General features: G+C 59.7%; 57 protein-coding genes and 1 tRNA gene (1 of these 58 running past the window's edge). 16 read left to right on the plus strand and 42 right to left on the minus strand.

From position 1 onward, the window contains the following. Positions 1 to 278 precede the first annotated feature (278 nt). The 5 genes from QRN41_RS08790 to QRN41_RS08810 form a co-directional block, all read right to left on the minus strand. Positions 279 to 1,487 (minus strand): tyrosine-type recombinase/integrase, encoded by a 1,209-nt coding sequence (locus QRN41_RS08790; protein ID WP_024777065.1) that lies wholly within the window; start codon positions 1,485 to 1,487, stop codon positions 279 to 281. A gap of 308 nt (positions 1,488 to 1,795) precedes the next feature. After that, the gene (gene guaA / locus QRN41_RS08795) at positions 1,796 to 3,373 is read right to left on the minus strand and encodes a glutamine-hydrolyzing GMP synthase (RefSeq protein ID WP_167416626.1); all 1,578 of its coding nucleotides are present in this window, start codon (positions 3,371 to 3,373) and stop codon (positions 1,796 to 1,798) included. Between the two features lie 126 nt (positions 3,374 to 3,499). Next, entirely contained in the window at positions 3,500 to 4,969 is a 1,470-nt protein-coding gene (guaB, locus tag QRN41_RS08800) for an IMP dehydrogenase (protein WP_034115028.1), read from the minus strand. 104 nt (positions 4,970 to 5,073) lie between these two features. Beyond that, positions 5,074 to 5,622: a hypothetical protein gene (locus tag QRN41_RS08805; RefSeq protein ID WP_034100393.1), complete on the minus strand. Its 549-nt coding sequence runs from the start codon at positions 5,620 to 5,622 to the stop codon at positions 5,074 to 5,076. Positions 5,623 to 5,687: 65 nt separating this feature from the next. Further along, a complete protein-coding gene (locus QRN41_RS08810) occupies positions 5,688 to 6,455 on the minus strand; it encodes a sulfite exporter TauE/SafE family protein (RefSeq protein ID WP_167416625.1) in 768 nt (255 codons plus the stop codon). Positions 6,456 to 6,554: 99 nt separating this feature from the next. Between QRN41_RS08810 and QRN41_RS08815 the strand changes: the two genes are divergently transcribed. The 4 genes from QRN41_RS08815 (at position 6,555) to leuA (ending at position 11,682) form a co-directional block, all read left to right on the plus strand. Beyond that, positions 6,555 to 7,445, plus strand: a complete 891-nt coding sequence (locus QRN41_RS08815) for a LysR family transcriptional regulator (RefSeq protein WP_167416624.1) — start codon at positions 6,555 to 6,557, stop codon at positions 7,443 to 7,445. Between the two features lie 30 nt (positions 7,446 to 7,475). Next, positions 7,476 to 8,855, plus strand: coding sequence for an exodeoxyribonuclease VII large subunit (gene xseA / locus QRN41_RS08820; protein ID WP_034139222.1), 1,380 nt, complete (start codon positions 7,476 to 7,478; stop codon positions 8,853 to 8,855). 3 nt (positions 8,856 to 8,858) lie between these two features. Then, positions 8,859 to 9,680, plus strand: coding sequence for a M23 family metallopeptidase (locus tag QRN41_RS08825; protein WP_034139223.1), 822 nt, complete (start codon positions 8,859 to 8,861; stop codon positions 9,678 to 9,680). A 322-nt stretch (positions 9,681 to 10,002) separates the two neighbouring features. Beyond that, on the plus strand, positions 10,003 to 11,682 hold the full coding sequence (gene leuA, locus QRN41_RS08830) for a 2-isopropylmalate synthase (RefSeq protein WP_034100403.1): 1,680 nt from the start codon (positions 10,003 to 10,005) through the stop codon (positions 11,680 to 11,682). 178 nt (positions 11,683 to 11,860) lie between these two features. On the opposite strand, the gene QRN41_RS08835 is transcribed toward leuA, so the two are convergent. From QRN41_RS08835 to trmJ, 21 genes are all read right to left on the minus strand, one after another. Further along, complete coding sequence (locus QRN41_RS08835; RefSeq protein WP_285421464.1) at positions 11,861 to 12,652, minus strand: amidohydrolase; 792 nt, start codon at positions 12,650 to 12,652, stop codon at positions 11,861 to 11,863. Next, positions 12,640 to 13,788: a pyridoxal phosphate-dependent aminotransferase gene (locus tag QRN41_RS08840; protein WP_285421465.1), complete on the minus strand. Its 1,149-nt coding sequence runs from the start codon at positions 13,786 to 13,788 to the stop codon at positions 12,640 to 12,642. The genes QRN41_RS08835 and QRN41_RS08840 overlap by 13 nt, the downstream gene beginning before the upstream one ends. Positions 13,789 to 13,902: 114 nt before the next feature. After that, positions 13,903 to 15,372 (minus strand): ribosome biogenesis GTPase Der, encoded by a 1,470-nt coding sequence (der, locus tag QRN41_RS08845; protein ID WP_034139225.1) that lies wholly within the window; start codon positions 15,370 to 15,372, stop codon positions 13,903 to 13,905. A gap of 137 nt (positions 15,373 to 15,509) precedes the next feature. Beyond that, positions 15,510 to 16,661: an outer membrane protein assembly factor BamB gene (bamB, locus tag QRN41_RS08850; RefSeq protein ID WP_034100413.1), complete on the minus strand. Its 1,152-nt coding sequence runs from the start codon at positions 16,659 to 16,661 to the stop codon at positions 15,510 to 15,512. Then, the gene (locus QRN41_RS08855; RefSeq protein WP_285421466.1) at positions 16,654 to 17,295 is read right to left on the minus strand and encodes a YfgM family protein; all 642 of its coding nucleotides are present in this window, start codon (positions 17,293 to 17,295) and stop codon (positions 16,654 to 16,656) included. Before QRN41_RS08855 ends, bamB begins: the two co-directional genes overlap by 8 nt. 41 nt (positions 17,296 to 17,336) lie before the next feature. After that, positions 17,337 to 18,626: a histidine--tRNA ligase gene (hisS, locus tag QRN41_RS08860; RefSeq protein WP_034115032.1), complete on the minus strand. Its 1,290-nt coding sequence runs from the start codon at positions 18,624 to 18,626 to the stop codon at positions 17,337 to 17,339. 21 nt (positions 18,627 to 18,647) lie between these two features. After that, positions 18,648 to 19,757: a flavodoxin-dependent (E)-4-hydroxy-3-methylbut-2-enyl-diphosphate synthase gene (ispG, locus tag QRN41_RS08865; RefSeq protein WP_034100419.1), complete on the minus strand. Its 1,110-nt coding sequence runs from the start codon at positions 19,755 to 19,757 to the stop codon at positions 18,648 to 18,650. A gap of 2 nt (positions 19,758 to 19,759) precedes the next feature. Further along, positions 19,760 to 20,746: a RodZ domain-containing protein gene (locus QRN41_RS08870; protein ID WP_034139227.1), complete on the minus strand. Its 987-nt coding sequence runs from the start codon at positions 20,744 to 20,746 to the stop codon at positions 19,760 to 19,762. Further along, positions 20,746 to 21,501, minus strand: a complete 756-nt coding sequence (gene pilW / locus QRN41_RS08875) for a type IV pilus biogenesis/stability protein PilW (protein ID WP_167416621.1) — start codon at positions 21,499 to 21,501, stop codon at positions 20,746 to 20,748. The genes QRN41_RS08870 and pilW overlap by 1 nt, the downstream gene beginning before the upstream one ends. A 12-nt stretch (positions 21,502 to 21,513) precedes the next feature. Further along, positions 21,514 to 22,662: a dual-specificity RNA methyltransferase RlmN gene (rlmN, locus tag QRN41_RS08880; protein WP_094065503.1), complete on the minus strand. Its 1,149-nt coding sequence runs from the start codon at positions 22,660 to 22,662 to the stop codon at positions 21,514 to 21,516. A 28-nt stretch (positions 22,663 to 22,690) separates the two neighbouring features. After that, complete coding sequence (gene ndk / locus QRN41_RS08885) at positions 22,691 to 23,116, minus strand: nucleoside-diphosphate kinase (protein WP_034100426.1); 426 nt, start codon at positions 23,114 to 23,116, stop codon at positions 22,691 to 22,693. 92 nt (positions 23,117 to 23,208) lie between these two features. Further along, entirely contained in the window at positions 23,209 to 23,409 is a 201-nt protein-coding gene (iscX, locus tag QRN41_RS08890) for a Fe-S cluster assembly protein IscX (protein ID WP_034100428.1), read from the minus strand. Between the two features lie 14 nt (positions 23,410 to 23,423). Further along, positions 23,424 to 23,765, minus strand: coding sequence for an ISC system 2Fe-2S type ferredoxin (gene fdx / locus QRN41_RS08895; RefSeq protein WP_167416620.1), 342 nt, complete (start codon positions 23,763 to 23,765; stop codon positions 23,424 to 23,426). Positions 23,766 to 23,768: 3 nt separating this feature from the next. Then, positions 23,769 to 25,631, minus strand: coding sequence for a Fe-S protein assembly chaperone HscA (hscA, locus tag QRN41_RS08900; RefSeq protein ID WP_167416619.1), 1,863 nt, complete (start codon positions 25,629 to 25,631; stop codon positions 23,769 to 23,771). 50 nt (positions 25,632 to 25,681) lie between these two features. Next, positions 25,682 to 26,203 (minus strand): co-chaperone HscB, encoded by a 522-nt coding sequence (hscB, locus tag QRN41_RS08905; RefSeq protein ID WP_167416618.1) that lies wholly within the window; start codon positions 26,201 to 26,203, stop codon positions 25,682 to 25,684. Between the two features lie 8 nt (positions 26,204 to 26,211). Beyond that, entirely contained in the window at positions 26,212 to 26,535 is a 324-nt protein-coding gene (gene iscA, locus QRN41_RS08910) for an iron-sulfur cluster assembly protein IscA (RefSeq protein ID WP_034139234.1), read from the minus strand. Between the two features lie 28 nt (positions 26,536 to 26,563). Beyond that, a complete protein-coding gene (gene iscU, locus QRN41_RS08915; RefSeq protein WP_034100437.1) occupies positions 26,564 to 26,950 on the minus strand; it encodes a Fe-S cluster assembly scaffold IscU in 387 nt (128 codons plus the stop codon). Positions 26,951 to 27,049: 99 nt separating this feature from the next. Further along, positions 27,050 to 28,264, minus strand: a complete 1,215-nt coding sequence (locus QRN41_RS08920) for an IscS subfamily cysteine desulfurase (RefSeq protein WP_034100439.1) — start codon at positions 28,262 to 28,264, stop codon at positions 27,050 to 27,052. 50 nt (positions 28,265 to 28,314) lie between these two features. Then, positions 28,315 to 28,806, minus strand: coding sequence for a Fe-S cluster assembly transcriptional regulator IscR (iscR, locus tag QRN41_RS08925; protein WP_003194020.1), 492 nt, complete (start codon positions 28,804 to 28,806; stop codon positions 28,315 to 28,317). 226 nt (positions 28,807 to 29,032) lie between these two features. After that, positions 29,033 to 29,815, minus strand: a complete 783-nt coding sequence (cysE, locus tag QRN41_RS08930) for a serine O-acetyltransferase (protein WP_034100442.1) — start codon at positions 29,813 to 29,815, stop codon at positions 29,033 to 29,035. 2 nt (positions 29,816 to 29,817) lie between these two features. Further along, positions 29,818 to 30,588 carry a tRNA (cytosine(32)/uridine(32)-2'-O)-methyltransferase TrmJ gene (trmJ, locus tag QRN41_RS08935; RefSeq protein WP_034100444.1) on the minus strand — a complete coding sequence of 257 codons (771 nt, stop codon included), beginning with the start codon at positions 30,586 to 30,588 and terminating at the stop codon, positions 29,818 to 29,820. A 145-nt stretch (positions 30,589 to 30,733) separates the two neighbouring features. Between trmJ and suhB the strand changes: the two genes are divergently transcribed. Further along, positions 30,734 to 31,549, plus strand: a complete 816-nt coding sequence (suhB, locus tag QRN41_RS08940) for a type III secretion system regulator SuhB (protein ID WP_003175971.1) — start codon at positions 30,734 to 30,736, stop codon at positions 31,547 to 31,549. A gap of 61 nt (positions 31,550 to 31,610) precedes the next feature. Here suhB and QRN41_RS08945 read toward each other — a convergent pair whose 3' ends face one another. From QRN41_RS08945 to queA, 6 genes are all read right to left on the minus strand, one after another. Next, positions 31,611 to 32,153: a glycine zipper 2TM domain-containing protein gene (locus QRN41_RS08945; protein ID WP_017530025.1), complete on the minus strand. Its 543-nt coding sequence runs from the start codon at positions 32,151 to 32,153 to the stop codon at positions 31,611 to 31,613. A gap of 123 nt (positions 32,154 to 32,276) precedes the next feature. Next, positions 32,277 to 33,191, minus strand: a complete 915-nt coding sequence (secF, locus tag QRN41_RS08950; protein ID WP_034115036.1) for a protein translocase subunit SecF — start codon at positions 33,189 to 33,191, stop codon at positions 32,277 to 32,279. Positions 33,192 to 33,200: 9 nt separating this feature from the next. Continuing rightward, positions 33,201 to 35,069 (minus strand): protein translocase subunit SecD, encoded by a 1,869-nt coding sequence (gene secD, locus QRN41_RS08955; RefSeq protein WP_034139236.1) that lies wholly within the window; start codon positions 35,067 to 35,069, stop codon positions 33,201 to 33,203. A gap of 62 nt (positions 35,070 to 35,131) precedes the next feature. Continuing rightward, a complete protein-coding gene (yajC, locus tag QRN41_RS08960) occupies positions 35,132 to 35,470 on the minus strand; it encodes a preprotein translocase subunit YajC (protein WP_010565221.1) in 339 nt (112 codons plus the stop codon). 43 nt (positions 35,471 to 35,513) lie between these two features. Further along, the gene (gene tgt / locus QRN41_RS08965; protein WP_010565220.1) at positions 35,514 to 36,629 is read right to left on the minus strand and encodes a tRNA guanosine(34) transglycosylase Tgt; all 1,116 of its coding nucleotides are present in this window, start codon (positions 36,627 to 36,629) and stop codon (positions 35,514 to 35,516) included. A gap of 5 nt (positions 36,630 to 36,634) precedes the next feature. Beyond that, positions 36,635 to 37,684 (minus strand): tRNA preQ1(34) S-adenosylmethionine ribosyltransferase-isomerase QueA, encoded by a 1,050-nt coding sequence (gene queA / locus QRN41_RS08970; RefSeq protein WP_034100452.1) that lies wholly within the window; start codon positions 37,682 to 37,684, stop codon positions 36,635 to 36,637. A gap of 108 nt (positions 37,685 to 37,792) precedes the next feature. Here queA and QRN41_RS08975 point away from each other — a divergent pair. Continuing rightward, positions 37,793 to 37,877, plus strand: a tRNA-Leu gene (locus tag QRN41_RS08975). 197 nt (positions 37,878 to 38,074) lie between these two features. Here QRN41_RS08975 and QRN41_RS08980 read toward each other — a convergent pair. Together QRN41_RS08980 and QRN41_RS08985 are read right to left on the minus strand one after the other, a co-directional pair. Continuing rightward, positions 38,075 to 38,359, minus strand: coding sequence for a hypothetical protein (locus tag QRN41_RS08980; protein ID WP_034115041.1), 285 nt, complete (start codon positions 38,357 to 38,359; stop codon positions 38,075 to 38,077). A gap of 42 nt (positions 38,360 to 38,401) precedes the next feature. Next, positions 38,402 to 39,298, minus strand: coding sequence for a hypothetical protein (locus tag QRN41_RS08985; protein ID WP_167416617.1), 897 nt, complete (start codon positions 39,296 to 39,298; stop codon positions 38,402 to 38,404). A 211-nt stretch (positions 39,299 to 39,509) separates the two neighbouring features. Here QRN41_RS08985 and QRN41_RS08990 point away from each other — a divergent pair, with 211 nt between their 5' ends. Next, a complete protein-coding gene (locus QRN41_RS08990; protein WP_034100472.1) occupies positions 39,510 to 39,839 on the plus strand; it encodes a hypothetical protein in 330 nt (109 codons plus the stop codon). 81 nt (positions 39,840 to 39,920) lie between these two features. Further along, positions 39,921 to 40,292 (plus strand): PH domain-containing protein, encoded by a 372-nt coding sequence (locus tag QRN41_RS08995; RefSeq protein WP_015885780.1) that lies wholly within the window; start codon positions 39,921 to 39,923, stop codon positions 40,290 to 40,292. Positions 40,293 to 40,328: 36 nt separating this feature from the next. On the opposite strand, the gene QRN41_RS09000 is transcribed toward QRN41_RS08995, so the two are convergent. Continuing rightward, positions 40,329 to 40,703, minus strand: coding sequence for a c-type cytochrome (locus QRN41_RS09000; RefSeq protein WP_034100476.1), 375 nt, complete (start codon positions 40,701 to 40,703; stop codon positions 40,329 to 40,331). 196 nt (positions 40,704 to 40,899) lie between these two features. Here QRN41_RS09000 and QRN41_RS09005 point away from each other — a divergent pair, with 196 nt between their 5' ends. The 7 genes from QRN41_RS09005 (at position 40,900) to QRN41_RS09035 (ending at position 49,187) form a co-directional block, all read left to right on the plus strand. Next, on the plus strand, positions 40,900 to 41,280 hold the full coding sequence (locus QRN41_RS09005; RefSeq protein WP_034100478.1) for a response regulator: 381 nt from the start codon (positions 40,900 to 40,902) through the stop codon (positions 41,278 to 41,280). A 195-nt stretch (positions 41,281 to 41,475) separates the two neighbouring features. Beyond that, positions 41,476 to 42,090 carry a biliverdin-producing heme oxygenase gene (locus QRN41_RS09010; protein ID WP_167416616.1) on the plus strand — a complete coding sequence of 205 codons (615 nt, stop codon included), beginning with the start codon at positions 41,476 to 41,478 and terminating at the stop codon, positions 42,088 to 42,090. Then, positions 42,087 to 44,330: an ATP-binding protein gene (locus tag QRN41_RS09015; RefSeq protein WP_167416615.1), complete on the plus strand. Its 2,244-nt coding sequence runs from the start codon at positions 42,087 to 42,089 to the stop codon at positions 44,328 to 44,330. The genes QRN41_RS09010 and QRN41_RS09015 overlap by 4 nt, the downstream gene beginning before the upstream one ends. 150 nt (positions 44,331 to 44,480) lie before the next feature. Continuing rightward, positions 44,481 to 44,690, plus strand: coding sequence for a hypothetical protein (locus QRN41_RS09020; protein ID WP_167416614.1), 210 nt, complete (start codon positions 44,481 to 44,483; stop codon positions 44,688 to 44,690). 113 nt (positions 44,691 to 44,803) lie between these two features. Further along, on the plus strand, positions 44,804 to 46,702 hold the full coding sequence (locus QRN41_RS09025) for a metallophosphoesterase family protein (protein ID WP_167416613.1): 1,899 nt from the start codon (positions 44,804 to 44,806) through the stop codon (positions 46,700 to 46,702). 42 nt (positions 46,703 to 46,744) lie between these two features. After that, on the plus strand, positions 46,745 to 47,758 hold the full coding sequence (locus tag QRN41_RS09030; protein ID WP_167416612.1) for a sensor domain-containing diguanylate cyclase: 1,014 nt from the start codon (positions 46,745 to 46,747) through the stop codon (positions 47,756 to 47,758). Between the two features lie 175 nt (positions 47,759 to 47,933). Continuing rightward, complete coding sequence (locus tag QRN41_RS09035; protein WP_167416611.1) at positions 47,934 to 49,187, plus strand: 2-aminoadipate transaminase; 1,254 nt, start codon at positions 47,934 to 47,936, stop codon at positions 49,185 to 49,187. Here QRN41_RS09035 and QRN41_RS09040 read toward each other — a convergent pair. After that, complete coding sequence (locus QRN41_RS09040; RefSeq protein ID WP_167416610.1) at positions 49,181 to 51,205, minus strand: c-type cytochrome; 2,025 nt, start codon at positions 51,203 to 51,205, stop codon at positions 49,181 to 49,183. The genes QRN41_RS09035 and QRN41_RS09040 overlap by 7 nt on opposite strands. 252 nt (positions 51,206 to 51,457) lie before the next feature. On the opposite strand from QRN41_RS09040, the gene QRN41_RS09045 reads away from it, so the two are divergent. Beyond that, a complete protein-coding gene (locus QRN41_RS09045) occupies positions 51,458 to 52,162 on the plus strand; it encodes a hypothetical protein (RefSeq protein ID WP_034100494.1) in 705 nt (234 codons plus the stop codon). Between the two features lie 53 nt (positions 52,163 to 52,215). Here the strand turns inward: QRN41_RS09045 and ptaA are convergent, their stop codons facing one another. The 6 genes from ptaA to cyoB all read right to left on the minus strand — a co-directional run. Next, entirely contained in the window at positions 52,216 to 53,298 is a 1,083-nt protein-coding gene (gene ptaA, locus QRN41_RS09050; protein ID WP_167416609.1) for a pyoverdine biosynthesis transaminase PtaA, read from the minus strand. A gap of 181 nt (positions 53,299 to 53,479) precedes the next feature. Then, positions 53,480 to 54,178, minus strand: a complete 699-nt coding sequence (gene queC, locus QRN41_RS09055; RefSeq protein ID WP_034100498.1) for a 7-cyano-7-deazaguanine synthase QueC — start codon at positions 54,176 to 54,178, stop codon at positions 53,480 to 53,482. 103 nt (positions 54,179 to 54,281) lie between these two features. Next, positions 54,282 to 55,169 (minus strand): heme o synthase, encoded by an 888-nt coding sequence (gene cyoE / locus QRN41_RS09060; protein ID WP_034100500.1) that lies wholly within the window; start codon positions 55,167 to 55,169, stop codon positions 54,282 to 54,284. Between the two features lie 11 nt (positions 55,170 to 55,180). Beyond that, positions 55,181 to 55,516: a cytochrome o ubiquinol oxidase subunit IV gene (gene cyoD / locus QRN41_RS09065; RefSeq protein ID WP_167416608.1), complete on the minus strand. Its 336-nt coding sequence runs from the start codon at positions 55,514 to 55,516 to the stop codon at positions 55,181 to 55,183. Continuing rightward, entirely contained in the window at positions 55,516 to 56,142 is a 627-nt protein-coding gene (locus tag QRN41_RS09070) for a cytochrome o ubiquinol oxidase subunit III (RefSeq protein ID WP_024077337.1), read from the minus strand. The genes cyoD and QRN41_RS09070 overlap by 1 nt, the downstream gene beginning before the upstream one ends. Positions 56,143 to 56,145: 3 nt before the next feature. Then, positions 56,146 to 56,697: the final stretch of a cytochrome o ubiquinol oxidase subunit I gene (gene cyoB, locus QRN41_RS09075; protein ID WP_034100504.1), read on the minus strand. 1,467 nt of this gene lie beyond the right edge of the window; the window shows 552 of its 2,019 coding nt (coding positions 1,468–2,019); the start codon falls outside the window, past its right edge; the stop codon is at positions 56,146 to 56,148.

Raw genomic sequence — 56,697 nt, forward strand, 5'->3', positions numbered from 1 at the left:
TGAGGTTCGATTATTGCCCCATATTTCCAGAGCATTCCACAGATATTTATGGATTTATTACCTTTAAAATCAGTATCTTACTGTCCTACAAACGTATAGTTTCGGGACAGAAAAACAACGCGATATCGTTGTTCTTTCAGGAGTTTTTTTCGTCAAAGACGTCAGGAAAAATGTGTCCCACAAACGGGTAGTTTCCGGACAGAAAAAAAACCACGAATGTGGTTTTTTGATAGAGAAAACTAGATCAGCTCCCGATTACCCCATCACGCAAAACGCAATCAACTCTCTGAACGTGTTCTCTTACGCGTCCATTCGTCAATCATATCCGCCCAATCTTGCAACATCGCCCGACGCTGATCACGGTATTCAGCCTTGTTGTAAACGGCCCGTACGCCCTTCTGCTCGTGCGCAAGGCACTTCTCAATCCAGTCTGAGTTGTAACCCGCCTCATGCAGCAGCGTGCTTGCTGTGCGCCTCAAATCATGCGGGCCGAACTTGCTCAGCGGCTGCCCTTCTTTCTGCGCGAGCCGATAAGTCAGCGTCAGCACCTGATTGATCGTCGCGGTGCTCATTGGCAAGTCAGAATCGTACCGAGAGGGAAAGACGTAATCTGAACCACCAGCAAACGTCTTCAACGCAATGAAGAAATCCAAAGCCTGCTGAGATAAGAACACCAAATGGGGGTTGCGGCGCTTCATCCGCTCTTTCGGAATGGTCCATAGGGCTTCGCTGAAATTGATTTCGTTCCAGGTAGCGTTGGTCAATTCACTTTTACGAACCATGGTCAGCAACAACAGCTTAGCGGCGACTCTCACGGATGAGGCGGTGCCGATGCGGTCCAGGTATTGATACATCAACGCGATTTCGTCAGGTCCTAAAGCGCGGTCACGTGGCTCGAATTTAGCGATGCTTGCAGGACGTACCAGATCCGCCGGGTTCTCGACCTTCTGGCCACGCTCTATCGCCCATCGGAACACCTGCATCACAATCTCGCGGGAGTGCACAGCCGTGGCTGGAGCTCCACGCTCCACAATTGCATCAGTCAGCGTTCGCAGATCCTCATGATTGATTTCCACCAGTTTCTGATTACCGAAGTGCGGCTTTAGCTCGCGCTCGTAAACCGACCGGCGCATGTCACGCGTCGAGTCAGCCATCTGATACCCACGCAGCCATTTCTCAGCCCACGCATCAAATGTCTCTGCCCCTTTGGTGCGTGCCTTGGCACGTGCTTTCTCTTTGGCAGGTGACTTACCCGCCGAAACCATCTTTTTAGCCTCGCCCAGGCGCTCTCTGGCTTCCGCAAGTGTGATGCCACCCACGCCATAACGACCGAACGTGATGGTCTCCTGACGGCCATTGATTGAGTAGTTGTAACGAAATGAGATGGAACCGGCAGCAGTGACGGCCACGTACAGCCCGTCGCGGTCGTTCACCTTGTAGAGTTTTTCTTGCGGTTTGAGGTTACGCAGCTTGGTATCGGTCAGCATGGCAGTTACGGATCCCATGGAAAAAATACCATGCTCAGAAAAGCACTCATGCACCAAGATAAAACCCAATGAAACCGGGCTGATGATGAGATTTGATACCATGCCCTTCCCTACTAGGGCGACATGGTATCGAGCACCGAACATGGCATTTGGCTCAGTCAATGCCCTGTACCATGCCATACAAACACGGTGCTTGGCGATGCACAAAGCTGCCAGAATTTGCCAGACCCAAAAAGCCAAAAGCCCGCATTTACGCGGGCTCCAGGGCACTTCTTGCTAGTTGGTGCCGGACAATGCCGGACGTCCAATCATTCCCACTCAATGGTCGCTGGCGGCTTGCTCGACACGTCATACGTCACGCGCGAGATGCCTTCGATCTCATTGATGATACGGCCGCTGACGGTTTCCAGCAGTTCGTACGGCAGGTGTGCCCAGCGGGCGGTCATGAAGTCGATGGTTTCCACTGCACGCAGGGCCACGACCCAGGCGTAACGACGGCCATCGCCGACCACGCCAACCGACTTGACCGGCTGGAACACCACGAACGCCTGGCTGACTTTGTGGTACCAGTCGGCCTTGCGCAATTCTTCGATGAAGATATGGTCGGCGCGACGCAGCAGGTCGGCGTATTCCTTCTTCACTTCACCAAGGATACGCACACCCAGGCCCGGGCCTGGGAAGGGGTGACGGTAGACCATGTCGTACGGCAGGCCCAGTTCCAGGCCCAGGCGACGGACTTCGTCCTTGAACAGTTCGCGCAGCGGTTCGACCAGCTTGAGGTTCATTTCCTCAGGCAGGCCACCCACGTTGTGGTGGGACTTGATCACGTGGGCCTTACCGCTCTTGGCGCCGGCCGACTCGATCACGTCGGGGTAGATGGTGCCCTGGGCGAGGAACTTGATGTTGTCCAGTTTGCTGGACTGGGCATCGAACACGTCGATGAAGGTGCGACCGATGATCTTGCGCTTCTTCTCCGGGTCGGACTCGCCGGCCAGGTTATTCAGGAATTGCTCTTCGGCGTTGGCGCGGATTACTTTGACGCCCATGTTCTCGGCGAACATGGCCATCACTTGCTCGCCTTCGTGCAGGCGCAACAGGCCGTTGTCGACGAACACGCAGGTCAGTTGGTCGCCGATGGCCTTGTGCAGCAGCGCAGCAACCACGGAGGAGTCAACGCCGCCCGACAGACCAAGCAGCACGTTGTCGGTACCGACCTGGGCGCGTACTTGAGCGATGGCGTCTTCAGCGATTTTCGACGGGGTCCACAGGGCTTCACACTCGCAGATATCGAGGATGAAGCGCGACAGAATGCGCCCGCCTTGCTTGGTGTGGGTCACTTCCGGGTGGAACTGCACGCCGTAGTAGCGACGCTCGTCGCTGAACATGCCGGCGATCGGGCAGCTCGGAGTGCTGGCCAGGATGTGGAAGTCTTCCGGCATCTTGGTGACCTTGTCACCATGGCTCATCCATACGTCGAGGCCGAACAGGCCGTCGGCGTCGACGTGATCTTCGATGCCGTCCAGCAGGCGGCTCTTGCCGACCACGTCCACACGGGCGTAACCGAACTCACGCAACTCGGAACCTTCGACCTTGCCGCCCAGTTGCTCGGCCATGGTCTGCATGCCGTAGCAAATACCGAAGACCGGCACGCCCAGGTCGAACACGGCTTGTGGGCAGCGCGGGCTGTTGGCTTCGTGCACGGACTCGGGGCCGCCGGCGAGGATGACACCTTTAGGGGCGAATTCGCGGATCGCTTCGTCGTCCATGTCGAACGGATGCAGTTCGCAATACACGCCGATTTCACGCACGCGGCGGGCGATCAGTTGGGTGTACTGGGAACCGAAGTCGAGGATCAGGATGCGGTGGGCGTGAATGTCGAGGGCCATGAGAGAAACTCTGAAGAGCAGTTGCAAGCTTCAAGCTGCAAGCTGCAAGTAATCGGAAGCCGCGCGGTAGCTGTACGAATACAGCCCCGCTTGCAGCTTATAACTTGTGGCTTATAGCTGTCGGCATCAGCCGACCCGATAGTTTGGCGCTTCCTTGGTGATCTGCACGTCGTGGACATGGGATTCAGCCATGCCGGCGCCGGTGATCCGTACGAACTCTGGCTTGGTGCGCATTTCGTCGATGTTGGCGCTGCCGGTGTAGCCCATCGAGGAACGCAGGCCACCCATCAGTTGATGGATGATGGCGCTCAGGGTGCCCTTGTACGGCACACGGCCTTCGATACCTTCCGGAACGAGCTTCTCAGCGCCAGCCGAGGAGTCCTGGAAGTAACGGTCGGAAGAGCCTTGCGCCTGGGACATGGCGCCCAACGAACCCATGCCGCGGTAAGCCTTGTACGAACGGCCCTGGAACAGTTCGATTTCGCCCGGCGCCTCTTCGGTACCGGCGAACATCGAGCCCATCATCACGCAGGAGGCACCGGCGACGATGGCCTTGGACAGGTCACCGGAGAAACGGATGCCGCCGTCGGCGATCAACGGTACGCCAGTGCCTTCAAGGGCAGCGGCGACGTTGGCGATGGCGCTGATTTGCGGCACGCCCACACCGGCGACGATACGGGTGGTGCAGATCGAGCCAGGGCCGATACCGACCTTGACCGCATCCGCGCCCGCTTCGGCCAGGGCCTTGGCGGCAGCGCCGGTGGCGATGTTGCCGCCGATCACTTGCACTTCAGGGAAATTCTGTTTGACCCAACGTACGCGGTCGATCACGCCTTTGGAGTGACCGTGGGCGGTGTCGACCACCACCACGTCCACACCGGCAGCGACCAGGGCCGCAACGCGGTCACCCGTGTCTTTACCGGTGCCGACGGCGGCGCCGACGCGCAGACGACCTTGGTCATCCTTGCTGGCCAGCGGGTAAGCCTTGGCTTTTTCGATGTCGTTGACGGTCATCATGCCTTTGAGGGCGAATTTGTCGTCGACGATCAGCACGCGCTCGATGCGGTGCTTGTGCAGCAATTCGCGCACGTCGTTCTTGTCGGCGCCTTCCTTGACCGTGACCAGACGCTCTTTAGGCGTCATCACTTCGCGGACGGTGACTTCAAGACGGTTCTCGAAACGCACGTCACGGGAGGTAACGATGCCGACCAGGTCGCCATCGTGCAGTACCGGAACGCCGGAGATGTTGTGCAGGCGGGTCAGGTCGAACAGATCACGCACGGTAGCGTCGGCTTCGATGGTGATCGGATCCTTCACCACACCGGCTTCGTAACGCTTGACCTTGCGCACTTCGGCAGCTTGCTGCTCGATGGTCATGTTCTTGTGGATGATGCCGATGCCGCCTTCCTGAGCCATGGCAATGGCCAGACGGGCTTCGGTAACGGTGTCCATGGCAGCGGAGACCAGGGGAATATTCAGCTCGATGCCACGGGTTAGGCGGGTCTTGAGACTGACTTCGTTAGGAAGCACCTCGGAATAACCAGGCACTAGGAGAATGTCGTCGAATGTCAGAGCTTCTTGGCTGATACGCAGCATCGCGGGGGCTCCCGAGCGGGAAAATGGAAGCGCGCCATTATATACATGCACCCTGCCTGGCTCAATGTAAAACTCTGACAAACTTGGTAATACTGATAGATGGATTAAAGTTCGACCTTGACCCAACTGATCTTCTGGTCCAGCCAATCGGCAAATTCGTCGATAAAGCTCTGCTTGAAGCCCGCTTCAGCCCAGTTGTTGAAGATAAATCCCAGGTTGGAAAACCCGCACTCCTGCAAGAACAGAAAGCCGTTGATGTCATCTTCATGCCCGCACAGTGGGCAGGTGAAGTTGTCGGTGTGGCCGGGCATCCAGTCTTCCAGGCTTTCGAACAACGCCTCCCCCACTTCCCGCCGACACTCCGGGCAGCCGGCCTCGCCAAGAAAGCCTTTGGCGGGCGTGTAGATACAGCGTTTATAGATAATTTCCAGCCCATTGACCGGCTCGTTGAACGGTAGCGCTTCGGGGTACAACACCACGGCGCGAGCGCCGTCGGCCAGGGCATAGCCCATGCGGTTGCCGGTGCGGCCGCAGGTGGTCAGTTCTTCCTTGACGATATTCTTGCGCACCAGCCAGCGCACGATTGCCCGAGCGCGGGGTTCGTGCACGGGCAAAGTGGAGATTTTCGGAACAAGGATGCTTTGGGAGTTCATGGGAGTCCTGCGGTGTGGCTTCTGACGCCTGGGAGGACGGCAGCTTAATCCCTGAAGAAATCAGGTCAAGTACTCAAATACCGTCCAATCAACGCAATGCCGCTGGCCAGCACCAGCCAAGTCACCAAGCGCACGAATGCCTCCCGCGACAGGCGCATCGTCAACCTGCGCCCTGCCCACAACCCCACGGCCATCGCCGGCAACAAGCACACGGCAAGCAGCAACAGCGGTAAGTCCGCATACACGCCGGCGATCAGGAACAGACTCAAGCGCACCACAGTGCTGCAACTGATCAACGCACTTTGGGTGGCGCGCGCCGCGTCCTTGGGCAGACGACTGTTCAGGTAGATCGCATATAAAAAACCGCCGCTGCCGAACAGCGCACCAAACAGCCCGCCGATCGTCCCCATCGGGATCGACCAACCCGCAGCCAACTGCGTCGGGCGGCCCTTTATCGCCAGGCTATAAAGGGCGTAGGCACTGATAAACAACCCCATCAACAGCAGCAGCAGGTCGGAATGCAGATTGAGCAAAAACACCACGCCCAAGGTGCAACCGACGGCCATGCACGGCAGCAGGCGCAATAACTCGGGCTTGCTCACGTCTCGTCGGGTTTGCAGCAAACCGCCAAACGCCGCGACAAAATCCAACAGCACCAGCAGTGGGATGATCTTCGACAGCGGCATAAACACAATCAACACCGGCCCGGCCACCAGCGCCGTGCCAAAGCCGGCGATGCCGAACACGATATAGGCAACGGCCACGCCCAGGCCGATCACGAGCCACTCCAAACCGCTAAACGACCACTGACTTATCAGCTCAACCGGGCCCATGGGTGATTCCTTGCAAGAGATAGCGTTCACTTTAGCCATCGACGAGCGTTGCGACTAATATCTTCAAATCCCTCAAGTCATCTTAAAAAGGCATAACGCGTGATCTCCACCCGTCAATTGCGCTACTTCGTTGAAATCGCCGACAGCGGCAGTTTCAGTGCCGCGGCCGAGCGCCTGTTCGTCGCGCAATCGGCCTTGAGCCGGCAAATCAAGGCGCTTGAGCACCAACTGCAAACGCCGCTGTTCGAACGCACGGCGCGCCAACCGAAGCTGACCGCGGCGGGCGAAGCCTTTTACCCTCGGGCGCGCAACCTACTGAGCGAACTGCATAAGGCCAGTGAAGTGGCGACCCAGATCGGCAGCGGCCAGGTCGGCACCCTGCGTCTGAGCCATTCGAGCACCGTGCCGATGAGCGGCGTGCTGCTGCGCGGCATCAGTGCCTGGCTGGAGCGCTGCCCTGGGGTGTCGGTGGATATCGCCAAGATGTCCTCCGAAGCGCAGCTGGAAGAGATCGCCGACGGCCGCCTGGACATCGGCCTGCTGCGCTTGCCGGTGTTGCGCCAGCGCGAAGGCGTGCGCGTACAGCCTTTATACAGCGAACCCTTGATGCTGGCGGTGCCGCCGAACCATGCGCTGGCTGGCCGTGATGCGCCCATAGAGCTGGCGCAGTTGCGGGATGAGGCGTTTATTTCAATCCCCCATCCTCAGCGCGGCGGTTTGAGTTATCTGTCCGCCGAGCTGTGCATGCGCGCCGGTTTTTTCCCCAAGGCGGCTCGGGTGATGTCGCGCAAGACCACGCAGTTGCAGTTGATCCAGGCCGGTTTCGGTATTGCCTTGTTACCAAAATCCATGCAGGACATTGCACCTGCCAACCTGCGTTTTTTACCTCTGGTCGAGCCGGACAGCCTCAGCACCGTGGCCCTGGCCTGCGCGCAAGGGCCGAGCGCGCTGGTCGAGCAATTCTGCCAAACCCTAAGCGAATGCCTATAAACTGCCGCCCATGATTAAAGACCTGTTGCCATGATTAAAGACCCGTTTGCCCGTCTGGGCCTGGACCGCGAAGTTCTGACTGTCAGCCAGCTCAACGGCCGTGCGCGGGTGTTGCTGGAAGACGTGTTCGCCAATATCTGGGTCGAAGGCGAAATCTCCAACCTCGCCCGCCCGGCGTCCGGCCACGTGTATTTCACCCTCAAGGACAGTGGCGCCCAGGTGCGCTGCGCATTGTTTCGCAGTAACGCCGCACGGGTTCGGCAGGCCTTGAAGGATGGCCTGGCGGTGAAGGTGCGCGGCAAGGTCTCGTTGTTTGAGGGCCGTGGTGATTACCAGTTGATTCTCGACACCGTGGAGCCCGCAGGCGACGGTGCGCTGCGCCTGGCCTTCGATGCGCTGAAAGAAAAACTCAGCGCCGAAGGTCTGTTCAGCGCCGAGCGCAAAGTGCCGCTGCCGGCCCACCCGCAGCGCATCGGCATCATCAGCTCGCCCACCGGCGCGGTGATCCGCGACATCATCAGTGTATTCCGTCGCCGTGCGCCGCAGGTGCAACTGACGTTGATCCCCACCGCCGTGCAAGGCCGCGAAGCCATCCCGCAAATTGTACGGGCGCTGAAACTGGCGGATGCGCGCGGCTTCGACGCACTGATCCTGGCCCGTGGCGGCGGTTCGCTGGAGGACCTCTGGTGCTTTAACGAAGAAGCCGTGGCCCGTGCGGTGGATGCCTGCGTAACCCCTATTGTCAGCGCCGTCGGCCATGAAACCGATGTGTCGATCAGCGACTTCGTGGCTGACGTACGTGCGCCTACACCGTCCGCTGCCGCCGAGCTGCTGGCGCCGGATTCAAGCCATCTGGTGCGCCAGGTGGAGAACCTGCATCGGCGCCTGGTGATGCTGATGCGCAACCGCCTGCGGCACGACCGCTTGCGACTTGAGGGCATGGCCCGCCGGCTGCGTCATCCGGGCGAACGTCTGCGCCAACAGGCCCAACGCCTGGACGACCTGGACATGCGCCTGCGCCGTGCCTTCGAGCGTAGCCTCAACACCCGTCGCGAGCGCTTGATCCGCCTGGAAACCCGCCTCGCCGGCCAGCATCCGGGACGCCAACTGGCCCTATTGCGCCAGCGCTTGGACAGCCTCGCCGAACGCCTGCCGCGCGCCATGCGCGAAGGCCTCAAGGCGCGTCGCCTGCAATTGCAAAGCCAGGTGCAGACGCTGCAGGTGGTCAGCCCGCTGGCCACCCTGGGCCGCGGCTACAGCATCCTGCTGGACGAGCGCGGCCAAGCCATTCGCAGTGCCGCGCAGACCCACACCGGCCAGCGTCTGACCGCGCGACTCGGTGAAGGCCAATTGCAAGTGCGGGTGGAAGACAACCACCTGACACCCGTTACCCTTTCGTTACTGGATTGATCGATGCCACGTCTTTTTAGCCTGTTGATGCTGCTATGCCTCACCTTTAACGCCCACGCCGACAGTTACATCAGCCGCACCCTGAACAAACCGGTGCCGGGCGGCGTGGCAGTGGTCGAGCTGGGCCCTTCGGCAACGGCGCCCAAGGCCACGTATCAAGGCAAGCCGGTGCTGGTGGTCAAGGAACAGGACAATTGGCTGGCGATCGTCGGCATTCCGCTGACGGTCAAACCCGGCAACGAGCGCATCAGCAGCGGCGGCCGCAGCCTGCCCTTTATCGTCGGCTATAAAAAGTACCCGGAACAGCGCATCACCTTGAAGAACAAAAGCCAGGTCAACCCTGCCCCGGCGCAGCTCAAGCGCATCGAGGCCGAGCTGGCGGTACAGATCAAGGCTTACCGCAGCTTCAGCCCGAACCTGCCGAGCAATCTGGTGCTGGACAAGCCAGTTAACGGTCCGCTGTCGAGCAAGTTCGGCGTGCGCCGCTTTTTCAACGGCGAAGAGCGCAACCCGCATTCGGGCCTGGACTTCGCGGTGCCCGCCGGCACGCCGATCAAAACGCCTGCAAACGGCAAAGTGATTCTGGTGGGCAATTACTTTTTCAACGGCAATACCGTGTTCGTTGATCACGGCCAAGGCTTTATCAGCATGTTCTGCCACATGTCCACGATCGACGTGAAGGTCGGCCAGCAACTTGTGCGAGGCGCGGTGGTGGGCAAGGTCGGCTCGACCGGCCGCGCGACGGGGCCGCACATGCACTGGAACGTCAGCCTTAACGATGCGCGGGTGGACCCAGCGATCTTTATTGGCGCTTTCCAACCTTGATATCCGCGATTGCGCGCCTAAGAATTGGCGCGCAATAAAACCCATATCAAACCCGGATAATTGGCAGAAAATCTCGATCAGACTGCACAACAAAGAACTTCTATCAATTTTTTTCGACTGCTTGCCATCATTCACCTCGGCGGTTAGGGTTGGACCTATGAAAACCTCTCATACCCTCATTCAGCTCCGCCAGCACCGCAGCCTGTGCCTTGTCAGCGCACGACTGCCAGGCTGAATCGATCTGCCTCGTCTTGTGCTTTATCCCCAATAACAGTTCCACGGCAGGCCGCCTCTTCTCGGCCCCTACACAAAGGATTTCCCGATGAGCATGCTCAAAGACCCGTCTTCGAAGTACCGCGCGTTCCCGACCATCGATATCCCGGACCGCACCTGGCCATCGAAAACCATCACCGCCGCGCCGATCTGGTGCAGTTCCGACTTGCGTGATGGCAACCAATCGCTGATCGAACCGATGGATGCGGTAAAAAAACTGCGTTTCTGGAAAACCCTGGTCGCGGTGGGCGTGAAGGAAATCGAGGCCTCCTTCCCGGCGGCCTCGCAGACCGACTTCGACTTTGTGCGCACCCTGATCGAAGACAACCACATCCCCGAGGACACCACCATCCAGGTGCTGACCCAGGGCCGTGAAGACTTGATCGCACGTACCTTCGAATCCCTGCGCGGAGCCAAGAAGGCCATCGTGCACTTGTACAACGCCACCTCGCCGTCGTTTCGCCGCATCGTGTTCAACCAGGACAAGGACGGGATCAAGGCGATTGCGGTCAACGCCGCCAAGCTGTTCGTCAAATACGCCGCCCAGCAACCGGAAACCCAGTGGACCTTCGAGTACTCGCCTGAGACCTTCAGTGCCACCGAACTGGAGTTCGCCAAGGAAGTCTGCGACGCCGTAATCGAGGTGTGGAACCCAACACCGGAGCACAAGGTCATCCTCAACCTGCCGGCCACCGTGGAATGCGCCACGCCAAATATCTATGCCGACCAGATCGAGTGGTTCGGTCGCCATATCAACCGCCGTGACAGCGTGATCATCAGCCTGCACACCCACAACGACCGTGGTACCGGCGTGGCCGCCACCGAGTTGGGCCTGATGGCCGGTGCCGACCGTGTCGAAGGCTGCCTGTTCGGCAACGGCGAGCGCACCGGTAACGTCGATCTGGTCACCGTGGCCCTGAACCTCTATACCCAGGGCGTGGACCCTGAGCTGGATTTCTCCGATATCGACGGCGTGCGTAAAGTCGTTGAAGAGTGCAACCAGATCCAGGTCCACCCACGTCACCCGTACGTCGGCGACCTGGTTCACACCGCGTTCTCCGGCTCCCACCAGGACGCGATCCGCAAGGGCTTTGCCCAGCAGAAATCCGACGCACTGTGGGAAGTCCCGTACTTGCCGATCGACCCGGCCGATATCGGCCGCAGCTACGAGGCCGTGATCCGCGTCAACAGCCAGTCGGGCAAGGGTGGCATCGCCTACCTGCTGGAACAGGAATACGACATCAGCTTGCCGCGTCGCATGCAGATCGAGTTCAGCCAAGTGGTGCAGGCCGAAACCGACCGCGTGGGCCTGGAGATGACCGCACCGCAAATCTATGCGTTGCTGCAACGTGAATACCTGCAAGCCAACACACCGTATGCGTTGGTCAGCCATCGTTTGCAGGAAGAGAACGGCAACAGCTTCGTCGAGGTGGAAGTCTCCGGCAAAGGCCAGGGCGAGACCAACCTGCACTGGAAAGGCAAAGGCAACGGCGCGCTGGAAGCCTTGGTGGCCGGCCTGCCGGTGGCGGTCGAGATCATGGACTACAACGAACACGCCATCGGCGCGGGCACCAACGCCAAGGCGGCGGCCTACATCGAACTGCGTGTGAACGGCGAACGCCCGGTGCATGGCGTGGGCATCGATGAAAACATCACCACGGCCAGCTTCAAGGCATTGTTCAGTGCACTGAACCGCTCGTTGAGCCAGTTGGAAGCGAAGGCGGCGTAAACGCCGGCCGCTGAGTGCCAAAGGCCCCTGGGTGTGAATCCAGGGGCCTTTTTATTGAGTATCGGATTTGGGTTGACTGTCACTGTCAGGGACTCATCGGGGGCAAGCCCCCTCCCACATTTTTGAATGTTTTCACAAATCAACCTGTAGGAGGGGGCTTGCCCCCGATAGCGGTCAGTCAGACGAACTGAAAACGATCGGCATCCAGATGCGCCGGAAACCGGGCGCGATACGCCGCCAACTCCGCCGCTTCCAGCTTCACCTGAAACACCCCGTCAGCCTCCCCCGCACTGAGCAACGTCTCTCCCTGGAAGTCCAGCACCTGACTGTCGCCGGTGTAGGCAAAGCCTTTGCCGTCGGTGCCGACCCGATTCACCGCGGCTACATAACACAGGTTTTCGATGGCCCGCGCCGGTAGCAAGCGGTTCCAGTGCTGGCGCCGGGCGCCGGGCCAGTTGGCCGTGTACAACAGCAGGTCAGTGTCTTGAGCGTCGCGGCTCCAAACCGGGAAGCGCAGGTCGTAGCAAATCAACGGGCGTATACGCCAGCCCTTCAATTCGAACTGCACTTGGCGCTCGCCGGGGGTGTAGTGATTGTGCTCACCGGCCATGCGGAATAGATGGCGCTTGTCGTAATGCAACACCTCACCATCGGGCCGTGCCCATAGCAGGCGATTGCGGTGGCTGCCATCGGCGGCCTGGATGATCACACTGCCGGTGATCACTGCGTCGTATTTGACCGCTTGGGATTGCAACCACTGCTGGGTGGGACCGTGTTCCGGCTCGGCGAGGGCCTGGGACTCCATGGAGAAACCCGTGGTAAACATCTCGGGCAGTACGATCAGATCGGCTCCCCTGGCCTGCTCCAGCAGCGGTTCAAAATGCTCAAGGTTGGCCTGGCGGTCGTGCCAGGCCAGAGTGGTCTGTATCAGGGCAATCGTCAGATCGGGCAGTGCAGTCAGATCACGCATAGTTTTTCGGCTGCCTGGCGCAGCGTGTCCTCACGTTTGGCAAAGCACAAGCGCACCAGACGCTGGCCTTGGGGTGGGTGCTGGTAGAACACCGAGATCGGAATGCTCGCCACCCCATGTTCACGGGTCATCCACAGCGACATGGCGACGTCATCCAGATCCGGGCGTATCTGTGAGTAGTCCACCAATTGGAAGTAAGTACCGGTCACCCGGGTAAAACTCAAACGCGACGGCGCCAGCAAGTCGCAGAACAGGTCGCGCTTGGCCTGATAGAACGCCGGCAGTTCGTCGACATGCTCCGGGTGTTCGGCCATGAAGTCAGCCAATGCGCACTGCAACGGCGTCACACCACAGAAATTGACGTATTGGTGCACCTTGCGCAGTTCGGCCATCAGCGCCGGTGGGGCGACGACATAGCCGGTTTTCCAGCCGGTGACGTGATAGGTCTTGCCAAAGGAGCTGACCACGAACGCACGTTGGTACAGCTCCTCATGGGCCAACACGCTGACGTGAGAAACTCCGTCGAATACTAAGTGCTCGTAAACCTCATCGCTGACCAGGTAAATATCGCGGTCGCGGATCAGTTCAGCCAATTGGTCCAGCTCAGCACGGCTGATCAGCGCGCCGGTCGGGTTGTGGGGGGTGTTGAGGATGATCATGCGCGTGCGCGGCGACAGCGCGGCCTTGATTCGTTCAAAATCCAGCGCGAAGCCTTGCAGGCTCAGTTGCACATGCACGCAACGGCCGCCGGCCAGCTCCACCGAGGGTTCATAGCTGTCGTAACACGGGTCGAACACGATGACTTCGTCGCCGCTGCGAATTACTGCCTGGATGGCGCAAAAGATCGCGGCAGTCGCGCCAGGCGTGATGGTCACTTCGGTGTCGGGATTGACCGTAACCCCATAACTGCGGGCGATCTTGGCCGCCACTTGCTGACGCAGAGCCGGCAAACCCGTCATAGGCGAATATTGGTTATGGCCGGCGGCAACATGCTTGCCCACCGCGTCGAGCAAACCTTGAGGCCCGTTGAAATCGGGGAAACCCTGGGACAGGTTGAGGGCGCCGGTTTCAGCGGCGAGTTGCGACATGGTGGTAAAAATGGTCGTGCCGACCGTTGGCAGCTTGCTGGTGATCATCGAAGGCCCCTGCGGATGAGCCCCAAGTTTTAAGCTGCCAACCCGGTTGGGTCAAGGCACAAACCGGCGCGCACAAAAAAGGGCTCATCAAGAGCCCTTTCTGCGAAGTCGATATCAGCGCTTGTCGCGGCGCTTTTTGTCGGCTTTCTTGTGGTGAGTCATCAAACGACGCTTCTTGTTCACCTGACGGTCAGTCAGTGTGTTCTTGTTGCCTTCGTATGGGTTCTCGCCACCTTTGAACTCGATACGAATCGGCGTACCGACCAGTTTCAAGACACGACGGTAGGTGTTTTCCAGGTAACGCACGTAGGACTTGGGCACCTTCTCGATCTGGTTACCGTGAATCACGATAATCGGCGGGTTGGCACCACCCAAGTGGGCGTAACGCAGCTTGATCCGGCGGTTATTGACCATCGGCGGCGCGTGCTCGCCCACTGCGTCTTCCAGGATCTGGGTCAGACGGTTGGTCGGCCAGCGGGTGACCGCGGACTTGAACGAGTTCTGTACGGAGGCATACAGGTTACCCACGCCAGTGCCGTGCAACGCCGAGATGAAGTGGATATCTGCAAACTCGACGAAGAACAGTCGACGCTGCAGCTCGACCTTGACGAAGTCGCGCTCGCTCGGCGTCATGCCGTCCCACTTGTTGATCGCGATCACCAGTGCCCGACCGGCCTCCAGGGCGAAGCCCAGCAGGTTGAGGTCGTGGTCCACCACGCCTTCACGGGCGTCCATCACAAAGATCACCACGTTGGCGTCCTTGATGGCTTGCAGGGTCTTCACCACGGAGAATTTTTCAACTTCCTCATGGATCTTGCCGCGCTTGCGCACACCGGCGGTATCGATCAGCGTGTACTTCTCGTCGTTGCGTTCGAACGGGATGTAGATGCTGTCGCGGGTGGTGCCTGGCTGGTCATAGACGATGACGCGGTCTTCACCGAGCATGCGGTTGACCAGGGTCGACTTGCCCACGTTGGGGCGGCCGATAATGGCGATCTTGATACCGTCTTTTTCGCTCGGGCCAGGAATGCGCTTGGCTTCCTCGCCTTCGGCGACGATCTCTTCTTCGCCCTCTTCTTCCTCGACATCATCTTTCGGGAAGTCGCGCAGAGCGACCTCCAACATCTGAGTGATGCCGCGACCGTGGGCACCGGCAATCGGGATCGCGTCACCCAGGCCCATCGGGCTGAATTCGGCACGGGCCTGCTCAGGATCGATGTTGTCGATCTTGTTGGCGACCAGGTAGGAGCGTTTGTTGCGCTTGCGCAGGTGCTCGCCGATCATCTGGTCGGCAGCGGTGTAGCCAGCGCGGGCGTCCACCAGGAACAACACGACATCGGCTTCTTCAATGGCCAGCAGCGACTGCTCGGCCATTTTTTCGTCCATGCCATGCTCGTCACCGGAGATACCACCGGTGTCGACAATAATGTAGGAGCGCCCTTGCCACTTTGCCTCACCGTATTGGCGATCACGGGTCAGACCGGACAAGTCGCCGACAATGGCGTCGCGAGTCCTGGTCAGGCGGTTGAACAAGGTGGACTTGCCGACGTTAGGTCGGCCCACCAGGGCGATTACGGGAACCATGCGGCTCTCCACTTCGTTATTTCAGAAAATACAAAAGCCGCTGCAGGGCAGCGGCTGGTGCTCGGGGCAGCATATTCATGCCGCATGCCCTGCCGAAGCAGGGCCGCCTGGGGGTAACCCCAAGCATAGTCAAACCTTTACTTGATGGTCAGGGCTTCCAGCTTGCCGCTGTTGCCATACACATAAAGCATGTTACCCACCACCAGCGGACGCGCACGCAGGCCGTCGCTGTCGATACGCTCGCGACCGACAAAACGACCGTCCACCTGGCTCAGCAGGTGCAGGTAGCCTTCGAAGTCGCCGACCGCCACATAGCTGGAGAATACTTCCGGCGCCGACAACTGACGGCGAGCCAGCGAGTCATTGCTCCACAACGCAGTGGTAGTACGCTCGTCGACACTTTCCACGGTTCCCGACGCCAGGCTGACATAGACGCTGCCAAGCCCCTGCGCGACACCGGCGTAGCTGGAAGCATCACGCTGCCAGTTCACCCGACCGGTCTGCAGGTCCAGTGCCGCGACACGGCCTTGGTAAGTGGCGACGTAGAGGGTTTCGCCCGACAGCAGCAACCCGCCATCGATATCCACAACGCGATCCAGCTCGGAACGACCTTGTGGGATGGCCACGCGGGTTTCCCAGGCCGGTACGCCGTTAAGCGTATCAAGGGCGACCACTTTACCGGTCGACAGACCTACCACGGCCAGATTATTGGTCACTACCGGACCGCTGGTACCGCGCAAGGTCAACACCGCCGGGGTACTGTCGTACAACCAGCGCTGTTCGCCGGTGCTGGCGTCCAGGCCAATCACACGGTCGTCCTGGGTCTGCACCACGACCACATTGCCATTGGTGGCAGGGGGTGCGAGTACTTCACTGGTCACGCGAGCGCGCCATTTCTCTTCACCGGTGCTGGAATCCAGCGCCACGACTTCGCCCTTGAGCGTGCCGAGCATTACCAGGCCATAACCCACGCCAACGGCGCCGGACACTGGCAGTTCCAGGTCTTTCTTCCACTTGACGTCGCCGTTCATGCGATCCATCGAGATCACAACGCCGGTCACGTCAGCGGCAACGATGTTTTCACCGTCGATAGCCGGCACCAACATGTTGTAGGTTTCGCCCTGACCGTCACCGATGGAGCGGCTCCACTGCTTTTGCAGGACCACTTCTTCCTTGAAGCTGGTCAGCTCGGCCGGAGGCAGTTCTTTTTTACTGTTGCTGCTGCAACCCGCGGCCAGAACGGCCAGAGCCAGCAATGCTGCATGTTTCCAACGGATCACGTCACGCATCCCCTTTGGCCAAGTCGTCCAGCTTGATTTGTAAGCCACCGACCGCCGCTTCATCAGACAGCGCCGCCTTGGCTTTTTGGTACGCAGCATTCGCTTCGTCGGTACGACCCAATTGGACCAGCAGGTCGCCCTTGAGCTCTTCGCAAGTAGCTACAAATGCTTTGTCAGCATCGCCGTCGAGCAGTTTGAGTGCTTCGTCAGCTTTGTTCTGTGCCGCCATCACCTGAGCCAGGCGCTGACGCGCGATTTCACCCAGGGTCGGGTTGGTCGGCTTGTCGACGATGGCTTTCAGCTCGGTGGCTGCATCATCCAGCTTGCCGGTATCGACCGCGACTTTCGCGACGAACAAGCTGCCGTACTGGGCGTAGGTGCTGCCGCCGAATTCGTTCTTCAGCTTGCCTGCCAGGTCGGCCACGCGCGCCGGATCGGGCTTACCGTCCGGTGTCAGGGTGGTTTCCAGCAATTGCTGATAAACGATCGAGGCGCCTTGGGATTGGTTGGCCTGATACTTGGTCCAGGCTTGCCAGCCGAACACCACCACTAAAGCCAGCAGACCGCCGGTAACCAGGGGCTTGCCGTTACGCTGCCACCAGTCCTTGAACTCGGCCAACTGCTCATCATCAGTACTCGACACCCCAATACTCCTTAATCGCTAAATTCGGCTGTTCGACAGCTTCAACCCTGCACGACGCAGGTGGCCAAGTGCGCTGCGAGCGCATCAAAGGCAATATTCTGTTGCTCGCCCTGGCCACGCAGGGGTTTGAAACCTATCACTTGCTGGGCCAACTCGTCATCGCCCAGGATCAATGCGTACAACGCACCGCTCTTGTCGGCTTTCTTGAACTGGCTCTTGAAGCTGCCCGCGCCGGCGTTGATCTGCAAGCGCAGGTTTGGCAGTTGGTCGCGAACCTTTTCGCTCAAGGCCAGTGCAGCCAACTCGGCGGCCTCGCCAAAGGCGCACAGGTACACATCCACCTGACGGGAAATTTCTTCCGGCACCTGCTCCAGGGTTTCCAGCAGCAGGATCAAGCGCTCGATGCCCATGGCAAAACCTACGCCGGTGGTCGGCTTGCCGCCCATCTGCTCGACCAGGCCATCATAACGGCCACCGGCACACACGGTGCCCTGGGCGCCGAGCTTGTCGGTAACCCATTCGAATACGGTTTTGCTGTAGTAATCCAGGCCACGTACCAATTTCGGATTGATCACGTAGGGAATACCGGCCGCATCCAGGCGAGCCTTGAGGCCCTCGAAGTGCGTGCGGGATTCGTCGTCCAGGTAATCGGCCATTTTCGGCGCGTCGACCAGGACCGCCTGGGTATCGGCGTTCTTGGTGTCCAGCACGCGCAGCGGGTTGGTCTTCAGACGGCGCTGGCTGTCTTCATCCAACTGATCCAGGCGCGCGGACAGGAATTCAACCAGGGCTTCGCGATAGCGCCCACGGGACTCGCTGGTGCCCAGGCTGTTGAGTTCAAGCTTGACTGCATCGCGGATGCCCAACATGCCCCACAGGCGCCAGGTCAGCACGATCAATTCGGCGTCAATGTCCGGGCCATCGAGGTTGAACACTTCCAGGCCGATCTGGTGAAACTGGCGATAACGGCCCTTCTGCGGACGCTCGTGACGAAACATCGGGCCGATGTACCACAGTTTCTGCGGCTGGCCGCCACCGGTCAGGCCGTGTTCGAGTACTGCGCGCACGCAGGCGGCAGTACCTTCCGGACGCAGGGTCAGGGAGTCGCCGTTGCGGTCTTCGAAGGTGTACATCTCTTTTTCGACGATGTCGGTCACTTCACCGATGGAGCGCTTGAACAGCTCGGTGAACTCGACGATGGGCATGCGGATCTGCTTGTAACCGTAGTTATCCAGCAGGCGCGCGACAGTCCCCTCGAAATAGCGCCACAGTGGCGTCTGGTCGGGCAGGATGTCGTTCATGCCACGAATGGCTTGCAGAGACTTGCTCACATCAAATCCTTAAATTCGTTCTTAGCCGCGTGCGATCAGCGCTGCGTCAGCCGCGACCTTCTCGGCCGCTTTCTCGCGGATCAGCCGTTCAAGCTCATCCACCAGATTGTCATTCGTCAACTTCTGCGACGGTTTGCCGTCGATGTAAATCAGGTTCGGTGTACCGCCGGTCAAGCCAATATGGGCTTCCTTGGCTTCACCCGGCCCGTTGACCACACAACCGATCACCGCGACATCCAGCGGTACCAGCAGATCTTCGAGGCGCCCTTCCAGATCGTTCATGGTTTTCACCACGTCGAAATTCTGCCGCGAGCAGCTCGGGCAGGCGATGAAGTTGATGCCTCGGGAACGCAAATGCAGGGATTTGAGAATGTCGTAGCCGACTTTCACTTCCTCTACCGGGTCTGCCGCCAAGGAGATGCGGATGGTATCGCCAATCCCTTCGGCGAGCAGCATACCGAGACCCACCGCAGATTTCACTGTGCCTGAGCGCAAACCGCCCGCTTCGGTGATACCCAGGTGCAGCGGCTGCACGATTTCCTTGGCCAATAAACGGTAGGCTTCTACCGCCATGAACACATCGGAGGCTTTTACGCTGACCTTGAAGTCCTGGAAATTCAGGCGCTCCAGATGTTCAACGTGGCGCAACGCCGACTCAACCAGCGCCGCCGGGGTTGGCTCGCCGTATTTTTTTTGCAGGTCTTTTTCCAGGGAACCGGCGTTGACGCCGATACGGATAGGGATCCCACGATCACGCGCGGCATCCACCACCGCACGCACGCGGTCTTCGCGACCAATGTTGCCCGGGTTGATGCGCAGGCAGTCCACACCCAGCTCCGCAACGCGCAAGGCTATGCGGTAGTCGAAGTGAATGTCGGCCACCAACGGCACTTTGACCAATTGCTTGATACGACCGAATGCCTCAGCGGCATCCATGTCCGGCACGGACACCCGCACGATGTCCACACCGGCAGCTTCCAGGCGATTGATCTGGGCAACGGTTGCGGCCACATCATTGGTGTCGCTGTTGGTCATGCTCTGCACCGCGATGGGAGCATCGCCGCCCACCGGCACCGAGCCGACCCAGATCTTGCGCGATACGCGACGTTTGATTGGAGATTCGCCGTGCATGACTATTGTCCCAACTTGAGGCGAGCGGTCTCGCCACTGGTGAACGGCGCCACGTCCACAGGCTGGCCGTTATAGGCCACTTGTGCGCCTCGGGCGTAGCCCAGACGCAGCGTCAAAGGAGGCTTGCCGCCCTGGTCCAGCGTATCGCCCTTGCGCTTGAGACCGCTAAACAGCACTTTGCCATTGCCATCGGTGAGCTGCGTCCAGCAATCAGCGATGAAAGTGATCTGTACGCGCCCGTCACCGGCAATCAACGCAGGCGTGGTGGGCGGCGAAATCGCCGGGGTGGCCGGAGCAGCCGGGGCGGTGGTCGCTGGAGCCTGTGCGGGCACGGCAGGCACATGGGCTTGAGCGGCAGGCGCAGCCGGTGTTGCGGGGGCCGCAGGCGCGGTCGCAGCCGGCGCGGTTTCCGATGCGAGCGGCTGCTCAGTGGCCAGTGGCGCCTCAGGTGTGGTCTGCCCCTCGACAACGGCCTGGTCTTCCGGCTCATCCAACGGATGAATCTGGGTGGTGCCATCGGCGCTTTCGACTTCGACATGCTCCATGGCGTTACTGGTCATGTCCTTGGTGCGCTGGGAGGTCTGGTCTTGCCACCAGACAAAACCGCCGCCAATCACGGCGATCAGCAGCAAAAGGCTGACAATTCGCAAAATAGTGTGAGAAACGCGTACCGGCTCTTCAATACGTCCCAGCCCATGCACGCTGCTGCCTTGGGAGTCGGTGCCGGTGTACTGGTCGAACTCCTGAACCAATACGGCCTGGTCGATACCCAGCAATTTGGCATAAGCGCGGATATAGCCACGGGCGAAGGTATGCCCAGGTAACTTGTCGAACGCGCCTGCTTCAAGGTTAGCCAGGGACGTAGTGGTCAAATTGAGCTTGAGGGCCACTTCCGCCAGCGACCAACCATTGCTTTCGCGGGCTTGACGCAAGGTCTCGCCTGGGTTTACGCGATTAGCTGCTACAACTTCCGGGTGCGCCGCTTTCATCATTGCTCCGACAGGTATTGCTGATATTCCGGGGTACCGGGATAGAGTCGTTCGAGTTGCTGGCCAAACCGTGCGGCCGTGTCGCGTTCTTCATGAACCGTCGCCAGGCGCACGCCGAGCAATAGACTACGTGCATTTTGCCCGCTGAGCAGGCTAAAACGTTCGTAATAGTCGCGGGCCGGCACATAATGCCTGTCTTCATAAGACAACTCAGCCATTTCGAGCAAGGCACGCGGCTGGCGAGCGTTCAAATGCAGAGCCTTTTCCAGATGCCGGCGGGCGTCTTCACGCTGGCCGAGGCGCACCGCATTAACCCCGAGATTTTCGAATACCCGCGAGCGCTCAGGGTAGAGGGTATCAACGCTTGCTCGTTGGAAATAATCGGCGGCCTGGTCATATCGTTTCTGCGCGAACAGGAAGCTACCGTAGTTGTTCAGCAACCGTGGGTCGTCAGGACGGGCAGCCAGGGCCTTCTTGAAATAACCGTCAGCCAGTTCCGGCTCGGCCTGGGCTTGAAAGACCAGCGCCAACGCTGCGTTAGCATCGGCATCATCGCCGTCCAGCTCAAGGGCCTTTTTCAACGGTACCTTGGCCTGTTCGCTCATGCCCTGCTGCAAATAGCCCAACCCTAACTGAACATAAGCGACTCGCGCTTCGTCACGGCCCTTGCCGGTTTGCAAAGGGTGCTCATGGCCCGATGAAACACACCCGGCAAGACCGGTAATCAGCAGAAGCAGCGCAAGGCGCAAGGGCATAGAGATCCTCTCTCAGGTTCGATTCACAGCGCTTTGCGGCATATCGTCGGCGGCGCTCAGTTCGCGCACCGCAATATAACGTTCGCTGCGACGGGTGCGATCCAGCACCTGTCCTACCAATTGGCCACAGGCGGCGTCGATGTCTTCACCACGGGTGGTGCGTACGGTGACATTGAAGCCGGCCTGGTGCAGTAGATCCTGGAAACGACGAATGGCGTTGTTGCTCGGCCGCTCGTAGCCAGAATGGGGAAACGGGTTAAACGGAATCAGGTTGATCTTGCATGGGATGTTCTTGAGCAACTCGATCATCTCGACCGCGTGTTCGACCTTGTCGTTGATGTCTTTGAGCAAGGTGTACTCGATGGTCAGCACGCGCTTTTCGCCCAGGGACGACATGTAGCGCTGGCAAGATTCGAGCAGCATCTTAAGCGGATACTTCTTGTTGATCGGCACCAATTGGTTACGCAATGCGTCATTGGGTGCGTGCAGCGACAACGCCAGGGAGACGTCGATGTGCTTGGACAGCTCATCGATCATCGGCACCACGCCGGAGGTCGAGAGGGTCACACGGCGCTTGGAGATGCCGTAGCCCAGGTCGTCCATCATCAGGTGCATGGCCGAAACGACGTTGTCGAAGTTCAGCAGCGGCTCACCCATGCCCATCATCACCACGTTGGTGATGGCACGGTCGACGGTTGCCGGGACGCTGCCAAAGGATTTGTTGGCAATCCACACCTGGCCGATGACTTCGGCGGCCGTGAGGTTGCTATTGAAGCCTTGCTTGCCGGTGGAGCAGAAACTGCAATCCAGGGCACAGCCTGCCTGGGACGAAACGCACAATGTGCCGCGCTTGCCCTGGGGAATGTAAACGGTCTCGACGCAGCTGCCGGACGCCACACGCACCACCCACTTACGGGTGCCGTCGCTGGAAATGTCCTCGCTGACCACTTCGGGACCACGGACCTCAGCAATGGCCTTGAGCTTGTCGCGCAAGGCTTTGCTGACGTTCGTCATGGCGTCGAAATCGTCGACGCCAAAGTGGTGAATCCACTTCATTACCTGACCGGCACGGAAACGCTTCTCCCCGATTGAGTCGAAGAATTTTTCCATTTCCTGTTGAGTCAGACCCAGCAGGTTGGTTTTTACAGTCGATGTAGTCATGGATTCACCTTCACTCTTAAGCCGATGCTTAGCGAGTGGTTACTTCAGTAGCTGCGAAGAAGTACGAGATTTCGCGAGCGGCAGCGGCTTCGGAGTCCGAACCGTGTACAGCGTTGGCGTCGATGGATTCAGCGAAATCGGCACGGATGGTGCCGGCAGCGGCTTCTTTAGGGTTGGTAGCGCCCATCAGCTCACGGTTCAGAGCGATAGCGTTTTCGCCTTCCAGCACCTGAACGACAACAGGACCGGAGATCATGAAAGCAACCAGGTCACCGAAGAAACCACGCTCTTTGTGCTCAGCGTAAAAGCCTTCAGCTTCAGCTTTGGACAGTTGCTTGAGTTTCGAAGCTACCACCTTCAGGCCGGCTTTTTCGAAACGAGTGGTGATCTCGCCGATGACGTTTTTTGCAACAGCGTCAGGCTTGATGATGGAGAAAGTACGTTGAACAGCCATGGTGTAACTCCAGAAACGGTAATTTACGAAAAATTAAACCCGCGAATTATACGCGGGTTATTGGGTATTGCCTAACTGCGTAAAAAGGCGGTTCAGTCTGCTTCTTCGATCCACAGGCCTTGAATCGCCTCCAGAACCTTTTCGCCGCCCCGGTCCGGGACGTCGTCAAAGTCAGGCAGCTCCAATACCAAATTACGCAACTTGACGAAGTTGACCGTTAGAGGATTGACCTCAGGGTGAGCTTCAGCAAGTTGTATAGCGATTTCTTGTACATCAACCCATTTCAGGCTCATGACATTTCCTTGAATCAATGCGGCGCTTCGGCCGCATGGTTGAGCGAATATTTCGGGATTTCCACAGTGAGATCTTCAGTTCCCACTTTCGCCTGACAACTCAGGCGCGATGTCGGCTCAAGGCCCCACGCCCTGTCAAGAAAGTCTTCTTCCAGATCGTCGGCCTCGTTGAGGCTATCAAAACCTTTACGAATGATGCAGTGGCAGGTGGTACAGGCGTTCACGCCACCACAGGCACTTTCGATCTCGATATGGTGGTCATGGGCAACTTCAAGAAGGGACTTGCCGGTCTCAGCCTGCACGACCATGCCATCCGGGCAATGCTCGGCGTGCGGTAGAAAAGTGACCTGCGGCATCAGTTATTCCTCAATTTCATTCAGGTTGCGGCCCGCCAGCGCGGCTTTAACCGTCTGATCCATACGGCGGGCGGCAAAGGCATCGGTGACTTGCGACAGGCGCTTGGTCTGCTGTTCGATGGCATAACCATCGTTACCTTTCATCAGTTCGGCCAATTCCTGCATCTGCAAGTCAATGACCATGCGTTCTTCAGCGTCCAGCAGGCGCTCGCCATCGACATCCAGGGCGCCCTGCACCGCCTCAAGCAGACGCTGGGCGTCCACTTGCTGTTCGCGTAGCACCCGGGCGACCTTGTCGTCACTGGCGTGCTGGAACGAATCCTTGAGCATTTTGGCGATTTCGCCGTCGGTCAGGCCGTAGGACGGCTTGACCTGGATGCTGGCTTCAACACCCGAGCCCAGTTCGCGCGCGGCCACATTGAGCAATCCATCGGCGTCGACCTGGAACGTCACGCGAATCTTCGCCGCACCGGCAACCATCGCCGGAATGCCGCGCAGTTCGAAGCGCGCCAGGGAGCGGCAGTCACTGATCAGCTCGCGCTCGCCTTGCAGCACATGAATCATCATGGCCGTTTGGCCGTCTTTGTACGTGGTGAAATCTTGGGCACGGGCAACGGGGATGGTGGTGTTACGTGGAATCACCTTCTCCATCAGGCCGCCCATGGTTTCCAGACCCAGCGACAACGGAATCACGTCGAGTAACAGCAATTCGCCGCCATCGCGCTTGTTACCGGCCAAAGTATCGGCCTGGATGGCTGCACCGATGGCAACTACCTGATCCGGGTCGATTTCAGTCAACGGCTGACGACCAAACGCCTCAGCCACGGCCTCTCGCACGCGCGGCACACGGGTGGAGCCACCGACCATCACCACAGCCCCTACTTCTTCCAGCTCGATACCGGAGTCGCGCACGGCACGGCGGCATGCCTTGAGGCTGCGGGCAACCATCGGCTCGATCAGCGCATCGAAGGTCTCGCGAGTCAGTTGAGCCGACCAGTCGCCGTAGGAAACTTCAACGGACGCGGCGTCAGTCAACGCCTCTTTCGCCGCACAGGCAGTTTGTAGCAGGTTGCGCTGCGCGCCCGGATCGAGATCGGCGGACAAGCCCGCGCCGCTGATGATCCAACCCGCGATAGCGTGATCGAAGTCATCACCGCCCAGGGCACTATCGCCGCCGGTGGCCAGCACTTCGAACACACCGCCGGTCAGGCGCAGGATGGAGATATCAAAGGTGCCGCCACCCAGGTCATAAATGGCAACCAGGCCTTCGGCGTGCTGGTCCAGGCCATAGGCTACTGCGGCCGCAGTCGGCTCATTGAGCAAACGCAGCACATTCAGACCAGCGAGCTTCGCCGCGTCCTTGGTGGCTTGGCGCTGTGCGTCATCGAAGTACGCGGGCACGGTAATCACCGCGCCAACCAGCTCGCCACCCAGGGTGGTTTCCGCGCGCAAGCGCAGCACCTTGAGAATTTCCGCCGACACTTCCACCGGGCTTTTTGGGCCCTGGACGGTGTCGATAAACGGCATATGGGACTCGCCGCCAACAAAGCGATACGGCAGTTGATCGCCCAATTGCTTGACGTCGGATAGCCCACGGCCCATCAGGCGTTTAACAGACAGCACCGTGTTGAGCGGGTCGGCCGAGGCCGCGAGCCTGGCTGATTCGCCTACTTCGACGCTGTCAGCGTGGTAACGCACGGCGGACGGCAGGATCACCTGGCCATCGGCATCGGGCAATGGCTCAGCCAGGCCGCTGCGCAAGGCAGCGACCAGGGAATTGGTGGTGCCCAGGTCAATCCCCACCGCCAGGCGTCGCTGGTGCGGTTGTGGGCTTTGGCCGGGTTCGGCGATCTGCAGTAGAGCCATGGTAATCAGGTCTTATCTGTCTATCAGGCGTGCAACGGGGCAGCACTGGGTTAATCGTCGAGGCGCTCTTCTAGCTGGCGCACTTCGTAGGAGAGCTTGTCGAGAAACTGCATGCGCCGCATCAGGCGTTCGGCCTGTTCGCGTTGCGCTGCATCATCCCAACAGGCTGCGAAGCTTTCGTTGAGCTCATCCTGGGCCGTTTTCAGGCGTCGCTTGAAGACCGCGACGCCCGCCAGATCGGCGTCGTCCTGCAAGTCTTCCAGCTCCTCGCGCCACTGCATCTGCTGCATCAGGAAGTCGGGGTCATGCACGGTGACTTCCAACGGCAACTCGCCCCCGTTCATCGCGAGCAGGTAGCGTGCGCGTTTCGGCGGACTCTTGAGGGTCTGATAGGCTTCGTTGAGGCTGGCCGATTGCTCCAGCGCCAGGCGCTGCTCACGCTCGGAAGCGTCGGCAAAGCGGTCCGGATGCACCCCACGCGCCAACTCTCGGTAGCGCGTGGCAAGCTGCTCAAGATCGAGCCGAAAGCTCGGCTGCAAATCGAATAAAGCGAAATGACAAGGAGTGCCCACGAATAGCCTCAGATGTTGAAGCTTTCGCCGCAGCCACATTCACCGCGAACGTTGGGGTTGTTGAACTTGAAGCCTTCGTTCAACCCTTCCTTGACGAAATCGAGTTCGGTGCCGTCCAGGTAGGTCAGGCTTTTCGGATCGATGATCACTTTCTCGCCGTGACTCTCGAACACCTTATCTTCCGCCACTACCTCGTCGACAAACTCCAGCACGTAGGCAAGGCCGGAACAGCCTGTGGTGCGAACACCCAGACGAATCCCCTCACCTTTACCGCGCCCATCCAGGGAGCGTCGCACGTGCCGCGCAGCCGCTTCTGTCATGCTGATAGCCATCGTTGACTCCTTACTCGTCGCCAAATGCTTAGATCAAGCCTTTCTTCTGCTTGTAGTCGCGAACGGCGGCCTTGATGGCGTCTTCAGCGAGTACGGAGCAGTGGATTTTCACGGGCGGCAGGGCCAGCTCTTCAGCCAGCTGGGTGTTGCTGATGGTGACAGCTTCATCCAGGGTCTTGCCTTTCATCCATTCGGTCGCCAGGGAGCTGGAGGCGATGGCCGAACCGCAACCGTAGGTCTTGAACTTAGCGTCTTCAATCACGCCAGCGTCGTTGACCTTGATCTGCAGGCGCATCACATCGCCGCACGCGGGAGCGCCGACCATGCCGGTGCCGACATCCGGGTCTTGCGCGTCCATCTTGCCGACGTTGCGCGGGTTTTCGTAATGGTCGATGACCTTTTCACTGTAAGCCATGGTACTGAATCCTCACTCATCAGGGCCGCTCTGGAACCCTGCAGAAACGCCTGCGTTTTCCGCCACGTTCCTACAGAGCTGGGGTGGCGGCTTCTATAGTTAGTGTGCCGCCCACTCGATTTTGGAAATGTCGACACCGTCTTTGTACATGTCCCACAGCGGCGACAGGGTACGCAGTTTGTTGACCGCTTCGCAGACTTTCTGCGCGGCGTAATCGACTTCTTCTTCGGTGGTGAAACGGCCAAACGTAAAGCGGATCGAGCTGTGCGCCAGTTCATCGTTGCGGCCCAGGGCACGCAACACGTAGGACGGCTCAAGGGAAGCCGAGGTGCAGGCCGAACCGGAGGAAACCGCCAGATCCTTGAGCGCCATGATCAGCGACTCGCCTTCGACGTAGTTGAAGCTCAAATTCAGGTTATGCGGTACGCGGGCGGTCATGCTGCCGTTGATGTACAGCTCTTCAAGGTTCTCGACCTGTTTGAAGAAGCGATCGCTCAACGCCTTGATGCGCACGTTTTCGGCAGCCATGTCTTCCTTGGCTACACGGAATGCCTCACCCATGCCGACGATCTGGTGGGTCGCCAGGGTGCCCGAACGCATACCGCGCTCGTGACCGCCGCCGTGCATGGTGGCTTCGATGCGCACACGCGGCTTGCGGCTCACGTACAGCGCGCCAATGCCTTTGGGGCCGTAAGTCTTGTGCGCAGAGAACGACATCAGATCGACTTTCAGCTTCGACAGATCGATATCGACCTTGCCAGTGGACTGCGCCGCATCGACGTGCAGCAACACACCCTTGGAGCGGGTCAGCTCGCCGATCGCGGCGATGTCATTGATGGTGCCGATTTCGTTGTTAACGTGGATCACGGAAACCAGGATGGTGTCTTCACGCAGCGCGGCTTCGATCATGGCCGGAGTGACGATGCCGTCGGTGGTCGGCTCCAGATAAGTCACCTCGAAACCTTCACGCTCCAATTGGCGCATGGTGTCGAGGACAGCCTTGTGCTCAATCTTGGTGGTGATCAGGTGCTTGCCCTTGGTCGCGTAGAAATGCGCGGCACCCTTGATAGCCAGGTTGTCGGACTCGGTGGCACCGGAGGTCCAGACAATTTCACGCGGATCGGCACCGACCAGATCAGCAACCTGGCGACGAGCATTCTCAACCGCTTCCTCGGCTTTCCAGCCGAAAACGTGGGAACGGGAGGCCGGGTTGCCGAAGTTTCCGTCAACCAGCAGGCATTCGCTCATCTTTTGCGCGACACGCGGATCAACCGGGGTGGTCGCTGAGTAATCAAGGTAAATCGGCAATTTCATGGACTTTCTCCTAAATCAGGCTGGCTGGCGTGCCGTTAGCTCTGCGGCTGTCACTCGACGGCGGACGCTTCAATCTTGTCCAGACGCGGCGCCTTGGTGTTGCAACGGCGCTGGTCCTGACGCTGGGCTACTTCTTGCACCTCACGGCGAGTCACAAGATCAGCCAAGCTGATACCACTCAAAAACTCATGGATCTGCAGGCTCAAATCACACCACAAGTGATGTGTAAGGCAGGTATCGCCGGCATGGCAGTCACCCAACCCCTGGCATTTTGTGGCATCGACCGATTCGTTGACCGCATCGATCACCTGGGCTACCTGAATGCCCTGCATGTCGCGGGACAATTGATAGCCACCACCCGGCCCACGCACACTGGAGACCAGATTACTGCGGCGCAATTTGGCGAACAGTTGCTCAAGGTAGGACAGGGAAATGCCTTGACGCTCGGAAATATCGGCCAGGGACACCGGCCCAGTTTGCGCGTGCAAGGCCAAGTCGAGCATGGCAGTCACCGCGTATCGGCCTTTTGTAGTCAGTCTCATGGACAAGTACCAAGGTGTTTCAGAATGGGAGCAAGTATGCGATTCCCGAGTATTTAAGTCAACTATAAGACCTAGCACTTTAGTCAGGATTACCCGTAAAAAGGGCGCGCGAATCATAGCAGGATGGGGTTGGATCGAACAGCGAGAACAGGACCGACCAGGAATTCCGAGACCAATGGAGCCAAAAATCTGGGAGGGCTCGCCCCTCCCATGGGGTTTGGTGGCTTCAGCCGGCCTTCGTGACAGCTTCGTCCTTGATTTCGGCGAAGTCCTCTTCACGCAGCTCAGGCAGATCTTTCGCACAGTAAGTGCTACCCAGCTCCTTCAGTGCACCGCACATACCATCCAACTTTCCATCTACCGCTTGCAGATGGTCGAGCAACTGCCCGATGGCGCGAGCCACGGGGTCGGGCATGTCTTCGCTGACGCCATAGGCATCGAAACCGATTTTCTCGGCCATGGCCTTGCGCTTGGCCTCTTGCTCATCGCCGACTTCCGGCTTGACGATGATGCGCCCCGGAATGCCCACCACCGTGGCGCCAGGCGGAACCGCCTTGGTCACCACAGCATTGGAGCCCACCTTGGCACCAGCGCCGACCGTGAACGGACCAAGCACCTTGGCGCCCGCCCCGACCACCACACCATCGCCCAGCGTAGGGTGGCGCTTACCTTTATTCCAACTGGTACCGCCCAGGGTCACGCCTTGATAAAGCGTTACGTCGTCGCCGATCTCAGCGGTTTCACCAATAACGATGCCCATGCCGTGATCAATAAAGAAGCGCCGCCCCACCTTGGCACCCGGATGAATCTCAATCCCAGTCAGCCAGCGACCGAAATTCGACACCAGCCGCGCCAGCCATTTCCAGCCCATATTCCACAGTGCACCGGACAGACGATGGATCCAGATCGCGTGCATGCCCGGGTAGCAGGTCAGCACTTCAAAGGCGTTGCGCGCCGCCGGGTCACGGTGAAAAACACTCTGGATATCTTCTCGCAAACGCTCGAACATTTTTAATCCTTCCGTTTAAGGAGTTCGCCACGGGCCGCTTTCTGGGTTTCCGTGAGGATGCCACGCAATATATTCATTTCCGCCCGGCTGACCGAGCTGCGCCCGTACAGGCGGCGCAGGCGCGCCATCAAGTGCCGCGGTTTTTCAGGATCGAGGAATTCGATGGCCACCAGAGTATGTTCCAGATGCTCATAGAATCGCTCCAGCTCGTCCATGGTGGCCAACTCACCACTTTTAGTGGACGCCACTTCATCCTTCTCGACCTTGCTCGGCTGCCCTTCGGCGGCCAGCCAGGCCATGCGCACTTCATAACTCAACACCTGCACCGCCGCCCCCAGGTTCAGCGAACTGAACTCGGGATCTGACGGAATGTGCACATGAAAGTGACATCGCTGTAGCTCCTCGTTGGTCAGGCCGGAGTCTTCACGACCAAATACCAAGGCGATCTCAGCGCCGCCGGCCGCTTCCTCCACCACCTTGGTCCCGCACTCTCGCGGGTCCAGCAATGGCCACGGGATACGACGGTCGCGGGCACTGGTGCCCAGCACCAGGTTGCAGCCGACCAAGGCATCTTCCAAAGTGGCGACGACCTGGGCCTTTTCAAGGATGTCATTGGCGCCCGACGCGCGCGCGTCAGCCTCGTGGTGCGGGAACACACGCGGCTCGACCAGCACCAGGCGCGTCAGCCCCATGTTTTTCATGGCTCGCGCCACCCCACCGATATTGCCGGGATGACTGGTATTGACCAAGACGACACGAATGTTTTGCAGCAAGGGAGGCGCTCTCGGACACAGGAAAGGGGAGCAAATCTTACAGAACAGCCTAAGGTTATGCCATGAAAGCGAACGTCGTCCTTCACCTGAAGAAAGTTTCTGCTAGAATGCCCGGCTTTCTTTAACAACCTTAGGTGACACATCCATGCAGCCCATGCTGAATATCGCGCTGCGCGCCGCCCGCAGCGCCAGTGAATTGATCTTCCGCTCCATCGAGCGCCTGGATACCATCAAGGTCGACGAAAAAGACGCCAAGGATTATGTATCCGAGGTGGATCGCGCCGCCGAACAGAAAATCATCGACGCACTGCGCAAGGCCTACCCTACCCACGGCATACTCGGCGAAGAAACCGGTTTGCACAAAGGCAGCGGCGAAGGCGAAGACTACCTGTGGATCATCGACCCACTGGATGGCACCACCAACTTCCTGCGCGGTATCCCGCACTTTGCCGTGAGCATTGCCTGCAAATACCGTGGCCGTTTGGAACATGCGGTTGTACTCGACCCGGTTCGCCAGGAAGAATTCACCGCCAGCCGTGGCCGTGGCGCCCAGCTCAATGGCCGTCGCCTGCGCGTCAGCGGTCGCACCAGCCTGGACGGCGCTCTCCTGGGCACTGGCTTCCCATTCCGCGACGACCAGATGGATAACCTGGAAAACTACCTGGGCATGTTCCGCGCCCTGGTTGGCCAGACCGCCGGCATCCGCCGCGCCGGCGCCGCCAGCCTGGACCTGGCCTACGTTGCCGCCGGTCGTTTTGACGCTTTCTGGGAGTCGGGCCTGTCCGAGTGGGACATGGCCGCAGGCGCACTGCTGATTCAAGAAGCAGGCGGCCTGGTGAGCGACTTCACCGGCGGTCACGACTTCCTGGAAAAAGGCCATGTCGTTGCCGGTAACACCAAATGCTTCAAGGCAGTTCTGACGGCGATCCAGCCGCACCTGCCGGCCTCGCTGAAGCGTTAAGCGAGCGAGCACAAAAAAAGCACCCCTGGGGTGCTTTTTTTGTGCCTGTGCATTCCTGGTATTACTGTTGATTCTGACCCAGGATGAGACGACCTTCTTTATCGACCGGAATCTGGCCGCCTGGATCACGATCCATGCGCACCGAACCTTCCTTGCCATCCAAAGTGTACCGCACGTCATAGCCGACAACCTTGTCGCTGATGTCGTTGACGGTGTTACAACGGGTTTGCGTGGTGGTGTAGGTATCGCGGTTCTGCATACCTTCCTGCACCTTGTTGCCGGCATAACCACCACCGACCGCACCGGCCACGGTGGCCAGTTTCTTACCGTTGCCGCCGCCGATCTGGTTGCCCAGCAGGCCACCTGCGAGGGCGCCGACGACGGTACCGGCGATTTGATGCTGATCCTGCACCGGACGCTGCCGGGTCACGGTGACGTCCTTGCAGACCTCACGCGGGGTTTTGATCTGGGTCTTGACCGGCTGCACCGCCAGTACTTGCGCATACTCAGGGCCGCTTTTTACCAGGCTGTAGGTGGCGACAGCACCCCCGGCAGTTACACCGACAGCACCCAATACCGCACCAACCAGTAACGACTTGTTCACGTTGAACCTCCTGACCATCACAAACGGACCGAAAGGTCCGCGCTATACCCAGCCTTGGAGCAAAAAAAAAGGCACGAGTTCAATACTCGTGCCTTCTTTGTAACAACGATCAACTAGCGCCCATCAAGGACGATCGTCGACTTCCTTGTCGGTGATGGCCGGAGGAATCAGGTCTTCGCTGTTGAGGTTCAGCCAGATCAACACCACGTTGGCGATGTAGATCGACGAGTAGGTGCCCGCCAGAACGCCGATGAACAGCGCCAGGGAGAAGCCCCACAGGTTGTCGCCGCCGAAGATCATCAACGCCGCGATCGCCAGCAAGGTGGAGATCGACGTGGCCATGGTCCGCAGCAGGGTCTGGGTGGTGGAGATATTGATGTTCTCGATCAACGTCGCCTTGCGCAGTACACGGAAGTTCTCGCGGACCCGGTCGAATACCACGATGGTGTCGTTGAGCGAATAACCAATGATCGCCAGCACCGCCGCCAGCACCGTCAGGTCGAACGTGACCTGGAAGTAAGCCAGGATGCCTACGGTTACGATCACGTCATGGATCAGCGACACAATGGCGCCGACGCCGAATTTCCACTGAAAGCGGAACGCCAGGTAGATCATGATGCCGACCAGCGCCATCAGCATGCCGAGGCCGCCCTGGTCGCGCAGCTCTTCACCCACTTGCGGGCCCACGAACTCGACGCGCTTGACCGACGCCGGGTTATCGCCGCCGACCTTCTGCAAAGCCTCGGCCACCTGGTGACCCAGTTGCGGGTCTTCGCCAGGCATACGCACCAGCAGATCGGTGGTAGCGCCGAAGTTCTGCACCACGGCTTCGTGATAACCGGCCTTGACCAGTTCGTTGCGCACCAGGGTGACGTCGGCCGGCTTCTCGTAGGTCAGCTCGATGAGCGTACCGCCGGTGAAGTCCAGCCCGTAGTTCAGGCCCTTATGGAACCAGCTGAACAATGCCAGAACGGTAAGGAGCACTGTGGCGCCGAACGCAATGTTGCGAACGCCCATGAAGTTGATTGTACGTAACATGGCAGCCCCTTAAATCCACAACTTCTTGAAGTCACGTCCGCCAAAGATCAGGTTGACCATTGCGCGGGTCACCATGATGGCCGTGAACATCGAGGTAAAGATACCGAGGGACATGGTCACCGCAAAACCTTTGACCGGGCCGGTGCCCATGGCAAAGAGAATCCCGCCGACCAGCAATGTGGTCAGGTTGGAGTCGAGAATCGCGGTAAATGCCCGGCCGAAGCCTTCGTTGATTGCGCGCTGCACCGTCATGCCAGCGGCGATCTCTTCACGAATTCGCGAGAAGATCAGCACGTTGGCATCCACCGCCATACCCATGGTGAGTACGATACCGGCGATACCCGGCAGGGTCAGCGTTGCCCCCAGCAGCGACATCAAAGCCAGCAGCATCACCATGTTGCCCGCCAGGGCCACAGTGGCGATGACACCGAAGAAGCGGTAGATGGCGATGATGAACAGCGATACGAAAAGCATGCCCCACAAGGCTGCATCGATACCCTTGGTGATGTTGTCCGCACCCAGGCTCGGGCCAATGGTACGTTCTTCGGCGAAGTACATCGGCGCGGCCAGGCCACCGGCGCGCAGCAGCAGCGCCAGTTCGGACGATTCACCCTGGCCGTTCAGGCCGGTGATGCGGAATTGAGCACCCAGCGGCGACTGAATGGTCGCCAGACTGATGATCTTCTTCTCTTCCTTGAACGACTGCACCGGCACGTCTTTCTCGACGCCGTTGACCATTTGCTTGGTGTAGGTAGTGATTGGGCGTTGCTCGATGAAGATCACCGCCATACTGCGACCGACGTTGCTGCGCGTAGCGCGACTCATCAGTTCGCCGCCATGGCCATCCAGGCGGATATTCACTTCAGGAGTGCCGTGCTCGCCAAAACCGGCCTTGGCGTCGGTCACCTGATCACCGGTGATGATCAAGCCACGCTCGATCAGCGCCGGAGGACGGTTGCCTTCGCGGAACTCGAACTCTTCGGCAGTAGCACGGGTAGCGCCCGGCTCAGCCGCCAAACGGAATTCCAGGTTGGCGGTCTTGCCCAGGATACGCTTGGCTTCAGCAGTGTCCTGCACACCCGGCAGCTCAACCACGATACGGTTGGCGCCCTGGCGCTGCACGATCGGCTCGGCCACACCCAGTTCGTTGACGCGGTTACGCACCGTGGTCAAGTTCTGCTTGATGGAGTATTCGCGGATTTCCGCGATCTTGGCCGGGCTCATCGCCAGACGCAGTACAGGTTGACCATTCAGGTCGGCCGGTACGATGTCGAAATCGTTGAAGTTCTTACGGATCAGCGCACGGGCCTGTTCGCGGGACGCTTCGTCAGAGAAGCCCAGCTGGATGGCACCGTTGAGCTGCGGCAGGCTGCGATAACGCAGCTTTTCTTTACGCAGCAGGCTCTTCACGTCGCCTTCGTAGACCTTGAGGCGGGCGTCGAGGGCTTTGTCCATGTCGACTTCCAGCAGGAAGTGCACGCCACCGGACAAGTCCAGACCCAGCTTCATCGGGTGCGCGCCAATGCTGCGCAGCCATTGCGGGGTGGTTTGCGCCAGGTTCAAGGCGACCACATAGTCGTCACCCATGGCCTTGCGCACGACATCCTTGGCCGGCAATTGGTCTTCCTGCTTGGCCAGGCGCAACAAGCCGCCCTTCGCACCAGCCGCCAATGTTGCCGCCTTGACCTGGATACCCGCGTCGGTGAGCGCCTTGCTCGCGCGGTCCAGATCAGCCTGATTGACCTGCAGCGAAGTGCTGGCGCCAGTGATCTGGATCGCCGGGTCATCAGGATAGAGATTGGGAGCGGAATAAATAAAACCGATCGCCAGCACCGCCAGGATCAGTACGTATTTCCACAGAGGGTATTTGTTCAGCATCACGCCGCCCGCTTATAACGCGGGGCGCCTTGCGCGCCCCGTCGATTGGTAAAGGTTGTTACTTAGATCGCTTTGAGCGTGCCTTTAGGCAGCGTGGCGGCGATGGCGCCCTTCTGGAACTTCATTTCAACGGTGTCGGAGACTTCCAGCACCACGAAAGCATCGGAAACCTTGGTGATCTTGCCGGCGATACCGCCAGTGGTGACCACTTCGTCGCCTTTCTGCAGGCTGCTGAGCAGGTTCTTCTGCTCTTTGGCGCGCTTGGCCTGTGGACGCCAGATCATCAGGTAGAAGATGACCAGGAAGCCGACCAGGAAAATCCACTCGAAACCACCGCCCATAGGGCCCGCAGCGGCAGGCGCAGCGGCGTCGGCCATGGCGTTAGAGATAAAAAAGCTCATTTAGCACTCCAGTTGCAAATAGTGAATCTTAGGGTCGGGAAACTCAGTCCAAGGGCGGCACAGGGAGCCCGCGCTTGGCATAGAAGGCATCGACGAAGGCGGCCAATGTACCCTGTTGAATAGCCTCGCGCAAACCAGCCATCAGGACTTGGTAATGACGCAAATTGTGGATGGTATTCAACATGCTACCCAGCATTTCTCCGCACTTGTCCAGATGGTGCAGATAAGCACGGGAGAAGTTCTGGCAGGTGTAGCAATCACAGGTGGGATCCAGCGGCGAATCATCATGGCGATGGAACGCGTTACGGATCTTCAGCACGCCTGTATCGATGAACAGATGCCCATTGCGGGCATTACGGGTTGGCATCACGCAATCGAACATGTCCACACCGCGGCGCACACCCTCTACGAGATCTTCCGGTTTGCCAACGCCCATAAGGTAACGAGGTTTGTCAGCCGGCATCAGGCCCGGCAGATAATCCAGCACCTTGATCATCTCGTGCTTGGGCTCGCCCACCGACAGACCGCCGATGGCCAGGCCGTCGAAGCCGATCTTGTCGAGGCCTTCCAGCGAGCGCTTGCGCAGGCTTTCATGCATGCCGCCCTGGACGATACCGAACAACGCCGCAGTGTTATCGCCATGGGCGTTTTTCGAACGCTGGGCCCAACGCAGCGACAACTCCATGGACACCCGCGCGACGTCTTCGTCGGCCGGGTACGGCGTGCACTCGTCGAAAATCATCACGATGTCCGAACCCAGGTCACGCTGCACCTGCATCGATTCTTCCGGGCCCATGAACACTTTGGAACCATCCACCGGCGAGGCGAAGGTCACGCCCTCCTCCTTGATCTTGCGCATGGCGCCCAGGCTGAACACCTGGAAACCACCGGAGTCGGTGAGGATCGGGCCCTGCCACTTCATGAAGTCATGCAGGTCGCCATGCTTCTTGATCACTTCCGTGCCCGGGCGCAGCCACAGGTGGAAGGTGTTGCCGAGGATAATCTCGGCGCCGGTGGCGACGATATCGCGCGGCAGCATGCCCTTGACGGTGCCGTAGGTGCCGACAGGCATGAACGCCGGGGTCTCCACGGTGCCGCGCGGGAACGTCAGGCGACCGCGACGGGCCTTACCGTCGGTGGCCAGCAATTCAAACGACATACGACTCATAGTTGTTCCTCTGGGCCGCGCGGCGCCGGGTTACGGGTGATGAACATCGCATCACCGTAGCTGAAAAAACGGTATCCATTTTCGATGGCGGCTTGATAAGCGGCCATGGTCTCGGGATAACCGGCAAATGCCGACACCAGCATCAACAGCGTGGATTCCGGCAAATGGAAGTTGGTGACCAGGCAATCGACCACGTGGAACGGTCGGCCTGGGTAAATGAAGATATCGGTGTCGCCGCTAAACGGCTTGAGCACGCCGTCGCGCGCCGCGCTTTCCAGGGAGCGCACGCTAGTGGTACCCACCGCAATCACCCGCCCGCCGCGCGACTTGCACGCGTTGACCGCGTCCACCACATCCTGAGTAACCTCCAGCCATTCGCTGTGCATATGGTGGTCTTCGATGTTCTCCACACGCACCGGCTGAAACGTGCCGGCCCCCACGTGCAGGGTCACATAGGCGGTCTCGACGCCTTTGGCGGCAATCGCCTCCAGCAGCGGCTGGTCGAAATGCAGCCCGGCCGTAGGCGCGGCCACCGCACCCAGGCGCTGGGAATACACGGTCTGATAGCGTTCGCGGTCAGCGTCTTCATCCGGGCGGTCGATATAAGGAGGCAACGGCATATGGCCGACGCGCTCCAGCAACGGCAGGACTTCTTCGGCGAACTTCAGCTCGAACAGCGCATCATGACGCGCCACCATCTCGGCTTCGCCACCGCCATCGATAAGAAGGCTCGATCCCGGTTTCGGCGATTTGCTGGAGCGCACATGGGCCAGCACGCGATGGCTGTCCAGCACCCGCTCCACCAGAATTTCCAGCTTGCCGCCGGAGGCTTTCTGGCCAAACAGCCGCGCCGGAATCACCCGGGTATTGTTGAACACCATCAGATCGCCTGGGCGTAAATGCTCAAGCAAATCAGTGAATTGACGGTGTGCGAGGGCACCGCTTGGCCCGTCCAGGGTCAGCAGTCGACTGGCGTGACGCTCGGCCAAAGGGTGGCGAGCGATCAGCGAATCAGGGAGCTCAAAAGTAAAGTCAGCAACGCGCATGATGGGGTTCGTCTAGCAGGGCCGGGAAGTCTAGCGGAAATAGTCAAAATTGACCATGAAACGTGATTGACCAACGGTAATCACCTCTCTATACTTCGCCGCCATTGAGCCCTGATGGCGGAATTGGTAGACGCGGCGGATTCAAAATCCGTTTTCGAAAGGAGTGGGAGTTCGAGTCTCCCTCGGGGCACCATCTTAAAAAAAGACCTTGAAATTCAAGGTCTTTTTTTTCGCCTGTCGAAAAGTGGGCACTCTGCTGATTTATTGCTCAGCGCCTCTTTCAGCTGAAACACAGTTCACTGTGGGAGCCAGGTTTGAAGCGGCATAGGGAAAAGTCGTAGTCGGCCCCCGATTACACACCCGGCCGCCCTGGCCGGGCGGCCGGTAACCTTACTTGAACAGCGCAATCACCACGCACACCAGTGTGATCGCCAGTGCCGGCCATTGCATGGGCAAGAAAAAGAAATGGTGGCGCACGCCATCTTCATGCACTTCCCTATTCAGCACAAAACCCAGCACCGTGTTGATGGCCGAGCCGATCCCCACGCCCATCAGCAGTTGCGTCAACGAGGTGTTGCCCGGCTTGACGCTGGGGTCGGGCCACAACACCATCAGCAACAAAATCATGGCCACCGGTGTGAACAGCGTCAGCCAGCCTGCGCCGCGATAGATCATCGTTTAATCCCTTTATGCACAATCAACGATTACGCGAGCGGTTCACGCCAGCTCGCGCGTTTGGGTTTGAGCCGTGAGCACTGTGTCCAGCGTATGCAGAAACAGGTCGTGGCTCAGGATGCCGGTGGCGATGGTCGACAGGACCGGTTGGCCGCTGTCGTCTTTGATCACCACTTTTTCGCTCCAGGCGTTGAGGTCGACGCTGCGCAATGACGACATCGGCACCTTACGGCCCTGGTATTCCAGGCACTGAGCGCTCACCAGGATGGGCGCCGTGGTGATTTTGAGGAAATTACCGCTCATGCGCTTGCCCCACACTTGGCCGGAGCTGATGCAATTGAACGTCACCGCCCCGCCCGACTCCAGCACACTGAGCACTTCCGGCATGCGCGCGCGGACGTGCAGTTCGCGCACCAATTGCTGGAATTTTTGAAAACCCTTAAGGCTTTCAATCACGCGATGAAACGGCTCGGCGGCCGTGCGACGGTAGGCCAGGTTGGTGATCAAGCCTGTCATCACCGTTTGCCCGGAGCTGAACAGATACAAGTCCTGGATCTCGATAAACGGGGTGTAATCGCGCTGGCCTTGGTTGATGCGTGCGATGCCATGCTCGTACACATCGTAAGCGGTACTGCGCAATTTCTTATGCCAAGCGTAAAGGCCGAATACACACAGCCCAAGAATGGCCAGAAAGCCACTGGTGAGATTGATCAGCGACTGCCCGCTGCTGAAGTTAATCGTCATGCCCCGGGACGTTGTGACACCGATAGGCCCTTCATTACCCGGCGGCAGGATCGTACCCAGATACAGCACAAATCCCGCGAGCGCCAACAGCGCAACGCCGAGTATCAGGCTGAAAATGAGAAAACCTTTGCCATGGCGAAAGCTCGCGATCAGATCGCCAGTGGCGGATGAATCAGGTGTGGAGGATGGCTGCATAAGTACTTGCGTCCCTGTAAGTGAGTCAAACGTGCCGATTCAACATCGCACCGGTCCATTGGCTGGCTGCGCGAGCTGTGCACGGCGGGTTGGAACATGGCTAATTAATATCGTTCCGCGGAGAGCTTGAGGTGCAAGCGTTTGAAGTCTTTTTTTTCAGCCGCAGAACAGTGATTATCGCGCTCCGCCCGCACACCGAGGAAGCCCTACCATGGAATTGACGCTGGAAGCTGTTGCGCTCTTCGCACTCAAACTGGTGCATGAAACCGACGGCGGCAGCCCGGTATTGCGCGACGACCCGGCGATGGCCGCGTATGAGCGTGAAGTGTTTGGATTGCTGGTGCGCCAAGGGGACTTACGCCTGATTCAACGTAAGCTCGATGAATGCGTGATGCAGGCGCTGCAGGCGTTGGGCGGAACGGAGACGGTGTTGGGGCGTGAGCTGGAGAGACTGGCCGCCGACACTCGAAAAGCCTCTACCCTGGAGGAACTCGATGCCCCGCTCGACGCACTCAAGCATTACCTCAAAGCTATCCAGTGACACCTTCCATTGAAGGAACGAGCCTGACCACGATGAGTGTCAACTTATGCGGCGTCACAGACCGACCACAAGGACCGTTACATGATCGACTTCAACAACAAAGGCTTCTTCAAACTCAAACAAAACAATGAATACGCCGAACGCGTCTCGGCCTTGCTGCTCGATGGCGAAGAAGTAGTGGACGCCTACAAGGCCATGCGCGACGGCGTGGTGTTCACCACCAAACGCATCATCGCGGTAAACGTGCAAGGCATCACCGGCAGCAAGAAGGACTTCACATCACTGCCGTACAAAAACATCGTGGCGTATTCGGTGGAAACGTCCGGGACCTTCGACCTGGATTCGGAGTTGGAGATTTACTTTTCATCCCTGGGCAAAGTGAAATTCGAGTTCACTGGGAAGACCTCGATTGTGGAAATCTCGCGGCTGATTTCCAAGCATCTGCTGACGTGATCAATCGGCCAGAAGTATCGCCTGGCGAAAGAGCGCTTACTTGGACGGGAACGTCTCAAGATACGCCAGGATATTTTCAATCTTCTCCTGATCGCTGATACCCCAGAAGATCATCCGCGTGCCGCTCACTACCTTCTTGGGGTCTTCGATGTACGCGGCGAGTTTTTCGCGGGTCCAGACCACGCCGGAGTTTTTCATCGCGTCGGAATACTGGTAGTCCTCGGTGGTGCCGGCGGGGCGGTCGATGATGCCGTTGAGTTGCGGGCCGAAACCGCCGCGCGCGCCTTCGCCGATGCTGTGGCAGCCGCCGCAGGTCTTGGTGAAGAGCTTACCGCCGGCTTCGGCATCGCCAGCGGCGAAGGCTGGGGCGGTGTTGAGAATCAGGGCGAGGGTCAGTAAGGCGTACTTCATGGGCGACTCCACATCGGCGGTTGCGGGAATTATGCCTGGCATCTCCATCCGGATCACCGCCGCCTGCAATGCCACGGGTGCAAACACGCAACCTAGACACCCTGAACGACCACCCATCGCCTGGGACACATCCAATCGAACCTATACCGCTGCGTTCCACTCCACCTAACTGAACCCTGATGGTGGAGTAAGGATCATGGCTCAGCCATCGATTTTGGTATTGGAAGACGACGAAATTATTCGGGCGTTGATGGTGGATGTACTGGAGGATTTCGGCGCGATTGTGACGTCGTTTCCCTCAGCGGATGAAGGGATGATTTACCTGGAACGCGAGGACGACCCCGTGGACCTGATTGTCAGCGACATACAAATGCCTGGCCTGCTCAATGGTTATGACTTGAGCCGCGTGGTTGCCCATCGCTGGCCATCAGTGCGGGTGCTGCTAACCTCGGGCAATACAAAAATGGCTGAAGAGCTAGGCGGTTCCGTGCGTTTCCTGCCCAAGCCATGGAGCACTGAGCATCTGATCGAATGCGTGCAAACGGCGCTGACTCAGCAAGGTTCGTCACTGCACTGATAGCGCCGCAATATCACCTAAACCGAACTTCACGGTACGCTGTACGGTCAGTCATAAGGCAAGGAGCGACTTTTCTGATCCGCTGGTCAGGCCTTTCGCCTTGTGCGTACAGTCAATGGCCATGAGTTGTGTAGAATCGTCGCCCATTTCCACGCGTCATTCATGGCCGGCAGGCCCACAGCTCGAGCTATTTGCATGCTTTCAAAGGCCCATGACGTTGGTGCGCCCTCATTGCTTGATGCGTTACGCACAGGCACCAGCCTGTTGCACGTTGCGCTGGAAAAGCGTCTGCCATTTTTTTCCGAGCGCCTGGATGCCGACGGCTACCGGCGCCTGCTGCAGGCCTACCACGGGTTTTACGCACCCATTGAAGCGGCGCTGTATGCCAGTGGGCTGATCCCGGCGGGATTCGATACTGCTCTGCGTGTGAAAACGCCAACATTGGTCAGCGACCTGCACGGTCTTGGCCTGGATGACGCCGCTATCAACGCCACGCCCCACTGCACCGCCCTGCCGCGCCTCGACACCCCTGCGGCGTGCCTCGGTGTGTTGTATGTGCTTGAAGGCGCAACGTTGGGCGGCCAGGTGCTGCGCCGGGAAATGGCCCAGCGCTTTGGCATCGATGCCACCAACGGCGGCGCGTTTCTTGATGTGTATGGCCCTGAGACGGGCCGGCGTTGGAAAGACTTTCTCGATTATCTGGGCAGCCAGGCGCTGGACGCCGAAGCCCAACAGCGCGCGGTACATGCCGCCCGTTCGACATTCAGCGGCTTTGAGCGATGGCTCGACAGCCAGGAGGTACTGCTATGAAACCCCAAGATTTTGAACAGCTGCTTGCCAACTGCGCCGACGAACCCATCCGCTTTCCTGGGGCGATTCAGCCTCACGGTGTGCTGCTGACGCTGTCCGAGCCAGACCTGAAGATTATCCAAGTGAGCGCCAACGTCGCTACGCTGTTCAACCGCACGCCCGAGGCGCTGTTGGGCCAGCCGCTGCACAGCCTGATCGGCTCCGAACACGCCCAGGCCGTGCAGGCCATGGCCGAACTCAACACCTTTACCGATGCGCCGCCGCTGCACGTGACGCTCAACGGCGCTGAGTTCGAAGGTTTGTTGCACCGCCACCAAAATGTGCTGGTGCTGGAATTCGAACCCCACCTCAAGGATTTTCAACCAAGGGCGCTCAACGGTCGCACCAGTGATCTGGGCAAGATGCTGCGCCGCTTGCAGTCGGCAAAAACCCTGGCGGCGCTGTACGACATCAGCGTCACGGAAATCCAGGCCATGACCGGTTACGACCGGGTGCTCATCTACCGCTTCGAAGAAGAAGGCCATGGTCAGGTGATTGCCGAAGCATCCGCTCCGTCCATGGAATTGTTCAACGGTCTGTTCTTCCCTGCATCTGACATCCCCGAACAGGCTCGCGAGCTGTACCGCACCAACTGGCTGCGGATTATCCCGAACGCCGATTACACGCCGGTGCCGCTGGTGCCCAAATTGCGCCCGGATACCGGCGAACCGCTGGACCTGAGCTTTGCGACGCTGCGCAGTGTGTCGCCGATTCATTGCCAGTACATGCAGAACATGGGCGTGTTGTCGTCCATGAGCATTTCGCTGATGAAAGGCGACAAACTCTGGGGCCTGATCAGTTGCGGCAACCGCACCCCGCTGCTGGTACCGAACGAACTGCGTACCGCCTGCCAGACCATCGGCCAGGTACTCTCGCTGCAGATCAGCGCCATGGAGGCTCTGGACCTGAGCCACCAGCGCGAAGAAAAAGTCGAAGCCTTGGCCCAACTGGACAAGGCCATGAAAGCCTCGGACCACAACGTGTTCGACGGCCTGGCCAAGCAACCGCGATTGCTCATGGACCTGACCCTGGCCGGGGGCGTGGCGATCATCGAAGACAAACAACTGCACCGCTACGGCAACTGCCCGGAACCGGCGCAGATCAGGGCGTTGCACAAGTGGCTGCAAGCCAGCGGCGAACCGGTGTTCGCCAGCCATAACCTGGCCTCGGTTTACCCTCCGGCGGCGGAGTTTCAGCAAGTGGCCAGCGGCGTATTGGCCATGGGCCTGCCCAAGCCGGTGGACAACGGTGTGCTGTGGTTCCGCCCCGAGGTCAAAGAGAACATCAATTGGAGCGGCGACCCGAAAAAACCGCTGGACCTGGAAAATTCCGACGCTGGTATGCGCCTGCGCCCACGCACGTCGTTTGAAATCTGGAAAGTGGAAATGGCCGGCATCTCCACCAAGTGGAGCCACGGCGACCTGTTCGCCGCCAACGACCTGCGCCGCTCCGCCCTGGAAAACGACCTGGCCCGCCAGGTCGAGCGCGAGCAACAGGCCGTGCGCGCCCGTGATGACCTGGTGGCGGTGGTGTCCCACGACCTGCGCAACCCGATGACTGTCATCTCGATGCTCTGCGGCATGATGCAAAAAGCCTTCAGCTCCGAAGGCCCACACACCTCGCGACGTATTTCCTCGGCCATCGACACCATGCAACAAGCCGCCGGGCGCATGAATGTGTTGCTGGAAGACCTGCTCGACACCTCGAAAATCGAGGCCGGCCGCTATGTGGTCAAGCCCGTGGCGCTGGATGTGAACCAGATGTTCGAGGAGGCGTACTCCTTGCTGGCACCGTTGGCGATGGAAAAAGGCATCGACCTGTCGTTCAACGCCGAACCTGGCCTGCAGATCAAAGGCGACCCCGAGCGCTTGTTCCAAGTGCTGTCGAACCTGATCGGCAACGCCATCAAGTTCACCCCGCGCCAGGGCAATATCGGCATCAGTGCCATGAGCAACGGCGAAGAGATTGTGTTTTCGGTGCGCGACTCCGGCGAAGGTATTGCCCCAGAGCTGTTGCCGTATGTGTTCGACCGCTACTGGACACAGACCGAAAACAATCCCACCGGCAGCGGGCTGGGGCTGTATATCACCCAAGGCATCGTGCAGGCCCACGGCGGCAAGATCGTGGCCGAAAGTGAAGTAGGCCGTGGCAGTGAGTTCCGATTCACGGTGCCGAAGGTGATGCAGGACGCCCATACCTGATCGGTCCGGCTGAAGGGCTCGATGGCCCTAAACCGCCATTGCCGTTACACGTTGCCACGAGGTGTTTATAGCTCCAACACCTCGCGCCTCTATAAGTTTGGCCCGGCTTCGCAGACGCGGAGCCCATCTAACTTACAGAGGGATATTTTTATGCTTGGAGCTATCAGTCCATTCCTAGGCCATCTGCAATTCCCCACCCCACAACACGATGATGTAGCCCTGCAACGCAAGAAGCGCAGCCTGGACAGCCACTCACTCCCACTTGATCCCCAGCAAACCGACAACGCCCCACGTCACAATCGGCGCCGCGGCAGCGGCAGCGGCAGCCTGGACAGCCTCGGCAAGGGCAACCTGCTCTAGAGCGACCTACGGAGGGCAGCCCGCTGCCCTTCGTACCCCCCGTGCCTTAACAAAACACTGACATTCATTGCGCTAACCTTGCCGGTTCTAGCCTGGCCGGAGCCCTTCCCTGCATGCTGCACCCCGACAACCTGCCCGCCGTACTTGCCGGCCCTTTGCTACGACGTCTCGAACCCAGGCGCCTGGTGCTGTGGCTGACTGGCAGTCGTCCCCTGGACCTGACCTTGAAGCTGCAATGGGCCGGACACACGCTGCACATCCCGCTGGATCAAGGCCAGTGCCAAGTCATCCCCATAGGCCGACAGGCCTTTGTGCATCTGATTGATGTGCCGCTGGACGAAGCGCTGCCCCAGGACGAGGTCATCCACTACGACCTGCTGATCGACGGCCTCGGTATCGCCCATTGGGCGGCGCATCTGCTGTATGCCGACGCGCCATCACCGCATTTTGTCCTGCACAGTCGCATCCACCAGCTCGTGCACGGCTCCTGCCGCAAGCCTCACCACGCCGCCGACGACGGCCTGCTCTGCGTCGATCGCCTGCTCGCCGATGCGCACACGCTCGATGAGCGTCCGGCCTTGCTGATGATGAGCGGCGACCAGGTTTACGCCGACGATGTGGCCGGGCCGATGCTTCGGGCGATCCACGCACTGATCGCGCGCCTGGGCCTGTTCGACGAACATCTGGAGGGCGCCGTAGTGGACGACAGCGCCAGCCTCTACGGGCACCGCGCCAGCTATTACCATCGCGCGGACCTGCTACCGGCACTGGACAGCAATCAGACCCTGCGCGAGCGCTTCTTCGGCGGCGTTAAAAAGCCGATTTTCACCAGCAGTACCGCCGACAACCATCTGGTCACCTTTGCCGAAGTCATGGCGATGTACCTGCTGGTATGGTCCCCCACGCCCTGGACCTTGATCGAAACCCAAGCGCCACCACTGAGCCCGGACGAATCGGCGCGCTATGCGCGTGAGCACGTGCACATCGAGCGCTTTCGCAACGGCCTGCCCGGCGTTGCGCGAGTCTTCGCGCACCTGTCCACCCTGATGATCTTTGACGATCACGACATCACCGACGACTGGAACCTCAGCGCCCAATGGGAAGAAACCGCCTACGGCCACCCGTTTTCCAAACGCATCATCGGCAATGCCCTGCTCGCCTATCTGCTGTGCCAGGGTTGGGGCAACCACCCGGATGCCTTCGTCGAACTGTTGCCGCCCATCCAGGCGCTGACCGCCCACGTCCCCGACAACCATCTCGACGCCGCCGTCCAGGATGCCTTGCTGGCCACGTTGCTCAAATTTCAACAATGGCATTACGTGCTGCCCAGCACCCCCGCCCTGGTAGTGCTCGACACCCGCACCCGGCGCTGGCGCAGTGAGTTCACCCTCAAGCAACCCTCCGGCCTGCTGGACTGGGAAGCTTTGAGCGAACTGCAACAGGAACTGCTGGACCACCCGTCGGCGATCATCGTCTCGCCCGCGCCGATCTTCGGCGTCAAGCTGATCGAGACAGTGCAGAAGGTCTTCAGCTGGTGCGGCTACCCGCTGCTGGTGGACGCGGAAAACTGGATGGCCCACCGGGGCGCCGCCCAGGTGATCCTCAATATTTTCCGCCACTCGCGTACGCCGGGTAACTACGTGATTCTCTCCGGTGACGTGCATTACTCGTTCGTCTATGCCGTGCTGATCCGCCACCGCAATGCCGGCCCCCGGATCTGGCAGATCACCAGCAGCGGCATCAAGAACGAATTTCCACCGCGCCTGCTGGAATGGTTCGACCGTCTCAACCGCTGGCTATACTCACCCCGTTCGCCGCTCAACTGGTTCACACGCCGTCGCACCATGCAGGTCGTACCGCATATTCCGGAACATGCCGAGGCCGGCGAACGGTTATGGAACTCGGCGGGCATCGGTCAGGTGTTTTTCAACGAACAAGGTCAACCGGACGCAATTTACCAACACAATGCGAACGGGAAGGCTCGCACACAGATGGTTGCGCCCACGCCATAGCGCGCGGTGGCGAACGCAGTGCGCATGCAAGGAGCAAAAGCAATGGGCGATACCTCAGGCAGCAACCCGGCGAAGCAGGACTTCTCGCACCTCAACGCCGACATGCTGCACACCATCCTGGAGCTGGTCAGCGACGGCATCTGGGACTGGAACGCCAACACCGGGTTCGTCTACCGCAATCCGGGCTGGTACGAAATGCTGGGCTACCCGCGGCATGCGCTGGAAAACACCCTGTTCACCTGGGAAAACATCATTCATCCAGAGGACTACCCCCAGGTGATGGCGCTGTTCGATGACTACATCAACCGCCGCGCGCCGCACTACCAGACCGAATACCGTTGCCGAAAAAAAGATGGCAGCTACCTGTGGATCGAGGACCGCGGCTACGTGATCGCGCGTAACCCCGACGGTTCGGTGGCGCGCATGGTCGGCGCCCATCGCGACATTCAGACGCGCAAATACTCTGTCGCCCAACTCGAACAACGCAACCAGTCGCTGGAAGCGCTGGTGGCCGAGCGCACCCGTGAACTGGCTCGGGTCAACCAGCAACTCAAATTGCAGTTGGACGAAAACCGCGCCTTGGCCGAGCGGGACGCCTTGACCCTGGTTGCCAACCGCTATCGCCTGGAAAAAACCCTGCTGCAAGCGTGCGAGCGTGCCCAGCGCTTCCGCCTGCCGCTGGCCCTGATCGCCATGGACATCGATGACTTCAAGCCCATCAACGACCGCTATGGCCACGGCGCTGGCGACCAGACCCTGGTGCGGGTGGTGGAGTGCCTGGAGAGCTGCATTCGCCCGTGTGACCTGCTGGCACGCTGGGGCGGCGATGAGTTCATGGTGATCCTGCCCGAGAGCAGCCTGGAAACGGCCAAGGCGTTAGCCGAGCAGATCTGCCGCAAGATACGCACAATCCAGGCCCCCGGCGACTTCGCCGTCACCCTGAGCCTGGGCGTGGCCGAGCGCCACGCGGATGAATCCCCCGCCGCCCTGATGGAGCGCGCCGATCAGGCGTTGTATCGCGCCAAGGCCGCGGGCAAGGCCGGGGTGTCGGAATAACCGGAGGCATCAGCGCAGCGGCGCGCACTTGACCAGTGTCGACCGGTTTGTCCGCGCCCCCTTCGGCAGTAGCTCCTTCCGATTTGGAATGACCCAAAGACTTTATTTCGTTTGCGACAGGCCCCGGCGGGCGGCTTAGATAAAAAACGCCCCACCACTGCCGAGTCCCGGATTCATGAGCCACGCCACCGTCAGCCAGTCGATTTCCATCGTCCACCCCATCAGCCTCAGCCACGGCAAGAACGCCGAAGTGTGGGATACCACAGGCAAGCGCTATATCGACTTCGTCGGCGGCATCGGTGTGCTCAACCTCGGCCATTGCCACCCGCGGGTAGTCGAGGCGATTCGCGAGCAGGCTACTCGGCTTACGCACTATGCCTTCAACGCCGCGCCGCACGCGCCCTACATCGAGCTGATGGCACGCCTGAGTGATTTTATCCCTGTGAGCTACCCGGTCAGCGGCATGCTCACCAATAGCGGCGCGGAAGCGGCGGAAAACGCTTTGAAGATCGTGCGCGGCGCCACCGGCCGCACTGCGGTGATCGCCTTTGACGGTGCCTTCCATGGCCGCACCCTGGCCACCTTGAACCTTAACGGCAAGGTCGCGCCCTACAAGCAAAAGGTCGGCGTCCTGCCCGGCCCGGTGTATCACCTGCCGTACCCCAGCGCCGACAACGGCGTGACCTGCGCCGACGCACTGAAGGCCATGGAGCGTTTGTTCAGCGTGGAAATCGACGTGGAAGACGTCGCCTGTTTCATCATCGAACCGGTGCAGGGCGAAGGTGGCTTCCTGGCCCTGGACGTCGAATTTGCCCAGGCGCTGCGGCATTTCTGCGACGAGAAACAGATCCTGCTGATTGCCGACGAAATCCAATCGGGCTTCGGCCGTACCGGTCAACGCTTCGCGTTTTCGCGCCTGGGCATTGAGCCGGACCTGATCTTGCTGGGCAAAAGCATTGCCGGCGGTGTACCGCTGGGGGCGGTGGTCGGGCGCAAAAACCTGATGGATAACTTGCCCAAAGGCGGCCTGGGCGGTACTTACTCCGGCAACCCCATCGCCTGCGCGGCGGCGCTGGCCACCCTGGAGGTGATGACGGACGCAAACTTGCACGCGTGGGGCGCGCAGCAGGAAGCCGCGATTGTCCGCAGGTACGCGACCTGGCGCGACCAAGCGCTGTCGCCCTACCTCGGGCGCCTGACCGGCGTCGGCGCCATGCGCGGCATCGAACTGGCCAACGCCGACGGCACGCCGGCGCCCCGGCAATTGACGCAACTGCTCGGCCTGGCGCGGGACGCCGGGTTGCTGCTGATGCCCAGCGGCAAGGCACGGCACATCATCCGCCTGCTGGCACCGCTGACCACAGAGCCGGCGGTGCTGGAAGAAGGGCTGGATATCCTTGAAGCCTGCTTCAAGCGCCTGGATCAGTAGCGTGCATCCACCGGTTTGCCGCCGTTCGGCCAGTCTTTGACCTTGTCCGGGAAGTCCGGACGCGGCTGCCCGGAAAAGTACGCCGCGACGTCCACCGCTTCCTGTTCCGTCAAGCCACCCTGCCCCAGCGGGAAGCGTTCGTGGAAGCCAATCGGCATATTGCGTTGGACGAACGCGGCGGCTGTGTAGGTGCGCGCCATCCCCGCACCGATATTGAACGACTGCTCACCCCACAGCGGCGGGTAGATCCATTCACCGTCGGCACGGGTCAGGCCCTGGCCATTGTCGCCATGGCACACCGCGCATTGCTTGGCGTACACCGCTTTGCCATTGGCCAGGTCGGGTTTGAGCGTCGGGTCGACCTTGCCCACGCCGCGCCCGGCGACTTTGTCCTGCGGGCGGGTGTTGTTTTTCATCCAGTCGAAATACGCCACCATCGCCTGCATATCCGCCGATTGCGGCGCCAGCGGCTTGCCGTTCATGGACCGGCGGAAACAGCCGTTGATGCGTTCCTCCAACGTGATTACCTTGCCGGCACGCGGGGCATAACCGGGGAAAAACGCCGACACCCCTACGAACGGCGATCCATCGGCCACCGTGCCTGCATTGAGATGGCAACTGGTGCAGTTCAGCGCGTTGCCGACATTGTCCGGCAGCAGTGCCTTGGTCTGCAGATGCAACCGCATGCCACGCAGCACCTGGTCGGCATTCGGCGCGGCCAGCAACTCGGCCAGACGCGGAGTCTGGAACGCGGACATGTCGCTGCTGGCCGGGTTGAGCTGCTCGCGCAGGGTTTTCACCTGCGCGGGGCTGACCGGCGTGCCCTGGTTGCCCCAGTGGGTGCGCACAAAACTGAGGATCTCGGCGATTTCCTGGTCGGCCAGCCGCGCGAACCCAGGCATGGTGTAGACCCGCGGATGGGTGGCGGTTTGCGCGGTTTCCCAGCCGGTGAGGGTGATATGCAAAAGAGATGTTGGGTTAGCGGCGACCACGCTCGGGTTGCCGGCCAACGGCGGGAACAGGCCCTTCACGCCGGCACCGTCACTGCGGTGGCAGTCGCTGCAGAACTGCGTGTAGCCCAGGCCGCCACGACTGCTGAACAGGTCGTCAGGCACGCCAACCGGGGCTTTGGCCACGGCAGGCATCGGCAGATCCTCCTGGCCCGCCGGCAGGGATTTTAAGTAACGGGCGATGGCAATCAGGTCGTCATCACTAAAATGCTGGGTGCTGTGGTGGATCACATCGGCCATGTTGCCCGACACTGTGGCAAAACGGTTTTGCCCGGTCTTGAGCAGTTGCACGGTGTCGTCAACGGTCCACAGGTTGCGCAGGCTCAAGGCGCGCCAATGCTCGACGGTTTCCCCCGCCAGGTAGTGCTGGCCGCCGCGCTCGGTATCGCTCATGGCTTTTTCCTGGAACGCAATGCCCCTCGGCGTATGGCACGAGCCGCAATGCCCCAGGCCCTGAACCAAGTAGGCACCACGGTTGAGCCCCGCGTCGCGGCCAGGATCGGGTTGGAAGGGTTGCTTGTCGAGAAAGGCGAAATTCCACAATGCCAAGCCCCAGCGCTGATTGAACGGAAAGCCCATGTCCGCCGGCAGGTTGTCCTGGCGGACCGCCGGCACGCCCTGCATCAGGTAGGCGTACAACGCGCGCATGTCCTCTTCGCTGATCTTCGCGTAGGACGGGTACGGCATCGCCGGGTACAAGTTCATACCACTGGGGGTAACGCCTTCGCGCATGACGCGGTCGAACTGCTCGAAGGTGTAGCGCCCGATGCCTGTCTCGGCATCGGGCGTGATATTGCTGGAGTAGATCGTCCCCATCGGCGTACTCAACGCCAGGCCGCCGGCCATCAGCGCGCCTGGCTTGGCGGTGTGACAGGCAATGCAGTCGCCGAGTTGAGCGACGTAGTGGCCGCGTTCGAGCAGAGGGGTGTCGGGCGTGCTGGCGTGCAGCGAGAGGGACAGGCACATCAGCATCCCCACGAAGCTGACGCGTAAGAGGGCAAACATCATCGCAATAGTCCTTTAAGAACCTGGCGTGGAGCGGTCTCCTCGGCGCAGGTCTGCAATTGTTTTTATGCGTTCTCAGGCAAATAGTCGGGGGCGCAGGCAGCCCCGAGGTTGTTGTAAACCACTCTCCGGCATGGCCTTTTGATATGGATCAGCGGAACGCCGAAGGCAGTGTGCCGCCTTGACCTGACTCCCCTGCCCCTTGAAAATGCGCGACGCTTTTTTGTCTCCGTTTATTGAAGTAGTGAACTATTAATGTCCGATTCCTACACCGCAGAATCCGTCGTCGCCTTGGCCTCCAAAGCTGAATACGAAAACGCCATCAATCTTTCACAGCATGTGCCAGCGGCCAAGACCATCAGCGAGATGGTGCTGGACGCGTTTCACACTTCCAAGGAGAGCGACCAGATCCGCGAACTGCGCGTCGCCATCCGCCAGGCCCACGATGCGTTCGACGACGACAAGGCCTACGACCTGATGGGCCAGCTCAAGCAACTCAAGGACGCCGAAGCCGCCGACAACCTGGCCCTGGAAGACTTGAGCAGCAAGTTCTCCATCAGCCGCATCCTGTCCAGCTTCAAGGACGACCCCGAGTTTCAGGAACTGGTCTACGGCCTGGCCCTCAAGGTGCTGAACCAGACCCATCAAGCTATCAGCAACCCGAGCGCCGGCAAGGGCAAGGCGGCACGCGCCAAGAAAGACGCCGAAGTGTTCGTGATCAGCAAGGACGGCATCAGCGTCACCCTGCCGCTGCGCACGCCACGCTCCAAGCTGAACGTGGACCGCGAAGCGTTCGAGTTTCTAGGGTTCAGCTTTGTGGGCGAAGGGGATGACGCCGAGCTGGAACGTGAGTCGTTCACCGACAACAACGGCGCCGAGTTGCCGGTCAACCGCAAGAACGTGGTGAATGCCTTGCAACAGAAAACCGCATTTGATGGGTACAGCATCGCGCAGCAATAACACCTGGGACTTCATTGAGGGAGGAGCGTCGCCTTCCCTCATGTAGTCCTGCGCTAGACCCGCGCGGCAAACACCTCACGAAAGCGCGCCATCTCCTGCTTGTTCCCCACTGTCACCCTTACCCACTGCGGCCAGTTCTGCCACACCCGGCCGATCAATACGCCTTCGGCGGCGAGCTTTTCGATGACCTGCTGCGCGGGCTGCTTGACGTCGATCATGAAGCAATTGCTGTGGGAAGCGGTGCAAGTGAAACCACGGCCCTTGAGCCAGGCCAGGGTTTCATCGCGCAACTGGGCATTGAGGGCTTTACGCTGGGGCAGCAGTTTGACGTCTTCCAGGCTGGCAAGACCGCCGAGCAACGACGAGCCCGCCGGCACATTGTCGCCGCCAAACACCGCCAGCCGCTCCAGCAACGTTGGGTGGCCGATGGCCAGGCCCAGGCGTGCGCCCGCCATGCCGTAGATTTTCGAGAAGGTGCGCAGCACCAGCAGGTCGTCGTGGTCCTTGACCCAACTGACCACGCTCGGGGCGTCGGCGAAGTCGATGTAAGCCTCGTCCACCACCAGCACGCTGCCCTTGGGCTTGTTCGCCAGTGCGTCGCGAATGGCCTGGGTGGGAGTCAGGGTGCCGGTGGGGTTGTTGGGGTTGCACAGGTAGAGCATGCCGGCCTGGGGGTCGGCGGCGAGCATGGCGGGGATATCGTGGGCGTGGTGGGCGTCGAGGTTCACTTCATGCACCGGCGCCTTGTGCGCTTCGGCGGCCTGGCGCGGTACTTCGTAGGATGGCGTGGCCATTACCAGGCCACGGGTATCGCTGGTGAACGCCAGCACCGCATAACGCAACGCCGCCATGGAGCCTGAAAACACCGCCACCTGTTCTTCGGCAATGCCCTGTTGCTGAGCGAACAATGCGGCCAGTGCGTACATGTGGTTGTACGGGTAGCGCCCGGCAGTGGCGATACCGCGCTGCATCGCTTCACGGGCCGCCAGGGCTGAGCCGTAGGGGCTTTCGTTGTAGTTGAGACGGACCTTGTCGGCCTTGGCCGGCGGCGTCGCCGCGACCGCCCAGTCCAAGCGCCCCAGCAAGGGCAAGGCGGCGCTGAAGGCGAGAAGGGACCGACGACTCACGCTGACCATGGTGACTACTCCTTGTAGGCGGGTGATGGATTCGCACAGTGCGTACAGAGGGGTATGACGAGATAAGCGTGGGCAGATTTAACCTGACGCCCGAGAAAAACCCACATCACCGCAGAGCAGGAACAGGGTCGCAGTGGGGAGGAGCATTGCGCACCCTCCCCCACGCTAAAGCCGAATAGCCCTAGTTGAGCTGCAACTTATGCTTGAGGCTGTGCATGACCTGCGCCTTGTTCTGCAGGTATTCGTTCAGGCCACGAGCGCGCAGGTTGCAGGCGTCGCATTCGCCGCAGCCGGTGCCGATCACGCCGTTGTAGCAAGTCAAGGTGTGTTCGCGCACCAGGTCCAACTGATGGTGGTAATCGGCCAGGGCCCAGGTCTCGGCCTTGTTCAGCCACATCAGCGGGGTGTCCAGCCGTACGTCGTACTCCATGCCCAGCTTGAGCGCCTGGTTCAGGGCTTTGACGAACTCATCGCGGCAGTCGGGGTAGCCCGAGAAGTCGGTTTCGCACACGCCGGTAATGACCGTCTCGGCCTTGACCTGGTACGCGTAGATCGCCGCCAGGGTCAGGAACAGGATATTGCGCCCCGGTACAAAGGTGCTCGGCAGGCTTTCGCCGGAACTGTTCACGGTAGGCACGGGGATGTTGTCGCGGGTAAGACTACTGATGGCCAACTCGTTGAGCAGGGACACATCCATCACTTTGTGCACCGTGGCGCCCAGTTGCTTGGCAAGCTGGCGGGCCACTTCGATTTCCGCCACATGGCGCTGGCCATAATCGAACGTGATGCAGTGCACTTCGTCATACAACGCCAGTGCCTGGATCAGGCAGGTCGTCGAGTCCTGCCCGCCACTGAACACCATTACGGCTTTTTTACTCATCGCTGTGCTTCCTGGATGCGTGGAATGGGGGATAGTTTAGAGGCCATGCCATAAAAAACCCCGCGCTTCTTGCGAAGGCGGGGCCTTTTACTGCTCGGACCACTCAGTGGGCGTAGGTCAGCAACAGCTCTTTCGGTACTTGGAAATCCAGGGACATCATCACGCTCAGCGCGGTGATGGTGAAGATCGAGAACACGAACAGCTTGCGCGCCCAGACGGTGTCGTCCACCGCCTTGTAGCCGGTCCAGGCCATGTACAACCAGTACATGCCCATGGCGGCGGCGACGGCGAGGTAGCTCATGCCGGCGTAGCCGCTGAAGGTCAACATCAAGGTCGCCACAAGGAAGGCCAGGATGTAGAGCAGGATGTGTTTCTTGGCCACCTGGATGCCACGTTTTACCGGCAAAACCGGAATCGACGCAGCCAGGTAGTCATTGAAGCGGAAAATCGCGATGGCGTAGGAATGCGGCATCTGCCACAGGCTGAACATCACCAGCAGCGTCAGCGCGGCCATGTCGAAGCTATTGGTCACAGCCACATAACCAATCACCGGCGGCATCGCCCCCGACAGACTGCCCACCAGCGTGCCGTGAACCGACTTGCGCTTGAGGTACAGGCTGTAGAGGCCGACGTAGATGACAAAGCCGATCACGGCAAACAACGCCGCCAACGGATTGGCCACCTTGTACAACAGGGCCACACCGGCAACACCCAGGACGGTCGCGTAGACCAGTGCCAGTTTCAGGGAGATAAGGCCCTGCACCAGCACACGGTTTTTGGTGCGTTCCATCTTGATATCGATGTCACGGTCGATGCAGTTGTTGAAGACACAACCGGAAGCTACCACCAGGGATGTGCCGATCATTGCAGCCAGGAAGATGGCCAGATCGACATGTCCCTTGGAGGCCAGGAAGAAACCGCCCGCCACAGAAAGCACGTTACCGAAAATGATCCCCGGTTTGGTGATTTGGATAAAGTGCTTAAGCGACATCGGGTCTTACCTCACTTCGCCATCATGTAGGTGTGGATGCTGAACATGATCCACAGCGACAGACCAACCAGCAGAACGATCACCAGGCCGGCGAACACGAACGCAATCACGTTCTCGCGCTGGGCCTCGGAGCGGTCCAGGTGCAGGAAGTACACCAGGTGAACCAGTACCTGAATCACTGCGAACGCCAGGACGATCATCAAGGTGATCGACTTCGGCAGGGTCGGGTACATCACCAGGCCGAACGGGATCAGGGTCAGGATGACCGACAGGATGAAGCCGATAGCGTAAGACCTGACGCTGCCGTGGCTTGCATCGTGGCTGTCATGGGAGTGTGCATTAGCCATTACAGAGTCCCCATCAGGTAGACAACGGTGAATACGCAGATCCAGACCACGTCCAGGAAGTGCCAGAACAGGCTCAGGCAGCTCAGGCGGGTCTTGTTGGTGTTGGTCAGGCCGTGCTTATTGACCTGATACATCATCACCGCCATCCACAGCAGACCGGCCGAGACGTGCAGACCGTGGGTGCCGACCAGCGTAAAGAACGCCGACAGGAAACCGGAACGGTGTGGACCGTAGCCTTCGGAGATCAGCAGGTGGAACTCGTTGATCTCCATGCCGATAAAGCCCAGGCCGAACAGGAAGGTCAGGGCCAACCAGCTCAGCACGCCTTTCTTGTTGCCCTTGTAGAAGGCCAACATGGCGAAGCCGTAGGTGATCGAACTGAACAACAGCAAGGCGGTTTCGCCGAGCACGTAAGGCAGTTCGAAGATGTCGTGGCCCGACGGGCCACCCGCTACGTTGTTTACCAGTACCGCGTACACCGCGAAGATCGACGCAAACAAGATGCAGTCGGTCATCAGGTAGAGCCAGAAACCGAAGACGGTCATTGGCCCCGAGTCGTGGTGATGGTCATCGTGCCCATGGTCATCGACATGGGCGTGTCCAGCATTGGTCACTAAGTTCGACATGGTTTAAGCCTGTTCCAACGAGGTTTCTACACGGTTGGCCGGGATTTTCTTCTCGGCGACCAGGCGAGCGTGCTGCTCGGCTTCGATGCGTTCGATCGTTTCGACCGGCACCATGTAGCCTTGATCATCACGTGCGGCGTGGACGATGAAGTAACCGATGGTACCCACCAGACTCACGATCGCCAGCCACCAGATGTGCCAGATCATCGCGAAACCGAACACGGTCAACAGCGCACCCATCACCACGCCAGTGGCGGTGTTGCTTGGCATGTGGATCGGTTCGTAGTGCTTAGGCTTCTGGTACGCAGTACCGTCTTCCTTGGCTTCGGTGAACGCATCGATCGTGTTCGCAGTCGGGATCACGGCGAAGTTGTAGAACGGTGGTGGCGACGAGGTCGACCATTCCAGGGTGTGGCCGTTCCATGGGTCGCCGGATTCGCACATGTTCTGCTTGCGATCACGCACGCTGACATACAGCTGGATCAGCTGGCAGGCGATACCCACCGCAATCATCACCGCACCGAACATGGCGACGTACAGGTACGGCACCCACTC

Origin of the sequence: Pseudomonas sp. efr-133-TYG-23, assembly GCF_030209215.1 — a bacterium.
Lineage (GTDB): Bacteria > Pseudomonadota > Gammaproteobacteria > Pseudomonadales > Pseudomonadaceae > Aquipseudomonas > Aquipseudomonas rhodesiae.

Bases quoted from the DNA above. Each gene is read 5' to 3' on its own strand.
- QRN41_RS08790 (WP_024777065.1), bottom strand. From the start codon at position 1,487: ATGCTGACCGATACCAAGCTGCGTAACCTCAAACCGCAAGAAAAACTC.
- guaA (WP_167416626.1), bottom strand. From the start codon at position 3,373: ATGGCCCTCGACATTCACGCCCACCGCATCCTGATCCTCGACTTCGGT.
- guaB (WP_034115028.1), bottom strand. From the start codon at position 4,969: ATGCTGCGTATCAGCCAAGAAGCTCTGACATTCGACGACATTCTCCTA.
- QRN41_RS08805 (WP_034100393.1), bottom strand. From the start codon at position 5,622: ATGAACTCCCAAAGCATCCTTGTTCCGAAAATCTCCACTTTGCCCGTG.
- QRN41_RS08810 (WP_167416625.1), bottom strand. From the start codon at position 6,455: ATGGGCCCGGTTGAGCTGATAAGTCAGTGGTCGTTTAGCGGTTTGGAG.
- xseA (WP_034139222.1), top strand. From the start codon at position 7,476: ATGATTAAAGACCCGTTTGCCCGTCTGGGCCTGGACCGCGAAGTTCTG.
- QRN41_RS08825 (WP_034139223.1), top strand. From the start codon at position 8,859: ATGCCACGTCTTTTTAGCCTGTTGATGCTGCTATGCCTCACCTTTAAC.
- leuA (WP_034100403.1), top strand. From the start codon at position 10,003: ATGAGCATGCTCAAAGACCCGTCTTCGAAGTACCGCGCGTTCCCGACC.
- QRN41_RS08835 (WP_285421464.1), bottom strand. From the start codon at position 12,652: ATGCGTGATCTGACTGCACTGCCCGATCTGACGATTGCCCTGATACAG.
- QRN41_RS08840 (WP_285421465.1), bottom strand. From the start codon at position 13,788: ATGATCACCAGCAAGCTGCCAACGGTCGGCACGACCATTTTTACCACC.
- der (WP_034139225.1), bottom strand. From the start codon at position 15,372: ATGGTTCCCGTAATCGCCCTGGTGGGCCGACCTAACGTCGGCAAGTCC.
- bamB (WP_034100413.1), bottom strand. From the start codon at position 16,661: ATGCGTGACGTGATCCGTTGGAAACATGCAGCATTGCTGGCTCTGGCC.
- ispG (WP_034100419.1), bottom strand. From the start codon at position 19,757: ATGCACGGCGAATCTCCAATCAAACGTCGCGTATCGCGCAAGATCTGG.
- QRN41_RS08870 (WP_034139227.1), bottom strand. From the start codon at position 20,746: ATGAAAGCGGCGCACCCGGAAGTTGTAGCAGCTAATCGCGTAAACCCA.
- pilW (WP_167416621.1), bottom strand. From the start codon at position 21,501: ATGCCCTTGCGCCTTGCGCTGCTTCTGCTGATTACCGGTCTTGCCGGG.
- rlmN (WP_094065503.1), bottom strand. From the start codon at position 22,662: ATGACTACATCGACTGTAAAAACCAACCTGCTGGGTCTGACTCAACAG.
- ndk (WP_034100426.1), bottom strand. From the start codon at position 23,116: ATGGCTGTTCAACGTACTTTCTCCATCATCAAGCCTGACGCTGTTGCA.
- iscX (WP_034100428.1), bottom strand. From the start codon at position 23,409: ATGAGCCTGAAATGGGTTGATGTACAAGAAATCGCTATACAACTTGCT.
- fdx (WP_167416620.1), bottom strand. From the start codon at position 23,765: ATGCCGCAGGTCACTTTTCTACCGCACGCCGAGCATTGCCCGGATGGC.
- hscA (WP_167416619.1), bottom strand. From the start codon at position 25,631: ATGGCTCTACTGCAGATCGCCGAACCCGGCCAAAGCCCACAACCGCAC.
- iscA (WP_034139234.1), bottom strand. From the start codon at position 26,535: ATGGCTATCAGCATGACAGAAGCGGCTGCGCGGCACGTGCGACGCTCC.
- iscU (WP_034100437.1), bottom strand. From the start codon at position 26,950: ATGGCTTACAGTGAAAAGGTCATCGACCATTACGAAAACCCGCGCAAC.
- QRN41_RS08920 (WP_034100439.1), bottom strand. From the start codon at position 28,264: ATGAAATTGCCGATTTACCTTGATTACTCAGCGACCACCCCGGTTGAT.
- iscR (WP_003194020.1), bottom strand. From the start codon at position 28,806: ATGAGACTGACTACAAAAGGCCGATACGCGGTGACTGCCATGCTCGAC.
- cysE (WP_034100442.1), bottom strand. From the start codon at position 29,815: ATGTTCGAGCGTTTGCGAGAAGATATCCAGAGTGTTTTTCACCGTGAC.
- suhB (WP_003175971.1), top strand. From the start codon at position 30,734: ATGCAGCCCATGCTGAATATCGCGCTGCGCGCCGCCCGCAGCGCCAGT.
- secF (WP_034115036.1), bottom strand. From the start codon at position 33,191: ATGTTACGTACAATCAACTTCATGGGCGTTCGCAACATTGCGTTCGGC.
- secD (WP_034139236.1), bottom strand. From the start codon at position 35,069: ATGCTGAACAAATACCCTCTGTGGAAATACGTACTGATCCTGGCGGTG.
- yajC (WP_010565221.1), bottom strand. From the start codon at position 35,470: ATGAGCTTTTTTATCTCTAACGCCATGGCCGACGCCGCTGCGCCTGCC.
- tgt (WP_010565220.1), bottom strand. From the start codon at position 36,629: ATGTCGTTTGAATTGCTGGCCACCGACGGTAAGGCCCGTCGCGGTCGC.
- queA (WP_034100452.1), bottom strand. From the start codon at position 37,684: ATGCGCGTTGCTGACTTTACTTTTGAGCTCCCTGATTCGCTGATCGCT.
- QRN41_RS08980 (WP_034115041.1), bottom strand. From the start codon at position 38,359: ATGATCTATCGCGGCGCAGGCTGGCTGACGCTGTTCACACCGGTGGCC.
- QRN41_RS08985 (WP_167416617.1), bottom strand. From the start codon at position 39,298: ATGCAGCCATCCTCCACACCTGATTCATCCGCCACTGGCGATCTGATC.
- QRN41_RS08990 (WP_034100472.1), top strand. From the start codon at position 39,510: ATGGAATTGACGCTGGAAGCTGTTGCGCTCTTCGCACTCAAACTGGTG.
- QRN41_RS08995 (WP_015885780.1), top strand. From the start codon at position 39,921: ATGATCGACTTCAACAACAAAGGCTTCTTCAAACTCAAACAAAACAAT.
- QRN41_RS09000 (WP_034100476.1), bottom strand. From the start codon at position 40,703: ATGAAGTACGCCTTACTGACCCTCGCCCTGATTCTCAACACCGCCCCA.
- QRN41_RS09005 (WP_034100478.1), top strand. From the start codon at position 40,900: ATGGCTCAGCCATCGATTTTGGTATTGGAAGACGACGAAATTATTCGG.
- QRN41_RS09010 (WP_167416616.1), top strand. From the start codon at position 41,476: ATGCTTTCAAAGGCCCATGACGTTGGTGCGCCCTCATTGCTTGATGCG.
- QRN41_RS09015 (WP_167416615.1), top strand. From the start codon at position 42,087: ATGAAACCCCAAGATTTTGAACAGCTGCTTGCCAACTGCGCCGACGAA.
- QRN41_RS09020 (WP_167416614.1), top strand. From the start codon at position 44,481: ATGCTTGGAGCTATCAGTCCATTCCTAGGCCATCTGCAATTCCCCACC.
- QRN41_RS09025 (WP_167416613.1), top strand. From the start codon at position 44,804: ATGCTGCACCCCGACAACCTGCCCGCCGTACTTGCCGGCCCTTTGCTA.
- QRN41_RS09030 (WP_167416612.1), top strand. From the start codon at position 46,745: ATGGGCGATACCTCAGGCAGCAACCCGGCGAAGCAGGACTTCTCGCAC.
- QRN41_RS09035 (WP_167416611.1), top strand. From the start codon at position 47,934: ATGAGCCACGCCACCGTCAGCCAGTCGATTTCCATCGTCCACCCCATC.
- QRN41_RS09040 (WP_167416610.1), bottom strand. From the start codon at position 51,205: ATGATGTTTGCCCTCTTACGCGTCAGCTTCGTGGGGATGCTGATGTGC.
- QRN41_RS09045 (WP_034100494.1), top strand. From the start codon at position 51,458: ATGTCCGATTCCTACACCGCAGAATCCGTCGTCGCCTTGGCCTCCAAA.
- ptaA (WP_167416609.1), bottom strand. From the start codon at position 53,298: ATGGTCAGCGTGAGTCGTCGGTCCCTTCTCGCCTTCAGCGCCGCCTTG.
- queC (WP_034100498.1), bottom strand. From the start codon at position 54,178: ATGAGTAAAAAAGCCGTAATGGTGTTCAGTGGCGGGCAGGACTCGACG.
- cyoE (WP_034100500.1), bottom strand. From the start codon at position 55,169: ATGTCGCTTAAGCACTTTATCCAAATCACCAAACCGGGGATCATTTTC.
- cyoD (WP_167416608.1), bottom strand. From the start codon at position 55,516: ATGGCTAATGCACACTCCCATGACAGCCACGATGCAAGCCACGGCAGC.
- QRN41_RS09070 (WP_024077337.1), bottom strand. From the start codon at position 56,142: ATGTCGAACTTAGTGACCAATGCTGGACACGCCCATGTCGATGACCAT.